At 70.1% G+C, this 56094-nt stretch carries 56 protein-coding genes (2 of these 56 running past the window's edge); 32 read left to right on the forward strand and 24 right to left on the reverse strand.

The features are described from left to right. On the reverse strand, positions 1-95 hold the start of the coding sequence (locus ABD235_RS19755; RefSeq protein WP_344176050.1) for a TetR/AcrR family transcriptional regulator. Its footprint begins 505 nt before the window's first position; only the first 95 of its 600 coding nucleotides appear in the window; the start codon lies at positions 93-95; the stop codon falls past the left edge of the window. A gap of 63 nt (positions 96-158) precedes the next feature. Here ABD235_RS19755 and ABD235_RS19760 point away from each other — a divergent pair, with 63 nt between their 5' ends. The 3 genes from ABD235_RS19760 to ABD235_RS19770 all read left to right on the forward strand — a co-directional run bounded on the left by ABD235_RS19760 (position 159) and on the right by ABD235_RS19770 (position 2023). Then, on the forward strand, positions 159-470 hold the full coding sequence (locus tag ABD235_RS19760; protein WP_344176052.1) for a hypothetical protein: 312 nt from the start codon (positions 159-161) through the stop codon (positions 468-470). Between the two features lie 109 nt (positions 471-579). Continuing rightward, positions 580-1050, forward strand: a complete 471-nt coding sequence (locus ABD235_RS19765) for a nuclear transport factor 2 family protein (RefSeq protein ID WP_344176054.1) — start codon at positions 580-582, stop codon at positions 1048-1050. 271 nt (positions 1051-1321) lie between these two features. After that, positions 1322-2023, forward strand: a complete 702-nt coding sequence (locus tag ABD235_RS19770; RefSeq protein ID WP_344176056.1) for a GAF and ANTAR domain-containing protein — start codon at positions 1322-1324, stop codon at positions 2021-2023. Positions 2024-2047: 24 nt separating this feature from the next. On the opposite strand, the gene ABD235_RS19775 is transcribed toward ABD235_RS19770, so the two are convergent. After that, complete coding sequence (locus ABD235_RS19775) at positions 2048-2446, reverse strand: nuclear transport factor 2 family protein (protein ID WP_344176057.1); 399 nt, start codon at positions 2444-2446, stop codon at positions 2048-2050. 119 nt (positions 2447-2565) lie between these two features. Between ABD235_RS19775 and ABD235_RS19780 the strand changes: the two genes are divergently transcribed. Continuing rightward, positions 2566-3060, forward strand: coding sequence for a TetR/AcrR family transcriptional regulator (locus ABD235_RS19780; protein ID WP_344176059.1), 495 nt, complete (start codon positions 2566-2568; stop codon positions 3058-3060). An 11-nt stretch (positions 3061-3071) separates the two neighbouring features. Here ABD235_RS19780 and ABD235_RS19785 read toward each other — a convergent pair whose 3' ends face one another. Next, entirely contained in the window at positions 3072-3878 is an 807-nt protein-coding gene (locus ABD235_RS19785) for a GNAT family N-acetyltransferase (RefSeq protein WP_344176061.1), read from the reverse strand. A 172-nt stretch (positions 3879-4050) separates the two neighbouring features. On the opposite strand from ABD235_RS19785, the gene ABD235_RS19790 reads away from it, so the two are divergent. Both ABD235_RS19790 and ABD235_RS19795 read left to right on the forward strand, forming a co-directional pair. Continuing rightward, positions 4051-5193, forward strand: coding sequence for an ROK family transcriptional regulator (locus tag ABD235_RS19790; protein WP_344176063.1), 1143 nt, complete (start codon positions 4051-4053; stop codon positions 5191-5193). A gap of 43 nt (positions 5194-5236) precedes the next feature. Further along, the gene (locus ABD235_RS19795) at positions 5237-5872 is read left to right on the forward strand and encodes a GNAT family N-acetyltransferase (RefSeq protein ID WP_344176064.1); all 636 of its coding nucleotides are present in this window, start codon (positions 5237-5239) and stop codon (positions 5870-5872) included. Here the strand turns inward: ABD235_RS19795 and ABD235_RS19800 are convergent. Further along, positions 5859-6404: a CGNR zinc finger domain-containing protein gene (locus tag ABD235_RS19800; RefSeq protein ID WP_344176066.1), complete on the reverse strand. Its 546-nt coding sequence runs from the start codon at positions 6402-6404 to the stop codon at positions 5859-5861. The two genes, ABD235_RS19795 and ABD235_RS19800, sit on opposite strands and share 14 nt — an antisense overlap. 172 nt (positions 6405-6576) lie before the next feature. Between ABD235_RS19800 and alr the strand changes: the two genes are divergently transcribed. From alr to ABD235_RS19840, 8 genes are all read left to right on the forward strand, one after another. Further along, positions 6577-7698: an alanine racemase gene (alr, locus tag ABD235_RS19805; protein WP_344176068.1), complete on the forward strand. Its 1122-nt coding sequence runs from the start codon at positions 6577-6579 to the stop codon at positions 7696-7698. Then, positions 7695-8672 (forward strand): D-alanine--D-alanine ligase family protein, encoded by a 978-nt coding sequence (locus ABD235_RS19810; protein ID WP_344176070.1) that lies wholly within the window; start codon positions 7695-7697, stop codon positions 8670-8672. The genes alr and ABD235_RS19810 overlap by 4 nt, the downstream gene beginning before the upstream one ends. Beyond that, positions 8653-9318, forward strand: coding sequence for a M15 family metallopeptidase (locus ABD235_RS19815; RefSeq protein ID WP_344176072.1), 666 nt, complete (start codon positions 8653-8655; stop codon positions 9316-9318). The genes ABD235_RS19810 and ABD235_RS19815 overlap by 20 nt, the downstream gene beginning before the upstream one ends. Positions 9319-9388: 70 nt before the next feature. After that, on the forward strand, positions 9389-9883 hold the full coding sequence (locus ABD235_RS19820) for an NADH-quinone oxidoreductase subunit NuoE family protein (RefSeq protein WP_344176073.1): 495 nt from the start codon (positions 9389-9391) through the stop codon (positions 9881-9883). Continuing rightward, complete coding sequence (locus ABD235_RS19825) at positions 9880-11415, forward strand: formate dehydrogenase beta subunit (RefSeq protein WP_344176075.1); 1536 nt, start codon at positions 9880-9882, stop codon at positions 11413-11415. Before ABD235_RS19820 ends, ABD235_RS19825 begins: the two co-directional genes overlap by 4 nt. After that, entirely contained in the window at positions 11412-14222 is a 2811-nt protein-coding gene (gene fdhF / locus ABD235_RS19830; RefSeq protein ID WP_344176077.1) for a formate dehydrogenase subunit alpha, read from the forward strand. Before ABD235_RS19825 ends, fdhF begins: the two co-directional genes overlap by 4 nt. Further along, on the forward strand, positions 14222-14443 hold the full coding sequence (locus ABD235_RS19835; protein ID WP_344176079.1) for a formate dehydrogenase subunit delta: 222 nt from the start codon (positions 14222-14224) through the stop codon (positions 14441-14443). The genes fdhF and ABD235_RS19835 overlap by 1 nt, the downstream gene beginning before the upstream one ends. After that, entirely contained in the window at positions 14443-15639 is a 1197-nt protein-coding gene (locus ABD235_RS19840) for a molybdopterin molybdotransferase MoeA (RefSeq protein ID WP_344176081.1), read from the forward strand. The genes ABD235_RS19835 and ABD235_RS19840 overlap by 1 nt, the downstream gene beginning before the upstream one ends. A 9-nt stretch (positions 15640-15648) precedes the next feature. Here the strand turns inward: ABD235_RS19840 and ABD235_RS19845 are convergent, their stop codons facing one another. Next, on the reverse strand, positions 15649-16140 hold the full coding sequence (locus ABD235_RS19845) for an SRPBCC family protein (protein WP_344176083.1): 492 nt from the start codon (positions 16138-16140) through the stop codon (positions 15649-15651). 79 nt (positions 16141-16219) lie between these two features. On the opposite strand from ABD235_RS19845, the gene ABD235_RS19850 reads away from it, so the two are divergent. Further along, positions 16220-16651 (forward strand): MerR family transcriptional regulator, encoded by a 432-nt coding sequence (locus ABD235_RS19850; RefSeq protein WP_344176085.1) that lies wholly within the window; start codon positions 16220-16222, stop codon positions 16649-16651. Here the strand turns inward: ABD235_RS19850 and ABD235_RS19855 are convergent. Further along, the gene (locus ABD235_RS19855; RefSeq protein WP_344176087.1) at positions 16644-17681 is read right to left on the reverse strand and encodes an aminotransferase class V-fold PLP-dependent enzyme; all 1038 of its coding nucleotides are present in this window, start codon (positions 17679-17681) and stop codon (positions 16644-16646) included. The two genes, ABD235_RS19850 and ABD235_RS19855, sit on opposite strands and share 8 nt — an antisense overlap. Positions 17682-17781: 100 nt before the next feature. On the opposite strand from ABD235_RS19855, the gene ABD235_RS19860 reads away from it, so the two are divergent. Then, positions 17782-18831 (forward strand): aldo/keto reductase, encoded by a 1050-nt coding sequence (locus ABD235_RS19860; protein ID WP_344176089.1) that lies wholly within the window; start codon positions 17782-17784, stop codon positions 18829-18831. A gap of 6 nt (positions 18832-18837) precedes the next feature. Here the strand turns inward: ABD235_RS19860 and ABD235_RS19865 are convergent, their stop codons facing one another. Next, positions 18838-19266: a MarR family winged helix-turn-helix transcriptional regulator gene (locus ABD235_RS19865; protein ID WP_344176091.1), complete on the reverse strand. Its 429-nt coding sequence runs from the start codon at positions 19264-19266 to the stop codon at positions 18838-18840. Positions 19267-19327: 61 nt separating this feature from the next. On the opposite strand from ABD235_RS19865, the gene ABD235_RS19870 reads away from it, so the two are divergent. The 8 genes from ABD235_RS19870 to arfA all read left to right on the forward strand — a co-directional run bounded on the left by ABD235_RS19870 (position 19328) and on the right by arfA (position 26186). Continuing rightward, positions 19328-19774 carry a VOC family protein gene (locus tag ABD235_RS19870; protein ID WP_344176093.1) on the forward strand — a complete coding sequence of 149 codons (447 nt, stop codon included), beginning with the start codon at positions 19328-19330 and terminating at the stop codon, positions 19772-19774. A 118-nt stretch (positions 19775-19892) separates the two neighbouring features. Next, complete coding sequence (locus tag ABD235_RS19875) at positions 19893-20138, forward strand: hypothetical protein (RefSeq protein ID WP_344176095.1); 246 nt, start codon at positions 19893-19895, stop codon at positions 20136-20138. Continuing rightward, the gene (locus tag ABD235_RS19880) at positions 20135-20338 is read left to right on the forward strand and encodes a hypothetical protein (protein WP_344176097.1); all 204 of its coding nucleotides are present in this window, start codon (positions 20135-20137) and stop codon (positions 20336-20338) included. The genes ABD235_RS19875 and ABD235_RS19880 overlap by 4 nt, the downstream gene beginning before the upstream one ends. Positions 20339-20470: 132 nt before the next feature. Further along, positions 20471-21478, forward strand: a complete 1008-nt coding sequence (locus tag ABD235_RS19885; protein WP_344176099.1) for a LacI family DNA-binding transcriptional regulator — start codon at positions 20471-20473, stop codon at positions 21476-21478. Positions 21479-21586: 108 nt separating this feature from the next. Beyond that, a complete protein-coding gene (locus ABD235_RS19890) occupies positions 21587-22876 on the forward strand; it encodes an extracellular solute-binding protein (RefSeq protein ID WP_344176101.1) in 1290 nt (429 codons plus the stop codon). 14 nt (positions 22877-22890) lie between these two features. Next, the gene (locus ABD235_RS19895) at positions 22891-23832 is read left to right on the forward strand and encodes a carbohydrate ABC transporter permease (protein ID WP_344176103.1); all 942 of its coding nucleotides are present in this window, start codon (positions 22891-22893) and stop codon (positions 23830-23832) included. Then, positions 23829-24653, forward strand: coding sequence for a carbohydrate ABC transporter permease (locus ABD235_RS19900; protein ID WP_344176105.1), 825 nt, complete (start codon positions 23829-23831; stop codon positions 24651-24653). Before ABD235_RS19895 ends, ABD235_RS19900 begins: the two co-directional genes overlap by 4 nt. Before the next feature lie 33 nt (positions 24654-24686). After that, positions 24687-26186, forward strand: coding sequence for an arabinosylfuranosidase ArfA (gene arfA / locus ABD235_RS19905; RefSeq protein ID WP_344176107.1), 1500 nt, complete (start codon positions 24687-24689; stop codon positions 26184-26186). Here the strand turns inward: arfA and ABD235_RS19910 are convergent. The 3 genes from ABD235_RS19910 to ABD235_RS19920 are packed head-to-tail and all read right to left on the reverse strand — an operon-like array spanning position 26172 to position 28574. Then, a complete protein-coding gene (locus tag ABD235_RS19910) occupies positions 26172-26570 on the reverse strand; it encodes a hypothetical protein (RefSeq protein WP_344176109.1) in 399 nt (132 codons plus the stop codon). The genes arfA and ABD235_RS19910 overlap by 15 nt on opposite strands. A 49-nt stretch (positions 26571-26619) precedes the next feature. Further along, complete coding sequence (locus ABD235_RS19915; protein WP_344176112.1) at positions 26620-27249, reverse strand: response regulator; 630 nt, start codon at positions 27247-27249, stop codon at positions 26620-26622. Next, positions 27246-28574 (reverse strand): sensor histidine kinase, encoded by a 1329-nt coding sequence (locus tag ABD235_RS19920; protein WP_344176114.1) that lies wholly within the window; start codon positions 28572-28574, stop codon positions 27246-27248. The genes ABD235_RS19915 and ABD235_RS19920 overlap by 4 nt, the downstream gene beginning before the upstream one ends. A 104-nt stretch (positions 28575-28678) precedes the next feature. On the opposite strand from ABD235_RS19920, the gene ABD235_RS19925 reads away from it, so the two are divergent. Both ABD235_RS19925 and ABD235_RS19930 read left to right on the forward strand, forming a co-directional pair. Further along, entirely contained in the window at positions 28679-30358 is a 1680-nt protein-coding gene (locus tag ABD235_RS19925) for an ABC transporter ATP-binding protein (protein ID WP_344176116.1), read from the forward strand. 164 nt (positions 30359-30522) lie between these two features. Then, positions 30523-31347 (forward strand): serine/threonine-protein kinase, encoded by an 825-nt coding sequence (locus tag ABD235_RS19930; RefSeq protein WP_344176118.1) that lies wholly within the window; start codon positions 30523-30525, stop codon positions 31345-31347. Here the strand turns inward: ABD235_RS19930 and ABD235_RS19935 are convergent. After that, positions 31316-31774, reverse strand: a complete 459-nt coding sequence (locus ABD235_RS19935) for a GNAT family N-acetyltransferase (RefSeq protein WP_344176119.1) — start codon at positions 31772-31774, stop codon at positions 31316-31318. The two genes, ABD235_RS19930 and ABD235_RS19935, sit on opposite strands and share 32 nt — an antisense overlap. A 72-nt stretch (positions 31775-31846) precedes the next feature. Between ABD235_RS19935 and ABD235_RS19940 the strand changes: the two genes are divergently transcribed. Further along, the gene (locus ABD235_RS19940; RefSeq protein WP_344176121.1) at positions 31847-33886 is read left to right on the forward strand and encodes a penicillin acylase family protein; all 2040 of its coding nucleotides are present in this window, start codon (positions 31847-31849) and stop codon (positions 33884-33886) included. Between the two features lie 119 nt (positions 33887-34005). On the opposite strand, the gene ABD235_RS19945 is transcribed toward ABD235_RS19940, so the two are convergent. The 7 genes from ABD235_RS19945 to ABD235_RS19975 all read right to left on the reverse strand — a co-directional run bounded on the left by ABD235_RS19945 (position 34006) and on the right by ABD235_RS19975 (position 43799). Then, on the reverse strand, positions 34006-34431 hold the full coding sequence (locus tag ABD235_RS19945) for a hypothetical protein (protein WP_344176123.1): 426 nt from the start codon (positions 34429-34431) through the stop codon (positions 34006-34008). Positions 34432-34622: 191 nt separating this feature from the next. Next, positions 34623-35060 carry an Hsp20/alpha crystallin family protein gene (locus ABD235_RS19950; RefSeq protein WP_344176126.1) on the reverse strand — a complete coding sequence of 146 codons (438 nt, stop codon included), beginning with the start codon at positions 35058-35060 and terminating at the stop codon, positions 34623-34625. A 160-nt stretch (positions 35061-35220) separates the two neighbouring features. Beyond that, entirely contained in the window at positions 35221-35409 is a 189-nt protein-coding gene (locus tag ABD235_RS19955) for a hypothetical protein (RefSeq protein ID WP_344176128.1), read from the reverse strand. A gap of 126 nt (positions 35410-35535) precedes the next feature. Further along, the gene (treZ, locus tag ABD235_RS19960) at positions 35536-37260 is read right to left on the reverse strand and encodes a malto-oligosyltrehalose trehalohydrolase (protein ID WP_344176130.1); all 1725 of its coding nucleotides are present in this window, start codon (positions 37258-37260) and stop codon (positions 35536-35538) included. 4 nt (positions 37261-37264) lie between these two features. Beyond that, positions 37265-39682, reverse strand: a complete 2418-nt coding sequence (gene treY / locus ABD235_RS19965) for a malto-oligosyltrehalose synthase (RefSeq protein ID WP_344176132.1) — start codon at positions 39680-39682, stop codon at positions 37265-37267. Then, complete coding sequence (glgX, locus tag ABD235_RS19970; RefSeq protein WP_344176135.1) at positions 39679-41796, reverse strand: glycogen debranching protein GlgX; 2118 nt, start codon at positions 41794-41796, stop codon at positions 39679-39681. The genes treY and glgX overlap by 4 nt, the downstream gene beginning before the upstream one ends. Positions 41797-41864: 68 nt before the next feature. Beyond that, on the reverse strand, positions 41865-43799 hold the full coding sequence (locus tag ABD235_RS19975; protein ID WP_344176137.1) for a glycoside hydrolase domain-containing protein: 1935 nt from the start codon (positions 43797-43799) through the stop codon (positions 41865-41867). Positions 43800-44103: 304 nt separating this feature from the next. Between ABD235_RS19975 and ABD235_RS19980 the strand changes: the two genes are divergently transcribed. Then, positions 44104-45042 (forward strand): zinc metalloprotease, encoded by a 939-nt coding sequence (locus ABD235_RS19980; RefSeq protein WP_344176139.1) that lies wholly within the window; start codon positions 44104-44106, stop codon positions 45040-45042. Positions 45043-45090: 48 nt separating this feature from the next. Here the strand turns inward: ABD235_RS19980 and ABD235_RS19985 are convergent, their stop codons facing one another. The 4 genes from ABD235_RS19985 to ABD235_RS20000 are packed head-to-tail and all read right to left on the reverse strand — an operon-like array spanning position 45091 to position 48805. Then, positions 45091-46764 carry an alpha-amylase family protein gene (locus ABD235_RS19985; protein ID WP_344176141.1) on the reverse strand — a complete coding sequence of 558 codons (1674 nt, stop codon included), beginning with the start codon at positions 46762-46764 and terminating at the stop codon, positions 45091-45093. Continuing rightward, positions 46761-47729 carry a TIGR03885 family FMN-dependent LLM class oxidoreductase gene (locus ABD235_RS19990; protein ID WP_344176142.1) on the reverse strand — a complete coding sequence of 323 codons (969 nt, stop codon included), beginning with the start codon at positions 47727-47729 and terminating at the stop codon, positions 46761-46763. Before ABD235_RS19990 ends, ABD235_RS19985 begins: the two co-directional genes overlap by 4 nt. Before the next feature lie 58 nt (positions 47730-47787). Further along, positions 47788-48546 (reverse strand): GAF and ANTAR domain-containing protein, encoded by a 759-nt coding sequence (locus ABD235_RS19995; protein ID WP_344176143.1) that lies wholly within the window; start codon positions 48544-48546, stop codon positions 47788-47790. 58 nt (positions 48547-48604) lie between these two features. Beyond that, positions 48605-48805 (reverse strand): CDGSH iron-sulfur domain-containing protein, encoded by a 201-nt coding sequence (locus tag ABD235_RS20000; RefSeq protein ID WP_344176144.1) that lies wholly within the window; start codon positions 48803-48805, stop codon positions 48605-48607. Between the two features lie 67 nt (positions 48806-48872). On the opposite strand from ABD235_RS20000, the gene ABD235_RS20005 reads away from it, so the two are divergent. The 4 genes from ABD235_RS20005 to ABD235_RS20020 all read left to right on the forward strand — a co-directional run bounded on the left by ABD235_RS20005 (position 48873) and on the right by ABD235_RS20020 (position 53065). Further along, positions 48873-49841 (forward strand): iron-containing redox enzyme family protein, encoded by a 969-nt coding sequence (locus ABD235_RS20005; RefSeq protein WP_344176145.1) that lies wholly within the window; start codon positions 48873-48875, stop codon positions 49839-49841. A gap of 49 nt (positions 49842-49890) precedes the next feature. Then, positions 49891-50694: a S1 family peptidase gene (locus tag ABD235_RS20010; protein ID WP_344176146.1), complete on the forward strand. Its 804-nt coding sequence runs from the start codon at positions 49891-49893 to the stop codon at positions 50692-50694. A gap of 137 nt (positions 50695-50831) precedes the next feature. Then, positions 50832-52412: a flavin monoamine oxidase family protein gene (locus ABD235_RS20015; protein WP_344176148.1), complete on the forward strand. Its 1581-nt coding sequence runs from the start codon at positions 50832-50834 to the stop codon at positions 52410-52412. Then, entirely contained in the window at positions 52409-53065 is a 657-nt protein-coding gene (locus ABD235_RS20020; protein WP_344176149.1) for a Rid family hydrolase, read from the forward strand. Before ABD235_RS20015 ends, ABD235_RS20020 begins: the two co-directional genes overlap by 4 nt. Here ABD235_RS20020 and aceB read toward each other — a convergent pair. Together aceB and ABD235_RS20030 are read right to left on the reverse strand one after the other, a co-directional pair. Further along, a complete protein-coding gene (aceB, locus tag ABD235_RS20025; RefSeq protein ID WP_344176151.1) occupies positions 53047-54618 on the reverse strand; it encodes a malate synthase A in 1572 nt (523 codons plus the stop codon). The two genes, ABD235_RS20020 and aceB, sit on opposite strands and share 19 nt — an antisense overlap. 10 nt (positions 54619-54628) lie before the next feature. Then, on the reverse strand, positions 54629-56094 hold the 3' portion of the coding sequence (locus tag ABD235_RS20030) for an alpha-amylase family protein (protein ID WP_344176152.1). 592 nt of this gene lie beyond the right edge of the window; the window shows 1466 of its 2058 coding nt (coding positions 593-2058); its start codon lies off the right edge, out of view; its stop codon occupies positions 54629-54631.

The raw sequence follows: 56094 nt of genomic DNA on the forward strand, positions 1-56094 counted from the left end.
ATGCTCGTGCCGGCCACGCCACGCTCGGCGATCAGGCCGGCCGCCGTACGGACGATCCGCTGCTTGGTGGCCTGGCCTTTCCTGGTGAGCCTCATGCCGGGAAGCCTACGCCGCCGATTGGGATGCACAACCCAAAACTTCGGGTTTACGCTCAGCGCATGACGTATGTCGCGCGGATCGTGGAGGTGCCGGGCAGCGGGCTCCGGCTGGAGCCGGCCGAGGGATCAGTTGCCCCGGACCAGCCGACCGAGGTGAACCTGCTCGGCATGGCGGTGGCGCTGGCGCTGGGTGCGGCTGGGTACGAGCACCACTCGGAGACTCGGGATCCGGAGCTGCAGACGCTGGACGCGCTGCTCGCCGGGGAGGCCGTGATGCCGTGGCGGCACCCGGAGGAGTCGGGCGACGCCGTACTGGTGTGTGAGACCGGGACTGCTGGGCCGCAGTGCCGGGTCGAGCGCCGACCGGCCTGATTCTTTCTCCTGAGCCTCGGTGAGAACTGCACCACCAGGTGATTGAAGGACGAATTAGTCTGTATACAGTACTCCGGGGGTTGTCCTTCGATCCGAGGAGAGTTTCGCGATGACCGATCGTCCGCCGCTGCCGCCGTTCACCGAGGCCACCGCGATCCAGAAGGTGCGCGCCGCCGAGAACGGCTGGAACAGCCGCAACCCGGAGGCCGTCTCGCTGGCCTACACCGAGGACACCTCCTGGCGGAACCGCGATACCTTCGTCACCGGCCGCGCCGAGGTGGTCGCGTTCCTGACCCAGAAGTGGGAGCGGGAACTGGACTACCGCCTGATCAAGGAACTCTGGGCCTACACCGAGAACCGGATCGCCGTACGGTTCGTGTACGAGTGCCGCGACGCCGCCGGCCAGTGGTACCGCTCGCACGGCAACGAGAACTGGGAGTTCGACGAGCACGGCCTGATGCGCGTCCGCAAGGCCAGCATCAACGACCAACCGATCACCGAAGCCGACCGCCTCTTCCACTGGGACGCCCCGGGCCCGCGGCCTGAGGACCACCCGGGCCTGACGGAGCTGGGTCTGTAGTCCTTCCCGCACTGTGGCTTGTCGCCGATCTTCCGGCTATTGCCTGCACCACCACCCGGAAGTGACTCGACTGGACCTGCGGTGTGTCACACAGTCACCAGGCTCGCCGTACCGGGAGCATCGGGCGGGCCGGCTGGCCGGAGCGCGGGAATCCAGGCGGATATTTGACGTGGAACCGGCTAACGGTTCCACGGCTTGAGCCTGCATGATGTGCACTGAGGAACACTCCAGCCTCGGGGTGCCCTGACGATGACTCATGTCTGGAGCCCGGATGGCTGAGTTCGACCCTGTCCCGACGTCTGCCGACGCGTTCGCCCAACTGGCGATCGAGCTGCACGACGCTCCGGGGGTCGAGGAGACGATCGACGCGGTCGTCCAGTTCGCTTTGCAGGCGCTGAGCTGCACGTACGCCGGCGTCGCGCTGCACCGGCGCGGATCCCGTCCGGAGGTCGCTGCGGTCACCGATCCGGTGGTCGCGGAGGTGTACGACCTTCAGATCGACGACGAGGACGGCCCGCTGGTCACCGCGTTGCGAGAACGCACCAACGTGCTCATCCGCGACACGTCCAGCGACCTCCGCTGGCCCAGGTGGGCCGCCAAGGTCGCCGCGCTCGGCGTCCGCTCGGTCCTGGACGTCCCGCTCACCACCGGCACCGGCAGTACGGCGTCGGTCGGCGTACTCGGCCTCTACAGCCCCCAGCCGGACGCCTTCGGCCCCGACGACGAGGCCATCGCCCACATCCTCGCCCGGCACGCCTCCGTCGCGGTCGCCACCGCCCGCCACGAGGAGACGATGGCCCAGGCCGTCGACGCCCGAAAGCTCGTCGGCCAGGCGATGGGCATCCTGATGGAACGCTTCGACGTCGACGGCGACCGGGCCTTCGCCATCCTCAAGCGCTACTCCCAGGACACCAACACCAAACTCCGCGACGTAGCCCAGCACCTCATCGACACCCGCAAACTCCCCCACTGACCAGTACGCCGGGGAGGCGACAGGTCAGGCGGGCCGCGACGGGACGACCACGCGGGTGCTGACTCGCCAACCGTTCGTCGTTCGCACCACCTCGTCTTCGTACACCACGCTGCCTGCTCGTCCGTCCGCCATCACTGAGAGCCCCTTCGAACGCACCCGGGCACGGTTGTCGAGGTCAGGATCGGCGGTGACCACCACGTTGGTGACGTGGTGTCCGACAGGCTGGTCGCCGGGGGCCGAGCTGAACAGTTCGGTGAGCGCCTCCAGGCCCCGGACAATCCCCAGACCGTAGGCCGTCACGTCGTAGGACGCGTCCGGGGTCAGCAGTAGCTCGAGGTCGTCGGATCGCCGGTCGTCCGCGAGATGGCCGTGCAGCGAAACCAGCTCGTGAATGGCCAGCCGGTCCGCGGTCGTCAGTGGCATCGGCGCTCCTGAGAGATCGGTGAGGAAGGATGTGGACGATGACCAACACTAAACGGGGCGAGCGCCCCGCTTCAAGGCGGCCGCAACGCGCTGACGCTGTCGCCAATCGGGCCAAGGTGGTGGCTGCCGCCCGTGAAGCGTTCGTGGCCGAGGGGCTCACCGTGTCTCTGGACGAGATCGCGCGGCGGGCCGGCGTCGGCGCGGGCACGGTTCACCGGCATTTCAGGACCAAAGCCGAGCTCGTCGACGCGGTGCTCGCCGCGGCTGTCGAGGATCTCGTGGTCGCGGCGAACTCTTACGCCTCGTCCGACGACCCAGGCGCGGCACTGCGGGACTTCCTGGTGCGGCTGGTCACCGAAGGAGCGGCGGCCCACGACCTGGCCGCGGGGCTGCAGGTGGACGCAGGCAACGCCGAAGCCGCAACGTCCGGGCCGGTCGCCGATCTCGACCGCGCGATGAGCCTGCTCCTGTCCCGCGCCCGCGACGCGGGGACCGTCCGTCCCGACCTCGACGGCGGAGACCTGGCTGCGATCGTTGCCGCCGCTCACGCGGCGTACGTCCACCCCGCGGGCGGCGACCGCGCCATGATGCTGGTGCTGCACGCACTCGACTAGCGCGGCTCGTCTCAGGAAAGGCGCCAGATCTGCGGGGTGCGATCGGCCAAGGCCTCGAAACCCAGTCGCAGCATGTTGGCCAGGGACGGGTTGTGCCTGCCTGGCTCGGGCTTCCACGAGCCCGTGGTGACCACGTCGCAGCCTTGAGCGAAGGCGTCGGTCATCCGGCGGGTGAGCAGCGCGGACTGCGCGCCTCTGCCCCGGTACGCCGGGTGGGTCGCGCCGCTGCGCAGCCGGCCAACGCCGTCGATGACGTGCAAGGAGCCGGTGGCAACCATCGTGTCGCCGTCCCAGGCGGCGTACGCCGTGGCGTTAGGCCAGTCGGTGTACGCCGCGAGCATGGCGCGGAAGCCGTCGTCGCGCATCTCGTAGGCGTCCACTTGCAACTGCGCCCAGGCATCGGCGTGCTGCGGGCCGATCGGCTCGACGCGGAAGTCGGACGGTGCCTGCTCGACGGGCCCGGCCGTGCGTGTGACCTGGACGGTGGTCTGGCCCGGAGTGATTCCGTACGACGTGGCGATGGCGTCCCAGTCGGACGGAAGCGCACTCGGGACGATGCTCAGGTTGGCCGTCGCACAGCCGACCGTCTTCAGATAGTCCAGGACCTCGCCGATCACCGCCGAGGTCACCGCCCGGTCCAGGCCGAACCCGGACGCCTGGGACCAGAACGACAAGGTGTCCCGCGGTGCGGCCAGAGCCACGACCGAGCCGAACCGGCGGCGGGTCAGCCCCAGCAGCGACGGGCCGGGTCCGGGGATGTCGCCGAAACTCCAGACCAGCTCCGTCTCAGCCCGTTCGATCCGCTCGATCAGCTCCACCCCGCCATCATGCCGGGACCGGCACGGCCGCAGGGCGGTCGGGGCTCAACGCGATCGGTTCCCGTCGACGCATGCGTCACGTGCTCGCCGCGCTGGGTGGACGACGCCGGGGTACCTCGCGGGGGATTGCGTATTCTGCGTCGCAAGTGGAAATCGGCGGACGGGGAGTCTGGTGGCGGGTGGGTGGCAGCCGTTGGCGGGGCCCGCGCACCGGGTCGCGCTGGAGATCTTGCTGGACGGGCCGTTGTCGCGGGCTGAGCTGTCGCGGCGGGTGGGGTTGTCCCCGGGGAGTTTGACCCGGATCACCAAGCCGATGCTGGAGTCGGGGCTGCTGGTCGAGGTGTCGGGTGGGCCCAGTGATCCGCGGGTGGGGCGGCCGTCGCAGCCGCTGGACGTGGTGCCGACGGCGCATCACTTCGTGGGGATCAAGCTGACGGGCGATCAGGCGGTCGGCGTACTGACGACGCTGCGGGCCGAGGTGATCGCCGCGGCCGAGCTGCCGTTGCCTGATCACAGTCCGACGGCCGTTGCGGCAACGGTGGCCGAGTTGACCAAGACTCTGGCGGCGCATCGGCCGGACGGTGAGCTGAGTGGGCTCGGGATCTCGCTCGGTGGGCAGGTCGTCGGCAAGAGCGAGGTGCGATCCGGTTCCTTCCTCGACTGGTACGACGTACCGCTCGGTCAGCTGATGAGCGCGCACACCGACGTCCCGGTGGTCGTCGCGAACGACTTGACCGCGTTGACCGAGGCAACGCACTGGTTCGGCGCGGGGCGTGGTGCGGAGCGGTTCTGCTTGATCACCATCGGCGCCGGCATCGGGTACGGGCTGGTCGTGCACGACCAAGCCGTCGACAGCCCGGACTCCAGCCTGGGCCTGATCGGTCATCACCCGCTGCTCACCGACGGCCCTCGCTGCGAACGCGGCCACATCGGCTGCGCGAGCACCCTGCTCACCACCGACGCCATCGTCAGCCAGGTCAGCGAGGCACTCGACCGCGAGGTCACGTACGACGAGTGCCTGGATCTCGCGATCAAGGGCGAACCCGCGGCCCGCCACGTCATCGACCGCGCCGGGTACGCGCTCGGCCGGTTGGTGGCGACGGCCGCCAACTTCACTCTTCCCGATCGGGTCGTGATCGGCGGCGAGGGCGTCCGCCTGGTCGAGGTCGCCCACGAGGCGATGACGGAAGGCCTGCACTTCGACCGCCACCCGGAATCGACCGATCCACCGATCGTGCTGCTCGACGCCAACTTCAGCGAGTGGGCCCGGGGCGCGGCCGTGATCGCCATCCAGACCTTCGTGCTCGGCAGCTGAATCGCCTGGCGGTAACTGTCTAGGAAATGATAGACAGTTACCCATGGATGATCTGCTCCGCCGCTGGCAGTTCGGCTGGGGGCTGTGCCGCGGCCTCCCGCCGGCGCTCGACCGCCCCACCGCTCTCGACGTCACGCTCGGCCTGCCGCATCGTGACCGTGAACTGTTCGCCGTTCCCGGTACGACGCCCGCGGCGCTGATCGGCGAGGTCCTGCACGCAGCACGGCCGACGTGGCTCACCGTCACCACGCATGAGCCGGAGCAGGCCGTTGCCGAGTTGCAGTCAGCCGGCCTGCAGCTCTTCCCGGAGCAGAAGCTGTTGATGACGATCGATCTGCGAACGCATCCGCAGCCGAGCACGCGACACCAGGTGCTGACGACAACAGAGGGTGCGTTGGAGCGAACGCGCATTGCCGCCTGGCGAAAAGACGACGAAGGCGAGGCTGCGCGCGGGATGATGGCGGTCGTCGGCGGCGACGCCGTTATGCACGACATCCACACCAATCCGGCGTACCGTCGCCAAGGCCTGGGCAGCGTCGTGATGGGCACGCTCGCCCGCCGAGCGCTCGAACGTGGCGCGACCACCGGCCTCCTGATGGCGACCGTCGAAGGCGCCGCCCTCTACCGCAAGCTCGGGTGGGTGCCTCAGGCAACCATGTTGACCGCTAAGGCCGCCTAGCCCGGTGGGCAGCGACCTTCGTGCGGTTCTGGCACGACGTCGAGCAGAACCGCTGGGTCCGGCTGCGGGTCGTGTCGAGGAACAGGTTGTCGCACCGCTCCGCCCCGCACTGGCGCAACCGCGACCAGTCACTGCCCACCACCATCGCCACGGCCGTCGCGAACTCGGCGAGCCACCCCGTAGCAGCGGACACCCCCGGGCTCACGAAGTGCAGATGCCACGGTTCGTCGCCGTCACGCACCAACCGCGGCATCGCGCGCGTCGATTCGAGCAGCGCGTTGACCCCGTCGGCGGCCGCGTCCACCCGACCGTCCACGAGCAACCGCAGTACGCCGTACAGCTCCCGCCCGCCGGCCGCGAACGTCGGCAGGTCGATCTCCGGGATCCGCCACGTGGCCAGCCGAAGCGAAGCCTCCACTCCGGCGGCGTCACCCGCTGAACGCACGCGCCCTTGCGAGAACTCGCCACCGAAGACGTTCGCCAGCGCGACGGCGGCGCTGAGCGAGTCGCGCAGATGATCGGTCGCCTCCACCCGGCAACCCTATCGGCCCAATGACCGATGACAGCGCCCGATCAGGCAACCCGCTCGTCCTTTGGGATGGCTCGGCCAGGTGCCGTGTGCTACCAGGGTCGTAGGCGCGAAGTCGCCAACATCCGACTTCGATCCGATGTGCACCTCGTTGCCGCACACAACAATGATCGTCATGAACCTGGTCCAGAGCCCGGCCCGCGCCTGTTTCGGCCTGGCGGAGGCGACGATCGATCTCGCCGCAGTGAAGGCGAATGTCCGCCACTACCGGCGACAGGTCCGGTCCGGCACGGAGATCATGGCCGTCGTGAAGGCCAACGGCTTCGGCCACGGTGCGGTGCAGATCGCCAGGGCCGCCGTCGAGGCCGGCGCGACCTGGCTCGGTGTCGCGCGCGCCGACGAGGCGCTGGAGCTGCGCGCCGCCGGGCTGACCGTACCGATCCTGGCCTGGCTGTACGACGCGACCGAGCTGATGTGGTTGTCCGACGTCGACGTGAGCGTGGCGACCGTCGCCGAGCTGCAGCAGGTGGTGTCCGCGCCGGGCGTGCACCACGTACACCTCAAGCTGGACACCGGCCTGCACCGAGGAGGCAGTACGCCGGACCAGTGGATCGAGCTGACCCGCGCGGCCGCGCACTACGAGGCGCTCGGCGCGGTCAAGGTCCGCGGCCTGTGGTCGCACCTGTCGCACGGGGACGAGCTCGACGCGACGCACAGTCGTCGCCAGCTCGAGCTCCTGCGCGCCGGGGTCACCCTGGCCCGGCGCGCGGGGCTCGAGCCGTCCGTCGTCCACCTGGCGAACTCAGCGGGTGCTCTCACGCTGGACGCACCGGACTGCAACCTGGTCCGGATCGGCGCCGGGCTGTACGGGATCGACGAGCTGAACAACGGTCTGCGGCCGGCCATGCGGCTCAACACCAAGGTGGCGCAAGTCCGCCGGATCCGCGCAGGAGAAGGCGTTTCGTACAACCACGACTACGTCACGCCGACCGACACCACCATTGCTCTTGTTCCGTTGGGTTATGCCGACGGAATCCCCCGTTCGGCAACCAACGCCTCCGTGCTGATCCGTGGCGTGCGGATGCCCGTCCGTGGCCGGATCGCGATGGACCAGTTCCTGGTCGACACCAGCGACATCCCGGTCGAGCCCGGCGAACCCGTCGTCGTCTTCGGGCCCGGTGACCACGGTGAACCGACCGCTGCCGACTGGGCCCGCTGGGCCGGCACGATTCCGCACGAGATCTACACCGGCCTCGGGTCCCGGGTGCCGCGTCGTTACGAGGAGGCAACCCGGTGAAGGTCGCAGTGATCATGGGCGGCGCGAGCCCCGAGCACGAGGTGTCGCTGGCCAGCGGCGCGGGGATCGCCGAGGCGGCCGCCGGGCTCGGGCACACGGTCATCGAGCTCGTGATCGAGCGCGACGGCAGTTGGCGCGACGGGCAGCACGAGGCGATCGAGCTGCTGCAGGACGCGGACGTCGCCGTACCGGCTCTGCACGGCGAAGGCGGCGAGGACGGTGTCATCCAGGGCTTCCTCCAGCAGCTGAAGGTCCCGTACGTCGGCAGCGGCGTCGCGGCGAGTGCGGTCGGTCTCGACAAGCACCTCACCAAGACGATCCTGCACGCCCACGGCCTCCCGGTGACGCCCGGCATCACGCTCGGCGGCGCGGATCTGCGCGACCCGGAGGCCGCGCACCAGCAGCTGAAGGCGGCCGGGATCGAGTTCCCGGTCTTCGTGAAGCCGAACAACGGCGGTTCGAGCTACGGCGTCACCCGCGTCACCGACGCGGCCGCGTTGACCGACGCGATCGCGAGCGCGGCCTCCGTCGACGGTGCCCGAGTGCTGATCGAGCAGGAGATGCGCGGCCGGGAGATCGACCTGGCCGTGATGCAGTTCCCCGACGGCCGCGTCGACGCCGGGCCGGCGCTGGAGATCCACAGCGACCCGAACCAGCCGTTCTTCAACACCACCGCCAAGTACTCGAAGGGCGCCGGCGAGCAGTTCGTCGTACCGGCGCCGCTGGACGCCGAACTGGCCGCGACCTTGCGCCGTACGGCGATCGAGGTGTTCGAGACCCTCGGCTGCGAGGGCCTGGCTCGCGTCGACTTCTTCGTCCCGGCCGGCGGCGGCCCGGTGGTCAACGAGATCAACACCTTCCCCGGCTTCACGCCCGCGTCGCAGTTCCCGCGGATGTGGGCGGCCGCGGGGATGACCTACGCCGACGTCGTGCAGAACCTGCTGGAGACCGCGCATGCCCGTGCTGCTGAGTGACGACCGGATCACCCGGATCCCCGCGATCGAGAGCGGTGAACCGCTGGTCGACCTCTACAGCCGGGGCGTGTCCGCGCGCGACCGCGTGCTCGTCCGGGAAGGACTCGCGGACCGGCTCGCGATCGCGGACAGCTTCCTGCCGACCGGCGTCCGCCTGTACGTCGTCGAAGGCCTGCGGGAGCTGAAGATCCAGCAGGAGATCTACGACGGCTACCGCGCCGAGCTCGCGGAGCTCAACCCCGGCATCTCCGACGCCGAGGCGCACGTGCTGGCCAGCCGGTTCGTCTCGCCGGTCGAGGTGGCGCCGCACGTCGCCGGGGCGGCGGTCGACCTGACGCTCGTCGGCGAGCACGGCCCGTTCGACCTCGGGACGCCGATCGACGCGACGCCCGAGCAGTCCAACGGCGCGTGCTTCTTCGACGCGCCGAACATCTGCCGCGAAGCCCGCACCAACCGCGCGCTGCTGGCCGACGTACTGACTGCTGCCGGGCTGGTGAACTACCCGACCGAGTGGTGGCACTGGTCTTTCGGCGACCGCTACTGGGCCTTCGCCGAGCAGCGGACGCACGCGATCTACGGGCCGGTTGAGGAAAATAAGCGCACCGATCTATGCTCTAAATACAGCCGTCTGCATACTGGATATTGATAGCAGCCGCCTATCACGTGATAGGCACTTTTGCTTTGACCGCGGGACCGGCGCCCGGGACCGTGGACGCATGACGATGCCAGTCACGGATTCCGTCCCCGCCCCCGATCCCGGGCGTCCGTACCGCGTCCGCGAGCTCGCGACCGAGCGCCGCGGGCTCCGCGGCGCGCTGATGCCGATTCTCCATGCCGTGCAGGAGGAATTCGGCTGGATCAGCCAGACCGACGTGCCGGTGATCGCCGACGTGCTCAACCTGTCGGTCGCCGAGGTGCACGGCGTCGTCACCTTCTACCGCGACTTCCGGCGCGAGCCGGGCGGCCGCACCACCGTGCGGATCTGCCAGGCCGAGGCCTGCCGGTCCGTCGGCGGTGTCGAGCTGGCCGACCACGCCCGACGCACCACCGGCCTCGGCTTCGGCGAGACGACGTACGACGGCCGCCTGACCGTCGACGAGGTGTTCTGCCTCGGCAACTGCGCACTCGGCCCCGCCGTCCAGGTCGGCGACAAGGTCCACGGCCGGGCCACGCCGGCCCGCCTCGACGCGATCCTGGGGGAGGCACGATGACGAAGGTTTTCGTTCCGCGTGACATGGCGGCGAAGTCGGTCGGCGCCGACGAGGTCGCCGAGCGGATCGCCGCGGCGGCGCGTACGGCGGGCGCCGAGGTCGAGCTCGTCCGCAACGGGTCGCGCGGCATGCTCTGGCTCGAGCCGATGATCGAGGTGGAGACCCCCGAAGGCCGCGCCGGCTACGGCCCGGTCGCCCCCGAGGACGTCGACGGCCTGGTCGCCGCCGGGATGCTGACCGGTGGAGCCCACAGCGAAGGCCCGTACCTCGGTCTCGTGGAGGAACTGCCCTGGATGAAGCGGCAGCAGCGCCTCACCTTCGCGCGCGTCGGCGTCGTCGACCCACGCTCGATCGACGACTACACCGCCGCCGAAGGCTTCGCCGGCTTGAAGAAGGCCCTGACCATGACACCGGCCGAGGTGGTCGAGGAGGTCGTCGACTCGGGCCTGCGCGGCCGCGGCGGCGCCGGGTTCCCGACCGGGATCAAGTGGCGCACGGTGCTCGGCGCCGAGTCCGACCTCAAGTTCGTCTGCTGCAACGCCGACGAGGGCGACTCCGGGACGTTCGCCGACCGGATGCTGATCGAGGGCGACCCGTTCGTGCTGATCGAGGGCATGACGATCGCCGCGTACGCCGTGGGCGCGACCGAGGGCTACGTCTACCTGCGCTCGGAGTACCCCGACGCGGTCGAGGCGCTGAACGCCGCGATCGTGACGTGCCGCGACAACGGCTGGCTCGGTGAGGACATCCTCGGCTCGGGCCTGAGCTTCGACCTGCAGGTCCGGGTCGGCGCCGGCGCGTACATCTGCGGCGAAGAGACGAGCATGCTGGAGAGCCTCGAGGGCAAGCGCGGGATGGTTCGCGCCAAGCCCCCGATTCCTGCCCTGGAAGGGCTTTTCGGCAAGCCGACCGTGGTGAACAACGTGTTGTCGCTGGCAACGATCCCGACGATCCTGGCCAACGGCGCAGCGGCCTACGCGGCGTACGGGGTCGGCCGGTCGCTCGGCACCAGCGTCTTCCAGCTCGGCGGGAACGTGGCCCGCGGCGGTGTCGTCGAGACGGCGTTCGGGATCACTCTCGGCGAGTTGGTCAACGACCTCGGCGGCGGCAGCGCCTCCGGCCGGCCGGTCCGCGCCGTCCAGGTCGGTGGGCCGCTGGGGGCCTACCTCCCGGTCGGCCAGTTCGACCTGCCGATGGACTACGAGGCGTTCGCCGCCGCCGGTGCGATGGTCGGCCACGGCGGCATCGTCGTGTTCGACGAGTCGGTGGACATGGCCGCGATGGCCCGGTTCGCGTTCGCGTTCTGCGCGGAGGAGTCGTGCGGCAAGTGCACGCCCTGCCGGGTCGGCGCGGTCCGCGGCGTGGAGACGATCGACCGGATCGTCGCCGGTGACGACCGGCGCAAGAACCTCGTCGTACTGGACGACCTGTGTGACCTGATGACCGACGGTTCGCTCTGCGCGATGGGCGGACTCACCCCACTGCCGGTGCGCAGTGCTGTCCGCCACTTCGGAGAGGACTTCAACGTATGACGCTGCTCAAGGAACCCGATTTCGGTACGCCGGCCCGCAAGGGCGAGGCGACCGTCGAGCTGACCGTCGACGGGATCGCCGTCACCGTCCCACCCGGTACGTCGGTGATGCGCGCCGCCAAGCAGGCCGGCGTCGACATCCCCAAGCTCTGCGCGACCGACAACCTGGAGGCCTTCGGCTCGTGCCGGCTGTGCGTCGTCGAGATCGACGGCGCCCGCGGTACGCCGGCCTCCTGCACGACACCGGTCGGCCCGGGCATGGTGGTCCGGACGCAGAACGAGAAGCTGGGCAAGCTGCGCCGCGGCGTGATGGAGCTCTACATCTCCGACCACCCGCTGGACTGCCTGACCTGCTCGGCCAACGGCGACTGCGAGCTGCAGGACATGGCCGGTGTGACCGGCCTGCGTGAGGTCCGGTACGGGTCGGGCGTGGACGCCGGAGCGAACCACATGGACCTGCCGACCGACACGTCCAACCCGTACTTCGACTTCGAGGCGTCCAAGTGCATCGCCTGCTCGCGCTGCGTCCGCGCCTGTGACGAGGTGCAGGGCACGATCGCGCTGACCATCGAGGGCCGCGGCTTCGGCTCCAAGGTCGCGGCCGGCGCCGGCGTCTCGTTCATGGAGTCCGACTGCGTCTCCTGCGGTGCCTGCGTGCAGGCCTGCCCGACCGCCACGCTGCAGGAGAAGTCGGTGATCGAGCTCGGCATGCCGACCCGCTCGGTGATCACCACCTGTGCGTACTGCGGGGTCGGCTGCTCGTTCAAGGCCGAGCTGCGCGGCGACGAGCTGGTCCGGATGGTCCCGTACAAGGACGGCGGCGCCAACGAGGGCCACTCCTGCGTGAAGGGCCGGTTCGCCTTCGGTTACGCCAACCACCCCGACCGGGTGATGGAGCCGATGGTCCGCGACTCGATCGAGGACGAGTGGCGCAAGGTCTCCTGGGAGGAGGCGATCGGCTTCACCGCGCGCCGGCTGCGCGAGATCCAGGCCGAGTACGGACCGGGCTCGATCGGTGGCATCACCTCGTCGCGGACCACGAACGAAGAGGTGTACGTCGTCCAGAAGATGGTTCGCGCGGTCTTCGGCAACAACAACGTCGACACCTGCGCGCGGGTCTGCCACTCGCCCACCGGGTACGGACTGAAGCAGACGTTCGGCGAGTCGGCCGGTACGCAGGACTTCAAGTCCGTGGACGACGCCGACGTGATCCTGGTGATCGGCGCGAACCCGACCGACGCCCACCCGGTGTTCGGCTCCCGGATGAAGAAGCGGCTGCGCCAGGGCGCGCAGCTGATCGTGGTCGACCCGCGCAGGACCGACCTGGTCCGCTCGCCGCACATCGAGGCCGCCCACCACCTCGCGCTCGCCCCGGGCACCAACGTCGCGATCGTGAACGCGATCGGGCACGTGGTCGTCACCGAGGGCCTGGTCGACCGCGCGTTCGTCGACGCCCGCTGCGAGGGCTTCGAGGAGTGGGAAACGTTTATTGCCGGCCCGGAGCACAGCCCGGAGGCGGTCGAGGAGATCACCGGCGTACCGGCTGCGGAGGTACGCGCGGCCGCACGGTTGTACGCGACCGGCGGCAACGGCGCGATCTACTACGGCCTCGGCGTCACCGAGCACAGCCAGGGCTCGACCACCGTGATGGCGATGGCGAACCTGGCGATGGCGACCGGCAACATCGGCCGCTCCGGCGTCGGCGTGAACCCGCTGCGCGGCCAGAACAACGTGCAGGGCTCCTGCGACATGGGCTCGTTCCCGCACGAGCTGCCGGGCTACCGGCACGTCTCCGACGACGGCGCCCGCGACGTCTACGAGCAGCTCTGGGGTACGCCGCTGCTGAACGAGCCGGGCCTGCGGATCCCGAACATGTTCGACGCCGCGATCGACGGCTCGTTCAGGGCGCTGTTCGTGCAGGGCGAGGACATCGCGCAGTCGGACCCGAACACCGCGCACGTGTTCGCCGCGCTGGGCGCGCTCGACCTGCTCGTCGTCCAGGACCTGTTCGTCAACGAGACGGCGAAGTTCGCGCACGTGCTGCTGCCGGGTACGTCGTTCCTGGAGAAGGACGGCACGTTCACCAACGCCGAGCGCCGGATCAACCGGGTCCGCCCGGTGATGGCGCCGCAGACCGGCAAGCAGGAGTGGGAGATCATCTGCGAGCTGTCGCAGGCGATGGGCTACCCGATGCACTACGACTCGTCCAGCCAGATCATGGACGAGATCGCGCTCACCACCCCGACCTTCATGGGCGTCTCGTTCGCCCGGCTCGACGAGGCCGGGTCGATCCAGTGGCCGTGCAACCTCGAGCACCCGGACGGTACGCCGGTGATGCACGCCGACGAGTTCACGCGCGGCAAGGGGCGGTTCATGGAGACTGTGTACGTGCCCACCACCGAGCGGTCGACCCGCAAGTACCCGCTGATCCTGACCACGGGGCGGATTCTGTCGCAGTACAACGTCGGCGCGCAGACCCGTCGTACGGCGAACGTCGCGTGGCACCCGGAGGACATCCTCGAGCTGCACCCGCACGACGCCGAGGTCCGGGGCATCTCCGACGGCGACACGGTGTCGCTGGCCAGCCGGGTCGGGCGGACCACGCTGCACGCGAAGCTGTCGGAGCGGATCCCGGTCGGGGTCTGCTACACCACGTTCCACCACCCGGTGACCGGCGCGAACGTGATCACCACCGACAACTCCGACTGGGCGACGAACTGCCCGGAGTACAAGGTGACCGCGGTCCAGGTCGACCTGGTCGTCGAGCCCTCGACGGCTCAGCGCGAGACGGTCGCGGCGGGCCACTGATGAGCGCGACCACACTGCCGCCGCACGTCCGGCTGGCCAACGAGATCGCGCGGCAGTTCGCGCACAAGCCGGCCGACGTCGCGGCGACCACGATCGCCAACCACATCAAGGCGGTGTGGGACCCGCGGATGAAGGCCGCGCTGGTCACGCACGTGGAGGCCGGCGGTGAGGACCTGGACCCGGTCGCGGCGCTGGCGGCTCAGCAACTGAAGGCCCAGTAGTGCCGAGACCCGGCCACCGGCACGCGGCGGCGTCCCTTGCGTGGGACGTCGCCCGCGAGCTCGCCCACGCGGCTGCTGCCACGCTGGCGCCGCGATCACTGCCGCTGTCGGCAGCCGACGGTACGACGCTGGCGACGCGTTTGGTTGCGCCCGCCGCTGTTCCGCCGGTGGACCGCTCAGCCATGGACGGCTACGCGGTCGCCGGCGCCGGGCCTTGGCAGGTCGTCGGCACGATCCTGGCGGGCTCGCCGGACCTGCCGGAACTGAGTGAAGGCCAGGCGTACGCGATCGTCACCGGTGCGACTGCCCCGGACGGGACGACTGCTGTGCTGCAGGACGAACTTGCTCTTCGTACTGGTTCTGAAGTTGTGGGAGATGTAGTTCCCGGACAGCACATTCGCCGCGCTGGTGAGGAGTGCGTCGCGGGCGAGGTCCTGCTGCCCGCCGGCGTTCGGATCGATCCCTCGGTGCTGGGGTTGGCTGCCGCGGTGGGGCTTGATCGGCTGATGGTGATTCCTCGGCCTCGGGTGGCTGCGTTCGTCACCGGGGACGAGCTCGTGCAGCGCGGTCCCTCCGGGCCCGGCCGGGTGCGGGATGCGATCGGGCCGATGCTGCCCGGGTTGATCGAGCGTGCGGGCGCGACCTGTACGGCGGTCACGCAGCTTCCGGACTCGCGGTCGGCGCTGGTCGACGCCTTGGCCAAGACCGACGCTGACCTGATCCTGGTCTCCGGCTCGTCGGCCTCCGGGCCCGCGGATCATCTCCGCGCCGGACTGACCATGCTGGGCGCCGAGCTGGTGATCGACGGCGTCGCCTGCCGGCCGGGGCACCCGCAAGCGCTGGCCCGCTTCGACGACGGGCGGCTGGTGATCGGCCTGCCGGGCAACCCGTTCGCTGCCTTGACCGCGTTCCTCACCCTCGGCGTCGCCGCGCTGCACCGGATGCGCGGCCTCCCGCTCCCGACGTTGCCCGTGGCACCTGTCCCCGGCGGTCTCGCCGGACACCCGACCAGCACCCGCCTGGTCCCCGTCCGCGTCACGCCGCAAGGCGCCGTACCGGTTGGTCACGCCGGCTCCGCCATGCTCCGCGGCGCGGCTGCCGCCGACGCACTCGCGATCATCGAGCCCGGCCCAACCACCGCCATCACCGCCCGCCTGCTGTCCCTCGACCCGGGCGCTTCCCCCTGGACGTTCTGACCAGCACGATCACCGTCGGGCAGCGACCATCGCGGCGATGGTGGTGCGCATGTTCCGGCCCAGTTCGTCGAGGCGCCGTCGGCAGTTCTCGTCGGCGCGGCTCGGGTCGGCGAGCACGCCTTTGCGCATCCCGCTGTCCCCCGGCCCATGCGTGAACGCCTGCCTGATCACGGTCCCGTCCCCATCAGGACGCAGCCAGTACTCCCAGTGCGCGAACGGCACCACCTCGTCGCCGTACACGTCCCAGCCGAACCGCCCTTCCGGCTCCGCCGCGGTGACGACACACGTCACGTGCGTCTCGAACCCGTCCGGGAACCTGTTCCCGGCCGCGAACCGCGACCCGACCCGCACAGGCTCGTCCAGCCAGCGTCCGTAGACGCATTCGGGGCTCCACTCGCCGTACCGGTCGACGGCGGTGATCATCCGCCAGACCTCACCGACGGGCAGCCCGACCGGTACCTCGACCTCGACACTTGCTCCGGTGACTCCGTAGTCGTTCATGCCCGCGACGTCGGCGGCGCCGGACGGGTCTCGACATTTCGCCCGGTCGACGCTCCCCCGCCCCGGTTACGCTGGCGGGATGAACGAGGGGCTGAGCATCGGGCAGGTGGCGGAGCGGACCGGGTTGAGCGTGCACGCGCTGCGCTTCTACGAGCGCGAAGGCATCCTCGCCGAGCCCGTACGGCGGGAGTCCAACGGCCGCCGGATCTACAGCGAGGACGACGTCGACTGGCTGGAGATGTGCATCCGGTTCCGCTCGTCGGGCATGCCGCTGGACACCATCCGCCGCTACACCGACCTGGTCCGCCAGGGGCCCGGCAACGAGTCCGAGCGTCTCGCCCTCCTGCAGAGCCACCAGAAGCACGTCGAGGAGCAGTTGGCGGCTCTCACGGCGTGCCACGAGGTGATCACCCACAAGGTCGAGATCTACGAGCAGCACCTCTCCCAGGGCACCGCCGACTGCCTGTGGACCGTCCCCGTCGACAACTCCGCCGAGTCGGCGGTCAGCTGAGCGCGTCGAGCGCCAGCCGGACGTCGGCGCTCGTCGAGTACACGTGGAACGACGCCCGCAGCCGACCGTCCCGTACGGCGGCCCGCACGCCCGCGGCCTTGAACGCCTCAGCAGCGCCCGGCACGTCCGCGCTCACGATCGCCGAGTCCCCCGGCGGCAGCCCGAGCCCCGCGCGAAACTCGTTGGCCAGCGCGAGATTGTGCGCGTGGATCTTCTCGACGCCGATCTCCTCCAGCAGCTCCAACGCCGGCGCCGCGCCGACGAAGCTGAACCACGCCGGTGACTGGTCGAAGCGACGGGCATCAGCAGCGAGACGCATCGTCGTCCCGTAGTACGAACCGTGGACGTCGTCAGCGGCGTACCAGTTGGCGTGCAGCGGCCGGCAGCGCTCCTGAAGCTCGGGCGAGAGGTACCCGAACGTCGCACCCCGCGGCGACATCATCCACTTGTAGCTGTGGGCAACCAGCGCGTCCACGCCGGTGACGTCGACCGGCAACCAACCGACGGCCTGGCTCGCATCGAGCACCACCAGTGCGCCGATCTCCTTGCTTGCGGCAATCACCGCCGGAAGATCGAGGACGGTCCCGGTCGAGGACTGGACAAGGCTGACGGCAACGACGTCGACCCCGGGTACGATCGCCGCGACCAGTTCCCCGGTCGACGCCCCGACCACCTCGACCCCGCGATCGGCGTGCACCTGCCAGGGGAACACGTTCGAGGTGAACTCGACCGAGTCGGTCAGCACCTTGGCGCCGTCCGGCAACGCGCTCGCGATCGGCGAGACCGCGGCCGAGACCGTACTACCGACGAACACGTCCGCCGCGGGCGCGCCGATCAGCCGGGCGAACGACTCGCGCGCCCGCGTCGTCGATCCGTCCCACGGCTCCCAACTGGTCGCCCCGACGTGCCAGTCCGCCAGGGCCGCCTGCAAGGCCTCCCAGGCGGGGCGCGGCGGCAGCCCGTACGAGGCTGTGTTCAGCCAGCCCGGCTGCGGCTCCCAGAGGTGAGCGAAGTCGGCGACAGCGGTCATGCGTGCTCCTCGGTCCGGACGGTGGCTCGAGGTGTGGGTTGACCTAGAGCGCGGTCTAGATCCTAGGTTCTGGACACACCACTACCGAGGAGTTCGCCGTATGCGATACCGCACTCTTGGCGCGACCGGCATCGAGGTCAGCGTGCACTGCCTGGGCACGATGATGTTCGGCGCGGTCGGCAATCCCGACCACGAGGACAGCGCCCGGATCATCCACGCCGCGCTGGACCAGGGCATCAACTTCGTCGACACCGCCGACATGTACTCCTCCGGCGAGTCCGAGGAGATCGTCGGCAAGGCGCTGAAGGGCCGGCGCGACGACGTCGTGCTGGCCACGAAGGTGCACTTCCCGATGGGCGAGGGCCCGAACCGCGGCGGCAACTCGCGCCGCTGGATCACCCACGAGGTCGAGCAGAGCCTGCGCCGGCTCGGCACCGACTGGATCGACCTGTACCAGGTGCACCGGCCGGACCACCGCACGGACGTCGAGGAGACCTTGTCGGTGCTGACCGACCTGGTCCGGGCCGGCAAGATCCGCGCCTTCGGCTGCTCGACGTTCCCCGCCGAGGACATCGTCGAGGCGTACCACGTGGCCGAACGCCGCGGGCTCGGCAAGTTCCGCACCGAGCAACCGCCGTACTCGCTGCTCGCCCGCGGGATCGAGCGGTCCCTGCTTCCGACCACCCAACGCCTCACCATGGGCGTCCTGACCTGGAGCCCACTCGCCTCCGGCTTCCTGTCCGGCAAGATCCGCAAGAACCAGCCCGTCGACCTGTCGGTCGGCCGAGCCGCCCTGACGCCGTTCCGGTTCGACCCCACCATCCCCAGCAACGCGGCGAAGTTCGACGCGCTGGAGCAGTTGATCGAGGTCGCCGAAGGGCTCGGCCGCACCCTCCCGGAACTGGCGCTCGCGTTCGCCGTCACTCACCCCGCGGTCACCTCGGTCATCACCGGTCCGCGCACGATGGAGCACCTCGACAGCACGCTGAAGGCCGCCGACCTGACCCTGGACGACAAGACCCTGGACCGGATCGACGAGATCGTCCCGCCTGGCACCGACCTCTACCCTGCCGATGGAGCCTGGCGGCCGGTGTCGCTCACCGACCCCACCCGACGCCGGCGTCCCGTCGCGGAACGCTCAGCCGGCTGAGCCCGCTTACTGACTGAGGCCGGCGTGGACCTTGGCCGCCAGCTTGAGCAGCTGGGCCCGCTCGGTCGCGGTCAGCGGGGAGAGCGTCGAGTTCTCCACCTTCTGTACGACGGTGCGCGCGGTCGTGAAGGTGCGCCGGCCCAGGCCGGTGAGCGCGATCCGGTAGCGCCGGCGGTCGTCCGGGTCGCGCTCCCGCGACACCAGCTCGTCGTGGAGCAGCTCGTCCATCAGCCGGACCATGTCGCTCGGGTCGAGCCCCAGACCGCCGGCCAGCGTGCTCTGCGCGGACGGACCTTGGTCGGCCAGCTCCGCGAGGGCCGCGAACTGCCACAGCGTGATGCCAGGTCGTACGGCGAGACGCTCCGCGATCTCCCGCCGGCCGGCCACACCCACCTTGTGCAGCACGAACGTGGTCATCCCCAGCAGCGTCTCCATGGCAGTCCATTGTAGGGTCGAACCAATCGTTGGTAATTCCCCACTAATTCGGAGGATCTGCATGGACGCGCTCTACCCGCGACTGCTCGTCGACGACTTCCCGGCGACGGTCGAGTTCTACCGCGGCGTCCTGGACGAACTGTTCGGAATTCAACCAGTGAAGGTGATTCCGGAGGCGGCGTACGCGAACTGGGACCTCGGCGGCGAGACCGCGCTGGTGCTGTTCGGCCGCGCGGGCCTGAACGCCGCACTGGGTCTGGAAGCGGAAGGGCCCGCTGCGTCGTCGGCGAGCAACGCGGCCGCGTCCGCGACGACGGCGGCTGCCTCTTCCACGAGCATGATGCTGGTGTTCAAGGTCGGCGACGTCGACACCGCCGCGCGGATCGTCGAGAAGCACGGCGCGACCCCCGTCGCGGCCGCGCAGGACCGCCCGCAGTGGGGACCGAACCTGCGCACCGCCCATCTCCGCGCACCCGACGGCACCCTGCTGGAGCTCCAGTCCTACTGACAGCGGCGTCATCGGCTGCTACGCCACGTATTTCTTCGATCCGGTGCTTTTATTTCGCCGCCACCGGGGCACCGGTCAGAAGACAACGAAGGACAATCGAGAGAAGAAGCTGAGTCCGATGGCACTGCCGCAGTCGATCCGCAACGCCGGGGAGCCCTGGACCACCCAGGACCTGCACGAGCTCGAGGAACTGGCGGCCGACAACTTCCCACCCTGCGTGATCGGCCTGCGGCTCGGCCGCCCCGAGGACGCGATCGTCGACCAGGCGCTGCGGGCCGGCGTTAAGCTGACCCCACTGAACCGCCCGCCGTACGGCGTCCGGCCGGCGGCCGGGCGAGGGCCTGAAGGGGAGGACGACCGATGAGCTTCGACCGACCAGGAGTGCCCCACCCCGGGAACCCGGCCAACGAGGCGGAGACCGAGGAGATCCTCGAGGAGGAAGGCGTCGACGTCAGCGACGGCCGCCTCGACGGTCGCGACCACCCCGGCGGCCCGTCCGCCGGCCCCCAGCCGTACACCCCTCGTCACGCCACCAAGCCACCCGCCGAGGACGAGCCGAGCTGACCTTCGCGACGGCGAACGGGACGATCTCGCGGCACGGCGGCCGCCTGCGCACCCAAGAGGGAGCACGGAGGTCGAGTTCTCCGTGGACTACCGTGTTCGGAGCAGCATCGGCCGGCGCGGAGGGGATGACCTGTGGCAGTGACCATGCGCGATGTGGCGCAGCACGCGGGGGTGTCGCCGAAGACCGTGTCGAACGTGATGAGCGGATATCCCTTCATCCGTGAGGAAACCCGGCAACGGGTGCTCGCCTCGATCGATGCGCTCGGCTACCAACTCAACATCTCCGCCCGCAACCTCAAGTCCGGCCGCACCGGCATCATCGGCCTCGCCGTACCGGAGCTCAGCCAGCCGTACTTCGCCGAGCTCGCCGACGCCGTGATCACCGCCGCGGAAGGCCACGGCCTGACCGTGATGATCGAGCAGACCGGCGCCGTCCGCGAGCGTGAGCTCGCGACCCTCGCCCGTCCGCGCGGCCCGCTCGTCGACGGACTGCTGTTCAGCCCGCTCGCGCTGGGACCCGACGACGTCGGGCACCTCCGGACCGGGACCCCCATGGTCCTGCTCGGCGAGCGGATGTTCCACGGCCCGGTCGACCACGTGATGATCGACAACGTCGCCGGCACCCGCGCGGTCACCGAGCACCTGCTCGCACTCGGCCGCCGCCGCATCGCCGTCATCGGCACCCACCCCGGCGAGCTCGTCGGCACGGCCGCGATCCGGTACGACGCCTACGCCGCCGCCCTCGCCGACGCCGGCGTCGAGCCGATCGACCGGCTCGCCATGCCGGCCGACCCCTGGCAGCGCCGGACCGGCGCCGCCGCGATGGAGGCGCTGCTCGCCTCCGGCGCCAAGTTCGACGCGGTGCTCGCGCTCAACGACACGCTCGCCGTCGGGGCACTGCACACGCTGATCAAGCACGGCGTGCGGATTCCTGACGACGTGGCCGTCGCCGGGTTCGACGACATCGACGAGGCCCGGTACGGCACGCCGAGCCTGACCAGCGTCGATCCCGGCCGCGGGCAGATCGCCGCCACCGCCGTGGACATCCTGGTCGCCCGGATGAACGGCGACGACACCGACCACCGCGAGATCGTCGCGCAGTACGAACTGCACGTCCGCGAGTCCACCACCGGACACTGATCGGGCTGAACCCTTGACGCCCTCCGCGGGCGACGGCATCATCCTTCTACACCGATGTAGAACACCGATGTAGAACGTGGCCCCACCGCCCCCTCGGGAGGACACGAGATGACCGTTCCCCACCCTTCCCGCCGTACGCTGCTGGCCGGCGCCCTCGGGCTGGCCGGCGCCGCCGCCCTGAACGGCTGCGGCTCCGTCGGAGGTCCCGAGGCCCGGGTCCGCGAGTGGAACCTGTTCGGCGGAGGTGACGGCGCCCGGCTGCTCCAGATCCACGACAAGTTCGTCGCCGAGCACCAGGACATCGTGTTCGAGGCGCACACGCTGGCCTGGGGCCCGCCGTTCTACACCAAGCTCGCCATGTCCGCCGCCGGCGGCCGAGCGCCCGAGGTCGCGACCCTTCACCTGTCCCGCCTGAAGGGTTTCAGCCCGGGCACGATGCTCGACCCGATCCCGCTCGACCTGCTGGCCAAGGCCGGGATCACCGAGCAGGACTTCCTGCCCGAGACCTGGCAGCGGTGCCAGGTCGACGGTCAGTTGTACGCCGTACCGCTCGATCAGCACCCGTTCGTCCTCTACTACAACACCGAGATCTGCCAGAAGGCCGGGCTGCTCGGCCCCGACGGCCGGATCAAGCCGGTCAAGGGTGTCGACGCGTTCTTCGAGATGCTGAAGGCCGTCAAGGACGTCACCGGCAAGTTCGCCGCGTCGGTCGAGACGACCAACCCGTGGCGGCTGTGGTGGACCCTGTACGGCCAGCTCGGCGGTGAGTTCTTCGACGAGTCCGGCCAACAGCTGGTGCTGGACGACGCCAAGGCGCTGGAAGCCCTGCAACTGATGGCGAAACTGGCCACCGACGGGCTGACCCCGAAGTCGGCCGACTACCCCGCGCTGGTCGCGCAGTTCAGCAACGGCGACGCCGGGCTGAGCTTCAACGGCGAGTGGGAGGTCACGACGTACCAGGCCGCGAAGATGCCGTTCAGCATGGCGCCCTTCCCGGTCGTGTACGACGTCCCGAAGTTCGCCGGTGACTCGCACACGTTCGTGCTGCCGCACCAGGCGAACCGCCGCGACGCCGACACCGCGGCGACGGTCGAGTACATCGCCTGGATGCTGAAGAACAGCGCCGACTGGGCCGCCGGCGGCCACATCCCGGCGTACCAGCCGGTGATCGCGAGCCAGGAGTACCTGGCGCTGAAGCCGCAGGCCGAGTACCGCTCGGTCGCGCCGGACGTGCTGTACGACCCGGACGCGTGGTTCAGCGGTTCGGGCGCGCAACTGCAGAACGAAGCGGGAGCCGCGTTCTCGGGGGTGTACTCGGGCGCGTCGACGCCGCGGCAGGCGCTCGACCAGTTCAAGGCCGCCACCCGGAAGCTGCTCGACACCCCGTCCCCGGTCTGACAGGAGCTGACCCGATGGCCGTGCAGACACCCGCCCGCCCCCGTACGCCGGACGCCACCGCGTCGCCACCACGCTCTGGTCCGCCCTGGACCGAGCGGTGGGGCGGACTGTTCTTCGTCGCGCCGTTCGGGTTGTTCTTTCTGTTCTTCCTGCTCTGGCCGACGCTGGCCGGGCTGTGGAACTCCTTCTTCAACACGAGTCTGGCCGGGGTCAAGCAGGAGTTCCTCGGCCTGGCGAACTGGCGTGAGCTGTTCGGCGACCCCGCGGTCTGGGACTCGCTGAAGAACACGCTGGTCTTCACCGCGATGAGTACGCCGCCGCTGGTCCTGACCGCCCTGGTGATGGCGCTGCTGGCCAACCGGCGTGGCGTCTTCGGCTGGTTCCTGCGGTTCGCGTACTTCGCGCCGTTCGTGCTGCCGGCCACCGTCGTGACGCTGATCTGGGTGTGGATCTACCAGCCCGGCTTCGGCCTGGTGAACGGGCTGCTGACGTCGGGCGGGTTCGCCGAGATCGACTGGCTGAACACCGAGAACCGGGCGATGCTCGCGGTGGTGATCACGACGGTCTGGTGGACCGTCGGGTTCAACTTCCTCCTGTACCTGGCCGCGTTGCAGGGCATCCCGGCGCAGCTCTACGAGGCCGCTTCGATCGACGGCGCGAACGGCCGGCAGCAGCTGTTCCGGATCACGCTGCCGATGCTCAGCCGCACCACCGGGCTGATCGTCGTACTGCAGCTGGTCGCGTCGCTGACGATCTTCGACCAGATCTACCTGATGACCGACGGCGGACCGAACTACGCGACCCGGCCGATCATCCAGTACATCTACGAGAGCGGCTTCACCAGCTACCGGATCGGTTACGCCTCGGCGGTGTCGTACCTGTTCTTCCTGATCGTGGTGATCGTCTCGGTGGCCCAGTTCAAGCTGTTCGCCGGCCGGAAGGAGGCGGAGCGGTGAACCGGCTCAGCTACCCCAAGGTCGCGATCGCAGTCGGCGGGGCACTGCTCGCACTGGTCTGGCTGGTTCCGTTGCTCTGGGCCCTAGACACGTCATTGAAGCCCGAGCCGGAGACCACCAGGACGCCGATCACCTGGCTGCCGGGCGATCCCACCTTCGACGCGTACCGCAGCGTGATCGAGCAGGGCTCGCTGCTGCGCTGGTTCCTGAACAGCACGATCGTCGCGGTGCTCGTGACCGGGCTGACGCTGCTGGTGTCGGTGCTGGCGGCGTACGGGTTCTCACGGACGACGTTCCCGGGGCGGAAGGTGATGTTCGGGCTGCTGATCGCCGGCATCCTGGTCCCGCCGCAGGTGCTGATCGTGCCGCTGTTCCAGGAGATGACCGCGCTCCGGCTGGTCGACACCTACTGGGGCATGGTGCTGCCGCAGGTGGTCGCGCCGGTGATGGTGTTCGTGCTGAAGAAGTTCTTCGACGGCATCTCCCGCGACTACGAGGACGCCGCCCGGGTCGACGGCGCGAACCGCTGGCGGATCGTCTGGGCCGTGATGGTGCCGATGTCGCGGCCGATTCTCGTTGCCGTCGGCATCTTCACCTTCATCGGGGCCTGGAACAACTTCCTCTGGCCGTTCATCGTGACCACCGACCCGTCGATGATGACGATCCCGGTCGGACTCGCCAACGTGCAGGGCTCGTACGGCCTGCGCTACGCCCAGATCATGGCCTCGGCCCTGCTCGGCGGACTGCCGCTGCTGATCGTCTACGGACTCTTCCAGCGGCACGTGGTCCGCGGTGTCGGCGACGCCGGCATCAAAGGCTGAGTACTTCCCACCACCACCAAGGAGCATTCCCTCGTGCCTTCTGCCTCACTGATCCTCGATCCCTCCTTCACCGTCGCCCCGGTCAACCGCCGCACGTTCGGCACGTTCGTCGAGCACATGGGCCGCTGCGTCTACACCGGCATCTACGAGCCCGGCCACGCGACCGCCGACGAGGACGGCTTCCGCAAGGACGTCCTGGAGCTGACCCGGGAGCTCGGCGTCTCCCTGGTCCGCTACCCGGGCGGCAACTTCGTCTCCGGCTACCGCTGGGAGGACGGCGTCGGCCCGCGGGCCGACCGGCCGCGCCGGCTGGAGCTGGCCTGGCACAGCATCGAGACCAACCAGTTCGGCCTGGACGAGTTCGTCCGCTGGTGCGCGAAGGCCGGCGTCGAGCCGATGATGGCGATCAACCTGGGCACGCGGGGCGTTCAGGAAGCGCTCGACCTGCAGGAGTACGCCAACCACCCGAGCGGTACGGCGCTGTCGGACCTGCGCGCCGAGCACGGCGCGGCGTCGCCGTACGGAATCAAACTGTGGTGCCTGGGCAACGAGCTCGACGGGCCGTGGCAGATCGGGCACAAGACTGCGAGCGAGTACGGGCGGATCGCGGCCGAGACCGCGCGGGCGATGCGGATGGTCGAGCCCGACCTGGAACTCGTGGCCTGTGGATCCTCGGGATCGGGCATGCCGACGTTCGGAACCTGGGAGCGCGAGGTGCTGCGCGAGTGCTACGACGTGGTCGACCACATCTCGTGCCACGCGTACTACGGCGACGACAAGGACGACCCGGCGTCGTTCCTGGCCTCGGCGGTCGACATGGACCGCTTCATCGACGCGGTCGTCGCGAGTGCCGACGCGGTCGGCGCCGAGCTGAAGAGCAGCCGCCGGATCGACATCTCCTTCGACGAGTGGAACGTCTGGTACGGCGACCGCTCGCGGCGGACCGACGGCGACCCGGACGCGTGGGAGGTGGCGCCGCGGCGGATCGAGGACGAGTACAACCTCACCGACGCCGTTGTCGTCGGCAACCTGCTGATCTCGTTGCTGCGGCACAGCGACCGGGTCGCGGTTGCTTGCCTGGCACAACTGGCGAACGTGATCGCCCCGATCATGACCGAGCCGAACGGCCCGGCCTGGCGGCAGCCGACGTTCCACCCGTTCGCGATCACCTCGCGCCTGGCCGCGGGTCAGGTGCTGCGGGTGCAGACCACGTCCCCGACGATCTCCACCGAGAAGTTCGGCGAGGTCGAAGCGGTCGACGCGGTCGCGACGTACGACGACGGCAAGCTCGCGGTCTTCCTGGTCAACCGCTCGCTCGACCAGACCATCGAGGTCTCGGTCGACGTCAGCCGCACCGGCGTCACCACCGTCCAGGAGGCGCTCACGATGGCCGACGACGACCGCCTGGCCGTGAACTCGGCGACCCAGCCTGACCGCGTCGTACCGCGGGAGACCGAGGGCGTGCGCCTGGAGAACGGCAAGCTCACAATCAGCCTGCCCCCGATCTCCTGGACGGCGCTAGCCCTTGCCTGAATGACCTGACTTGTCGTCGTCGTCCTTCTTGCGGAGGCCTCCCTTGTCGTCACCGGGCTCAGTGCTGGGCCCGGTGGTCGGGGTGCGGAGGCCTCCCTTGTCGTCGCCGGGTCCGACGGTCGGGTTCGGTGTGGTGGTGACCGCCTTGGGCTCCAGCGTCGGCGGGAACCAGAGCGGCGCCGGGGACTCACCAGGAGTGCCGGGGTCGAAGGCCGACCAGACCGCTGTTCCGCCGGCCACCAGACCGGCGGCCGCCACCAGCCCGAGCAGGCCGGTGCCCGCCCAGGCGGCGTACCGGCCCAGGCTCCGGCGGCCGGCTTCCGTGCCCGTGCCGCCCGTCTGCAGGACGACGGGCCGGCGTCGGGTGTCCGGGCTCTGCTCCATGACTCGATGGTGACCCATCACGGCCGCCGAGGGCCATCGGACCTTGGTACTAGTACTCCCCGCGCTGAGCGTTCCGCTGGGCCCACAGCGCCGCCTGCGTCCGGTCGGTGACGCCCAGGCGCTGGTAGATGTTGGTGAGGTGCGCCTTGACTGTCCGCTCGCTGATGCCCATCCGGCGGGCGATCGACTTGTTCGGCAGCCCGTCGCTGATCATCTGGAGCACCTCCTGCTCCCGGCCGGTCAGCTTGGTCTCCGGGCCGGGAGCACGCCGGTTGGTGAGCAGCACCCGGGCAGCCTTCGGGTCCAACGGCGACCCGCCCGCCACCACCTCGCGGATGCCGGCCAGGATCACCTCCGGCTCACTGTGCTTGAGCAGGTAGCCCTCGGCACCGGCCTGCAGCGCGTCCAGGATCCGCGCCTGATCGCTGAACGACGTCAGCACCAGCACATGCGCCTCCGGGTCGGCCGCGACGATCTGCCCGGTCGCGGCGATCCCGTCGGTGCCAGGCATCGACAGATCCATCAGTACGACGTCCGGCCGCAACTCGGCGGCCATCGCCACCGCCTGCGCGCCGTCAGCGGCCTCACCGACCAGCTCCAGGTCGTCGGCCGTCCCCAGCAGCTGCGCCAGCCCGGTCCGGACGATCGCGTGGTCGTCGGCAATCAGCACCCGGATCATCCGACTGGCACCTCGACCTCCACCCGCGTTCCCTGGCCAGGAGCGGCCCGGACTGTCAGCATGCCACCTGACTCCGCCAGCAGGTCACCGATCGAGCGGAGACCCAGGTGCCCGCCGGTACTACGCTCTTCCAGCCGCGACTCGTCGAAGCCTCGCCCGTCGTCGTCGATCACTAGTGTGGCGACTCCGTCGCTCCGCCCGGCGCTGATCAGGACCTCCCGCGCTCCACTGTGCGAGGCGACGTTGCGGACCACCTCCTGAGCAGCCCGGAACAACAGAGCCGCTACGGCCGGCGGCAGGTGCTCTGCCTCCTCCGTCTCCAGCCGTACGTCGATGCCCGCGCGTTCCAGTCCGGCCGCCAGCTCGGCCAGCGCCGAGGCCAGACCCTCCTCGACCAGGTTGGGCGGGTAGATGTCGACGAGCAGCGAGCGCAGCGACCCGATGCTGCCGCGGAGCCGCGACGCACTGTCGGCGATCAGCTCTGCGCGCTGACCTTCGGTGGGGTTTCCCAGCCGCATCGCGTCGAGGGCGTAGTTGAGCCCGGTGAGTTCCTGGACCACACCGTCGTGCAGTTCACCAGCGATTCGCCGCCGCTCGGCGTCGGACGCCTCGACCGCGTGCCGGAGCAGCCGCTCGCGGTCCCGTTGCTGCCGCTGAACGCGGCGGGCCAGCGACCAGGCGAAGGGGATCTGGACCAGCTCCAGCAGCAACAGCGCTCCCAGGGACGGCGGGGCGAACCGCTGCCAGGCGGCCTGCCCCGCCTCGGTCACCGCCTGGTACCGGAAGTACGCCTCGAACAGCATCGGCTCGCCGTTCGGGCCGCGCACTCCGACGTACACCTCGAGCAGCTTGCGGTACGGGATCTCGAACCTGTTCTCCGGCCGGCTCAGGTCGCTCACCTCGGACTCGACGCTGCCGCGCACCCGCAGTGCCTCGGCCTCGTCCGGGCCGAGCGGGAAGCGGGTGCCGATCAGCCGCGGCTCGTCGGAGTAGACGACGCGCCCGTCGGCGTCCCACAGCTTCACCCGGACCAGCGACGCCTGCAGCACGTACTGCCGCATCGCGGTGTCGAAGGCCCGCAGCGCCTCGGGCTGACCTGCGATCACTCCGGCGGTCAGGCGCGGCTCGACCACTCCGCGCGCGGTGACGTAGGTGACCTGCCGGGCCGACTCCGCTGCCTGCTCGGTCCCGGCCTGGCGCGCGACGAACGCGATCAGCGCCGCCAGCGACAGCAGCACGATCAGGCCGGCCGCGGTGAACCGGACGAGCAGTCCGACCGTGGACAGCGGTTCACGGTCCGCACGCGGACGTCGCAGTTTCACCATGCGGGGATCGTAGAGGCGGATCGCCGCCGCCGGGCAGCCCGACAACCGTCCTAGTACCAAGGTCCACTACCCGTGCCGACCTCGGCCCGGTGAGTGTTGTCGGCATGAAGCTACCGCTCTCGCTCACCGTCGCCGGGCCCGCCGCCCGGGTGCAGCTCCCTGCACTCGCGGCAGCGGCCGGCCTGGTCGTGCTGCGAGTCGGTGTCGTCCTGCTCCGCCCGTGGCCGCTCGCCCTGGCCGTCGACCACGCCCTGTCCGGTACGCCGGACAACCCGCCGGCCGTGCTGGTCTTCGCCGCTCTGGCGACCGTCGTCCTCAGCGCGGCGATCGGCCTGCTCGACATGGCCGGCCTGCGCATCGTCGAAGGAGCGGCCGAGCGGATCGGGGCGGGGCTGCGGGCAACGATGTTCCAGCAGACCATGACCAGGTCCCTGCGCTGGCACGACCGGATGCGCAGCGGTGAACTGGTCTCGCGGCTGACCACGGACGTCGGCCGCGTGCTGGACGGCGTGGTCGCGGTCTCCACCTCGTTCCTGCCGGACGCGGTGATGCTGGTCGCCGTACTGGGGCTGCTGTTCGCCTTCGACCCTGGACTGGCCCTGATCGGTCTGGCCGTCGTACCGGTGCTTGCCGTGCTGGCGGTGCGGCAGCGCCGGCTGATCAGAGCGGCTCAGCAGGACGCCAGGACGGAGTCCGGTCGGCTCGCTGGGACCACCACCGACCTGCTGCGCAACGTGCGCGCCGTCCAGGCTTTCGGGCGAGCGGATCGAGCAGCTGCGGTGTTCGGCACACGCAACCGCGCCGTACTGGGTGTGGAGCTGCGGGCGATCGACGTGGATGCCCGGTGGACTCCTGTCGCGGACATCGTGCTTGCGGTCGGTACGGCGTTGGTGCTGGTCGTCGGAGGGCGGCACGTCCTGGCTGGACTGCTCACGACGGGTCAGCTGCTGGTCGTACTCGCCTACCTGCGAGACCTGTACTCGCCTGTCCGTGGGCTGACCCGGCTGTCCGCCGTACTGGCCAAGGCGGGTGCCAGTGCGACCAGGGTGCGGGACGTCCTGGAGTGCGACGAGGCTGTCACCGACAGGCCAGACGCTCGGCCGGCGCCCGCGATCAGGCAAGGCGTTCGATTCGAGCGGGTCGGCTTCGGCTACGAAGCGGCTCATCCGGTACTGCGTGACTTCGACCTGACAGTTGCCGCCGGTGAGACCGTCTGTCTGCTCGGGCCGAGCGGCATCGGCAAGAGCACGCTGCTGCACCTCCTGCTCCGCCTGTACGACGTGGACGCCGGCCGTATCCTGATCGACGGCGTGGACCTGCGCGACTGCACCCAGCGGAGTCTGCGCGAGCGGTTCGCGTTCGTCCCGCAGGACCCGTGGCTGCTGGACGCGACCGTCGCCGAAAACATTGCCTTCGGCAACGCAGAGGCGACCCGGGCCGGCGTCCTGCTGGCCGGCCGGGCGGCGCTGGTGGACGAGTTCGCCGGCCGGCTTCCCGACGGCTACGACACTCCCCTCGGCGAGGGCGGCGTCCGGCTCTCCGGCGGTCAGCGTCGCCGGGTCGCCCTGGCCCGGGCCGCGGTCTCGACGGCCCCAGTCGTACTGCTGGACGAACCGACCGCGTCGCTCGACCCGGCTTCGGCCCACACCGTGATCGAGGCGATCCGGACCACGACGGCCGACCGCACGGTCCTGCTCGTCACCCACGACCACGACCTCGCGGCGATCGCCGACCGGGTCGTCACCCTGCCCACCCGCGTTCTCCAAGTCACTGGAAGGAGGTGAGCACCATGCTCCGGATCAAGCCGACCATGCACCACGGCCGTAGCCGGTCCCGCAGCCGCTCGCGCAGCCGCAGCCGGTCCCGCAGCCGCTCGCGCAGCTGATCACCAGGCCCGCCGATCGCCGATGGGCGGTCGGCGGGCCGGCCCTTCGACAGGAGAGCCCCGATGACGCAAGCAGTCGACGCCGAAGACCAGCAGCCGGTCTGGCAGTCCGCCGAAGGCTGCGAGCTGCCCGGCGGGACTCTGGCCGTCGAACGGCTCGGAGTGGGACACCGGTGCGAGACCTGGCTGGTCTGGTCGCCGGTGCTGTGGGCGCCCGCCGTACTCAAGCTGGCCAGGCCGCACCAGATCAGACACCCCCGCGCTGTGAAGACCCTGCAGCGTGAGACCGCAGCCCTGGCAGGCAATCAGCACCCCGCGCTGCCTCGTCTCCTCGCCGACGGGACCAGGGACGCCGTACCGCATGTCCTGCTCGAGTACGTCGACGGGCCGTCGCTCGCGGACGAGCTGGACGAGCAGGGTCCGCTCAGTCCCACCGAGACCGCCCTACTCGGCGCGCAACTTCTCCCCGCTGTTCTCTCCCTACACCGCCGGGGGATCGCGCACCTGGACCTCAAACCCGAGAACGTCGTACTCCGCGACAGCCGCCCGGTGCTGATCGACTTCGGCTCAGCCCGCCGGCTCGGCTCCCTCCAACCAGCAGGCCACCCGGTCGGGACTCTTGGCTATGCGTCACCCGAGCAGGAGTCCTGTCAGCCGGTCACTGCGTCGATGGATCTGTACAGCCTGGGTGTCACGCTCGCCGAGTGCCTGACCGGCGAGGAGCCGATCATCCAGCAGTTGCTCTCACCAGAGCCGGCGGACCGCGGCACACCTGAAGAGGCCCTCATCGCACTGGCCACCATGGCTGGCGAGCTCCGCCCCTGGCCTGACTGGCTCGACCGGTACGCCGGTGCGGTCAGAGCACCCGTTCCCGGCGGAACCGGGTGATGCTGATCCCCGGACCAACCTCCACCTGCTCGAACTCGTGGTAGCCGCGGCCCAGGTACAGCTTGATCGCCGGGGCGTTCGCCGTGCCGGTGGAGACCAGGGACAGGCCGCGGGGTTCCAGGTCGTCGAGGGCGTCGAGCAGGGCGGTCGCGTGGCCCTTGCGGGCGTGCGCCGGGTCGACGACCAGGCGGGTGATGTCGACGGTCTCGGGGTCGGGGAACTCGTAGGCGACGGCGGCGACCAGGAGGTCGTCGGTGAAACAGCCGAGCCAGTGCTCGGTCGACGCCATCAGGCCGGCCAGGTCCTCCTGCAGCGGCGGGATCCCGTCGAAGCCGATCAGGGCGGCCTCGACGGCGTACGCGCGGTGCTGGACCTCGAGCAGGCGTGGCGCTATCCCGGGGTCGGCCGGGTCGATCGGACGGATCACCAGTCCACGCTAACCCGATAGCGTGTCAGGCGCGCCGCCGAAGCCGTGGCTGGTCCGCTCGAAGGGATACGTGTGAAGGTCTACCGGGACAGCTGGGGAGTGCCACACCTTCGGGCCGATGACCCACTGTCGCTGGTTCGGCTGCAGGGGCGGAACGTCGCCGGAGATCGGGCCTGGCAGATCGAGACGCAGCGGCGCAAGTATCTTGGCACGACCGCCGCTTTCCTCGGGGCGGTCGGCGTTGCCTGGGACACCTTCGCCCGGCAGGCTCGCCTGGCCGACACCGCCGAGCGCTGCTTCCGGGCGCTCGACGGCGACACCCGCGCGTGGGTCGAGGCGTACGTCGCCGGCGTCAACGAGGGCCTTCCGGCCGGCGCCGCCCAGGCTCCGGAGTTCGCGAAGACCGGCCTGACCCTGCAGGAGTGGGAGCCGTGGGCGCCGCTCGGGATCTGGATGGCTGTGCACATCCTGTTCGCGGGATTCCCGTCCAAGCTGTGGCGTGAGCAGGTCGCGCTGCACCTCGGCGACGACGCGATGGACGTGTTCACCTCCGAAGGACCCCGTACGTCGGGCAGCAACGGCTGGATGATCCCGGGCGCTCTGACGGCGACCGGTACGGCGCTGATCGCGGGCGATCCACACCGGTACGTCGAGAGCCCCGGCGTCTACCAGCAGCTCCGGCTGGCCTGCCCGGCGTACGACGTCCTGGGCCTGGCCGTTCCGGGCATCCCCGGTATCGCCCACTTCGGCCACGCCGGCGACGTCGCCTGGGCGATCACCAACGCCTCGGCCGACTACCAGGACCTGTACGAGGAGCAGCTCCGCCGTACGGCGGACGGCGTGGAAGCGCTCGGGCCCGACGGCTGGGAAGCCGCCACCGTGCACACCGAGTCGGTGGAGATCGCGGGACGGGACGCCGTCGCGGTCGAGGTGATCGAGACGGCACGCGGGCCGGTGGTGATCGGCGGTCCGGATGCCGATCGCGCGGTCAGCCTGCGGTATCCGCCGCGGGTCACCGGGCGGCTGGGCTTCGAGGTGCTTCCCAGGTTGCTTCAGGCAACGGACGTCGCGGCGGTCGACGCGGCCCTGGAGAAGTGGGTCGAGCCGGTCAACGTCGTGCTCGCGGCGGACACCTCGGGTGGCCTGCTGCACCGGACGGCCGGGCTCGTTCCGCGACGGGATCCGGAGAACCAGTTGCGCGTCGTACCGGCCTGGGAGTCCAAGCACCAGTGGGAGAGCTGGATCGACCCGATGCCAAGGGCAACGGTCGACGGCGTGGCGGTGATGGCGAACGCCCGGGACCTGGCCGCGCCGCTCGGGGTCGAGTTCGCCGCGCCGCACCGGTTCCGGCGGATCCATGAGCTGCTGACCGCGCGGGACGGCTGGACGGTCGAGGACATGCCGACCATCCACACCGACACCTGGCTGGGATCGGCCGGCAGCATCGTCGACCCGATGCGCGACCTCGCCGACCTCTCGCCCGACGCTGCGGAGCTGCGCGGCCGCCTGCAGCGGTGGGACCGCCGGATGGACGCGACCAGTACGACGGCCTCCAGCTACGCCGCGATCCGGAAGGCGCTGAGCCGCCGGATCACCGCCCACCCGGCGATCGCGGCGCTGGACGACATCGACAGCACGGAGATGTTCCTGCCGTACCTCGACCTGCTGACCCACGTCTCGTTCGCGCTGGAGAACCTGTTAACCAGTGACCTGGACATCGACTTCGCCGCGCTGCTCCGGGAGTCGCTGGAGGAGGTCGCCGCGAGGAAGCCGCGTGGATCGTGGGGTGAGACCCACCAGTTGTCGCCGGTGCAGCTGATCCGAGGCCCGCTGTTCACCCGCGACGAGGAGCCGATCGACCTGGGGCTGTCCGGCGACCACCACTGTGTTTGGTCCACGTCGAGTGTCCCGGGGACGACCGACCTGACCGTACGAGCCTCGGTCGCGCGGTACGCCTGGGATCTCGGTGACCGCACGAAGAGCGGGTGGAGCGTGCCGCTCGGTGCGTCCGGCGTACTGGGCGACGAGCACCACCACGACCAGCTCCCGTTGTGGCTGCGCGGTGAGCTGGCGCCGATCGTGACGGACTGGGATCAGCTGACGCCGGAGTAGGTGGCGGCCCGGGCACCGGGCGAGGGGTCAGGGGGTAGTGCCCGGGCCGCCAGGCAGTGCAGCAGATCACTGCCTCTTCGGTGGTGGCGAGTACTGGTCGCACGCCACCGGGCAGGGGGTCAGGCGGTCAGCTGAAGGAACCGGCGGAGGGTGACAGCTGCTGCGAGGACCGCTGCGCCGCTCAGGAGGACCGCCATGCCTCCGGTGGTCCAGGTCGTGGGGGTGGTCGCTCGCATGGTGTTGATCGCGGCGAGGTACAGCGCGTTGGTCAGACCGGCAGCCGCGGCCAGGGCGGCGGTCGCTCGGACAGCCGGCCGGTCCAGGTCCAGCTCGTCCGCGGCTGCCACGAGGCAGGCGACGAGGCCGGCGGTGATCGGCAGGGTGTAGAGCGCGGCCATCAGGACGCCGCCGCCGACCATCAGGTAGAGGAGGTCGAAGACCACGGCGACGCCGGCCAGCACACCGGCGTACAGGGCGAACATCGGGTGGAAGGCCCGCGTCAGGACGGTGGTCCGGGACGGCGGGGCGACTACCTGGGGGTGCAAGACATCCTTTCTGGGAACTCGTACGGGGTCAGGGACGGAGGGCGGACGGCTGCCGGCGGCGGCCCGTGCGCCCGGGTGCGGCTGCGGTGCCGTCGTGCACCGCCGTGATGCCGCCGGGCAGCCGTCCTGGGAACTCGACCGGTTCTCCCTGCAGGGCATCACCACCTTCCGGTGAGCGAGCCGGAGGGGGCTCAGCCGTCGAGCTGGTGCTGCGGCTCGGCGGAGCCGATCGCGATCTTGCGCGGTTTGGCGTGATCGACGACCGGGATCTTCAGCGTCAGCACGCCGTCGGCGTACGCCGCCTGGATGTTCTCGGTGTCGAGGGAGTCGCCGAGGAACAGCTGCCGGGAGAAGACGCCCAGCGGGCGTTCGGCGATCTGCTGCTCGACGCCGCCGGGCAGGCCCACGGGACGGCGTTCGGCCTTGACCGTGAGGACGTTGCGCTCGACGCTCAGGTCGATCGCGTCGGGCGAGACGCCCGGAAGATCGAGCACGACGAAGTAGTCGTCGCCGGAGCGGTAGGTGTCCATCGGCAGGCTCGCGGGCCGGGACCAGGTGCCGGTGGCCGGGCCGAGCAGCTGCTGGGTGATCCGGTCCAGTTCACGGAAGGGATCGGTGCGCATCAACATCGTTTCCACCTCCTGTTGTCGACCAGTTCGGTGTCAACACGCACTACTTTTCTACCGCGTCATCGGAAGGATGACAAGTCCCTTCGTCAGCTTTTTGGGGACGAAGGGCAGCTCCTGGGTGGAGCGCACCGTCGACCCGGTGCGCTCCACCCCGACGGAGCTAGCTCAGGACCTTCTTCTCGTCCCGAGGCCTGTGGTCGTGGCTCGCGGCGCGGCGCTCGACCGGCTGGTGCTCGGTGCGTGGTGCCGGGCAGACCGGGCCGCGGCGGATCGGTCCGCCGCCCAGCCGCCTGCTTTTCCACTGCTTCTCGTCGTAGTCGTAGTAGGTGTCGGTCCCTCCAACGCTCACAGCCGTCCTCCCTGTCACCCCCCGGTGACCCCCCTCCTGCTGACTGCCCAACAGGCTGGTACCCACCCACAGTCCGTCACCAGACCCTTGCAGCACAAGGGATTGACGAAACTGTGTTGGTCCTGATCAAACCGCCCAGATGGCCACGGAACGACCGGAAAGCGTTACCCCGTCGGTGACCAGGTCGCTCGTACCGAACGTCATCACCTCGTACGACGGAACGCCGTCCACCGGCACCACGCGCTCTTCCGCACCGAGGTTGACCACCACGCGCAGCTTGCCGCGGCTGACCACCAGCCACTCGCCGTTCTCGTCCGACGTCACCGCGACCGAGCCGAGCCGGTCGTCCCGCAGGTCCTCGCTGCGCGCCCGCAGCGCGAGCAGGTCGCGGTACCAAGCGAGCAGCTCGTGGTGCGGCGACCGGTCCACCTCGGTCCAGTCCAGCACCGACGCCCGCCAGGTCTCCGGGTCCTGCGGGTCCGGGATCTCTTCCGCGTCCCAGCCGAACGCCGCGAACTCGCTGCGCCGCCCGTTCCGGACGGCGTCGGCCAGCTCCGGCTCGTCGTGGTCGGTGAAGAACCGCCACGGCGTCGACGCGCCCCACTCCTCGCCCATGAACAGCATCGGCGTGTACGGCGACGTGATCACCAGCGCCGCACCGATCGCCAGCTGGCCCGGCGTCAGCCCCGGCCGGTCACCGAGCGCGCGGTTGCCCACCTGGTCGTGGTTCGAGGTGTACGCCAGGAACTCCGAACCCCGGTGCTTCGCCGGATCCACGGGCCGGCCCCAGTCCTTGCCGCGGAACGACGAGTACGAGCCGTCGTGCAGGAACACCTGGGTCAGCGTCTTCTCGAACACCCCGGGCTGCGCGAAGTCCTCGTAGTACCCGGCCCGCTCACCGGTCAGCAGCGTGTGCAGCGCGTGGTGGAAGTCGTCGCTCCACTGCGCGGTCATCCCCAGCCCGCCGTCGGCCACCGGCGTCACCATGGCCGGGTCGTTCAGATCCGACTCGGCGACGAGCCCCAGCGGCCGGCCCAGCTCGGCCGAGAGCGCGGCCGTCTCCTCCGAGAGCTGCGCGAGCAGGTGCCGCGGGCTGTCGTCCTGCAGAGCGTGGACGGCGTCCAGCCGCAGCGCGTCCAGGTGGAAGTCCCGGAACCACCGCAGCGCGTTGTCGCAGATCCAGCGGCGCACTTCGTGCGAGCCCCGGTCGTCCAGGTTGACCGCCGGGCCCCACGGCGTCGTGTGCTTGTCGGTGAAGTACGGCCCGAACGAGTCCAGGTAGTTCCCGGACGGGCCGAGGTGGTTGTAGACGACGTCGAGGCAGACCGCCAGGCCGACCGCGTGGCACCGGTCGACGAACTGCTGCAGCGCCTCCGGTCCGCCGTACGGCGCGTGGACGGCGTACAGGTCGACGCCGTCGTACCCCCAGCCGTGCTGGCCCGGGAAGGCGGCCACCGGGAGCAGCGACACCACCTGGACGCCGAGCGCGACCAGGTAGTCCAGGTGGCCCGCGGCGGCCTCCAGCGTGCCCTCGGGCGTGAAGGTCCCCAGGTGCAGCTCGTAGAACACCGCGCCGCGCACATCCCGGCCGGCCCAGTCCGAGTCGCTCCAGCCGAAGCGGGACGCGTCGAACACCCGGCTGGGCCCGTGCACACCTTCGGGCTGCCAGGGGCTGCGCGGGTCGGGCATCGGGTCGCTGCCGTCGACGGAGAACGCGTAGTCCGTCCCGTGCCCGGCGTCAGCGACCTCCAGCGACCACCAGCCGTCGTCGGCCTTGGTCATCTCCAGGGACTCACCAAGGACCAGCGAAACAGCCGAGGCGTCAGGGGCCCAGACAGAGAAGGTGTGCATGCGGTCAGCCTCTCGCGAGCAGCGCCACCGGAAGCTCAGCCAGCAGCTCGTCGATCCGAGTCGCTCCACTACCCACGGACCGTCCGGTCAACACGTCCTTCCAGTCCCCCGACGGCAGTACGACGGTCGAGTCGCCCCAGCCGCCCAGCCGGTGCAGGGCGACCGGCAGCCGGGTCGCCAGCGTGATCACCGCGTCCCCGCGGGCGAACGCGACCGCGTGCCCGTTGGACGTCGGCAGCGGCCGGTAGCTGCCCGCAAAGGCGTCGGCGTTCTGCCTGCGCAGCCGGAGCGCGCGCGACGTGACCAGCAGCTTCTCGTCCGCCAGGTCCTGCGGCGACCCGCCGCCGTCCAGCCGGGCCAGCCGCCGGATGCGCTCCTCGTAGTCGACCGGGCGCCGGTTGTCCGGGTCCACGAGCGACAGGTCGACCAGCTCGGTCCCCTGGTACACGTCGGGTACGCCGGGCATGGTCAGCTGCACCAGCTTCTGCCCGAGCGTCGCCGCCCGCACGTACGGCGCCTGCGCGTCGGCGAACCGCCGTACGGACTCCAGCAGCTCGGAGTCGCCCAGCACGGCCGTGGCGAAGGCGGCCACGGCCTCCTCGTACTCGCTGTCCGGTGAGGTCCAACTGGTGTGCCGCTTGCCCTCGCGGATCGCCTTCTGCAGGTAGGCCTGCAGCCGGTCCTCGGCCAGCGGGCCGTCGTCCCACGTCCCGAGCAGGGTCTGCCAGACCAGGTACTCCGTGCTGCCGTCGAGCAGGGGCCCGCGGTAGTCCTCCGACTGCGTCCGCCACGACCGGACCGCCTCGACCCACGCAGCAGGCTGCTCGGACAGCACGCCGAGCCGCGCCCGGACGTCCTCGGACCGTTTGGTGTCGTGCGTCGACAGGGTGGTCATCGTACGCGGCCAGTGGTCGTTCAGCCGGGCGGCATAGGCGTGGAACTCCTCCGGCGAGACGCCGAAGTGCTCCGGGTCGCCACCGACCTCGTTCAGCGAGCTGAGCCGGAACCAGCGGTAGAACGCGGTGTCCTCGACCCCCTTGGCCATCACCGGCCCGCAGGTCTGCTGGAACCGCACGATCAGCTCGTGCCGCGCGTCCTCGTCGATCCGGCTCGCCGTCCCGGCCTCCCGGCCGAGCAGCAGGTCGCGGACCAGGTCGAGCGTCTCCTGCTGCTCCTCGTCCAGGTTGCGCCGGGCGAGCTCGGCCACGTGCTCCAGCACCGCGACTGCCTCCGTCGGAGCCGGCTCACCCGGTACGACGTACGCCCGGTACCGGTCGAAGTTCACCAGCAGCTCGACGACGACCTCGTGGAACGCCCGCCGCGTGTGGTCGCGCAGCCGGACGTCGTCCTGGCAGATCCGGGCCAGCAGCTCGACCAGCCGGTGCACCTCGGCGTACTGGCCGTGCTCCACGATCTCCCGCTTGGCCTCCTCGACCACGGGCGCGAAGTCGGCCGGCTCGCCGGTCAGGTCGGCGTGGTACGCCGCCAGCGGTGCGGCGCCCGCCGGGTCGACGAACAGGCCGCCGACCCGCAGCAGGGCGTCGTAGCCCGTCGTACCGGCACAGGGCCAGTCACGCGGCAGCTCCTCGTCGCCCTCGAGGATCTTCTCGACCACGACCCACGCACCGCCGGTCCGCTCGGCCAGGCGGCGCAGGTACCCGCGGGGGTCGGCCAGGCCGTCCGGGTGGTCGATCCGGAAGCCGTGCAGCTTGCCCTCGTGCAGCAGAGCGAACAGCAGCTCGTGGGTCGCCTCGAAGACCTCCTGCGTCTCCACCCGGACCGCGGCCAGGGTGTCGACGTCGAAGAAGCGCCGGTAGTTCAGCTCCTCGTCGGCGACCCGCCAGTGCGCCAGCCGGTACCACTGCGCGGTCACCAGCTCGTCGATCGGCAGGTCCTCGGTCCCGGGGCGCAGCGGGTACTCGTGCTCGTAGTACCGCAGGACCGGCTCGTCGCCGCTGCGGTCGACCGACAGCTCGTCGTCGGCCAGCACCTTGCCGATCCGGTTGCCGAGCACCGCCATCAGGAGCGGCTGGTTGCCCGAGCCCCAGTCGACGTCGAACCACTCCGCGTACGGCGAACCCGGCCCGTCGCGCAGCACCGACCAGAGCGCGGTGTTGAGCCGGGCCGGCGTCGGCACGGCGACATGGTTCGGTACGACGTCGGCGATCGCACCCATCCGGTGGTCGGCCAGCTTGTCCGTCAGCCGGTCGAACGCCGGCCGCCCGCCGGCCGGCTCCGACAACCTGCTGTGGTCCACCACGTCGTACCCGTGCGTCGAACCCGGCGCGGCCTGCAGGATCGGCGACAAGTAGGCGTGCGAGACCCCGAGGTCGTGCAGGTACTCCACCACGCGCGCGGCGTCGTCGAACCCGAAGGCGGCGTTGATCTGCAACCGGTACGTCGACTGCGGGACCGCCGTCATCCGGCGGCCTGCCGGGGCCGGGTCAGCACGATTGTGCCGTGCGCCTCGATCCGGATCGTGCTGCCGGCCGGGTGCTCGCCCTCCTCGGCGCGACCGGTCGGCCGGATCGTGTCGACCACGACCGACCAGACCTCACCGAACTCCTTGGGCGGCAGCAGGAAGTCCTGCGCCTGGTGGTCGCTGTTCAGCAGGATCAGGAACGAGTCGTCGACCACCGGCTCGCCGCGCGGGTCCGGCTCGGAGATGGCGTCCCCGTTGAGGAACACGGCCACCGCACGGGCGTCGTCCCGGCTCCAGTCGCCGTCCTGCATCTCCTTGCCCTCCGGCGTGAACCAGACCAGGTCGCCGAGCCCGTCGATGCCCTGGTCGCCGTGGAAGAAGCGCCGGCGCCGCAGCACCGGGTGCTCGTTGCGCAGCTGGACCAGGCCGCGGGTGAACTCCAGCAGGTCCTGCTGCTCCTCGTCGAGGTCCCAGTTCACCCAGGCCAGCTCGTTGTCCTGGCAGTAGACGTTGTTGTTGCCGCTCTGGGTCCGGCCCAGCTCGTCGCCGTGCGCGAGCATCGGGACGCCCTGGGAGATCAGCAGCGTGGTCAGGAAGTTGCGCTGCTGCTTGGCCCGCAGGCTGCGCACGCCCGGGTCGTCGGTCTCGCCCTCGGCGCCGCAGTTCCAGGACCGGTTGTGGCTCTCGCCGTCGTTGCCGCCCTCGCCGTTGGCGTCGTTGTGCTTGCCGTTGTACGAGACCAGGTCGCGCAACGTGAACCCGTCGTGCGCGGTGACGAAGTTGATGCTCGCGATCGGGCGGCGGCTGTCGTCCTGGTACAGGTCCGACGAGCCGGTCAGCCGAGAGGCGAACTCGGCCAGCGTGTACCGCTCGCCGCGCCAGAAGTCGCGCACGGTGTCGCGGTACTTGCCGTTCCACTCCGTCCACAGCGGCGGGAAGTTGCCCACCTGGTAGCCGCCGTCGCCGACGTCCCAGGGCTCGGCGATCAGCTTCACCTGGCTGACCACCGGGTCCTGCTGGACCAGGTCGAAGAACGCCGACAGCCGGTCCACCTCGTGGAACTGACGGGCCAGCGTGGCCGCCAGGTCGAAGCGGAAGCCGTCGACGTGCATCTCGGTCACCCAGTAGCGCAGCGAGTCCATGATCAGCTGCAGCACGTGCGGGTGCCGCATCAGCAGGCTGTTGCCTGTCCCGGTCGTGTCGTAGTAGTGCGACTTGTCCTGGTCCACGAGCCGGTAGTACGCCGCGTTGTCGATGCCCTTGAACGACAGCGTCGGGCCCATCTCGTTGCCCTCGGCGGTGTGGTTGTAGACCACGTCGAGGATGACCTCGATGTCGGCCTCGTGCAGGGCCTGGACCATCGTCTTGAACTCGGTCACCTGCTGACCGCGGGTCCCGTTGGACGAGTAGGCGTTGTGCGGGGCGAAGAAGCCGATCGTGTTGTAGCCCCAGTAGTTGGACAGCCCACGTTCCTGCAGGTGCCCGTCCTGGGCGAACTGGTGCACCGGCATCAGCTCGACCGCGGTGATCCCGAGCCCCTTGAGGTGCTCGATGATCGCCGGGTGCGCCATCCCGGCGTACGTGCCGCGGATCTCCTCCGGCAGCGCCGGGTGCGTCTTGGTCAGGCCCTTGACGTGCGCCTCGTAGATCACCGTCTCGTGGTAGGCGTGGCCCGGCGGCCGGTCGTTGCCCCAGTCGAAGAACGGGTTGGTGACGACCGACAGCATCGTGTGCTCCCGGTTGTCCATCGTGTTCAGCTCGTCGGGCTTGGCGAACCGGTAGCTGAACAGCGACTCGTCGGCGTCGACCTGCCCGTCGATGGCCTTCGCGTAGGGGTCCAGCAGCAGCTTCGACGGGTTGCACCGGTGCCCGGCGGGCGGGTCGTACGGGCCGTGCACGCGGTAGCCGTAACGCTGACCCGGCTGCACCGACGGCAGGTACGCGTGCCACACGAACCCGTCCACCTCGGTCAGCTGGACCAGCTGCTCCGAGCCGTCGTCACCGATCAGTGCCAGGTCAACTTGTTCGGCAACCTCCGAGAACAGCGCGAAGTTCGTACCGGAGCCGTCGTACGTGGCTCCGAGGGGATAGGGACGACCAGGCCATTTCTGCACGCGACGACGGTACCCATCCCTACCCCCTTTCGAAGAACGGCGGTGTGTTTCACCACCGCGAATTCACCTCAGCTGACGATGACCGCCTTGGTACTACTCACGGTAGTCGCATGGTCCGCGTCGGCCAGCCAGACCACTCGGTAGTACGACGTACCGCGGGCGGTCGGCTTGATGCTGAAGCCGTAGTTGCCCGTGGTGTTCAGCTTGGTCGTGGCGACCGTCGGCCAGCTCGTACCGGTCAGGCGCTGCAGGTACGCCGTCGTCCCGGGGTGCTGGGGGCGCAGGTAGCCGTAGACCGACGTGGTGGTGCCGAGCTTGATCGCGGCGGCCAGGTTGATCGTGATCGTCGGCTTGACCTCGATCGTGGCGTTGCCGCTGCGTGAGCCGAGCAGGTCCGGCGAGCCGTTGTAGCCCCACGCGTACACCGTGGAGACGGTCGGCTTCTGCACCGACGACGCCTGGCCGGTGCCGTCGGAGGTGACCCGGGCGACCTCCCGCCAGGTGGAGCTGTTCTTGGCCCGCGCGTAGAGCGACAGCGGTACGCCGACCAGCGAGGCGCCGGAGTCCTTGCGAGTGGCGCGGGTGTAGAGCGTGACGGCGCCGCCGTAGCTGATCGCCGGGGCGCTGGCGGCCACGGTCGCTCCGGTGCCGATCAGCACGGTGTCGACACCCGGACCGATCTTGCCGGTGCTGTCCTTGGCCCACGCGCGGAACGCGTAGCTGGTGGCGTTGGCCAGGCCGGTCGCCGTCGTGGAGGCGGCTGTGCCGGTGTAGACCGCCGTACCGACGTTCGGCAGCGGAGGCGGCGTGGTGCCGCCCGCGTTGCGGCGGACGATGACCTGGTTGCCGGCGGGGACAGTCCACTTGAGCGCCGCCGTGGAGTAGGCACCGGTCGCGTCGAACCCGGTGAGCGCCGCGGGCGGAGCAGTCAGGTTCACGGCGTTGCTGTCGATCTTGATCTCCACGCCACCGTGCGTCTCGAGGTGGTCACCCTGGTACTGGTGGACGCGCTGACGGTTGGTCCACATGGACGCCGGGATGTACTTGTCGTCGGTGGTGTTGGTGACCTGGTTCCAGCGAGCGAACCACAGGTTGTCCGGCCGGGTGTACGCCGTGTTGTTGTAGGCACTGGCCAGATCGACCCCGCCGGAAGCCGCACCGACGTACGCGCCGCCGACGTAGCCACGAGTGTTCAGTTCGAGGGTCCAGCCGCTCAGGTAGGACAGCACGGCCGCCTTGCAGGCGGCCGTCGAGGTGTAGGCCTCGATGTCGCTGTAGATCGCGCTGCGCTGGGCGAACCCGAGCGCCTGCGCGGAGGCGACCGCGTTGGCGGCAGCCGTCCGGCCCTGGGCGCGGGCGGTGGCCGGGTCGGTCGACATCCGGCTGGACAGATTGCTGCAGGGAGCCTGCAGACCGACGTCGATCAGCAGGAACTGCCAGCCCTTGGCGGCGTTCGTGCCGACCCACTCCGGCGTGAGGTTCGGCTGGGCGGCGCATCGCCGCAGCCCACCGCTGACGTAGATGCCGACCGCCTTGTACCCCGACTTCGGGGACAGCCAGGCATCCATCGCGCTCTGGCTCGGGGCGTCGCAGGTGTCGAACGCGAACCCACCGAGCAGGTTGCCGGTGGCAACCACCGACGGCGTCGCGGCCGCGGCACGCGGCTGCGCCAGCCGAGTGGCCTTGGAGGTCGTCCGGCCGGTGCTCAGGACCTGCCGTGCCTCGTCGACACGACCTGGCGCGTAGTACGCCGTTGCCAGCACGCCCGCGGCTTCGACGGCCTGGGCGAGCTGGCCGTCACTCGAGCGCGGCTGCCGGCTGAGCGGCTCCAGCACCAGTCCTACGGTCCGGCCGACAGCGTCCGCCGGGCAGTCAGGCTGAGCGGTGCTCTTGCCCAGGTACACCGCCGGACGGTCGAAGCGCACGCAGGCTGTCGGGTCTTTCGCCAGGTCGACGACCGGCCAGCTGGCCGGCACCGTCACCTGGTAACCGCGGTACGTCACGGTCTGTTCACCGGCGGCTTGCGCTGGGACGACCCCGGACGCAAGAACCGCAACGGGTACCGCAAGTTTCCACAACCTCACTGGTAATTCTCCTCACATGGCAGGCGGCCGCGAGGAGTATTTCAGAGCAACGGCTCCGGGCGCCTGAGTATTGCTACTTGCTGCGAAAACTCCACAGGGCGAAGGATTTCCCTCGACCGGTCCCAGCGGTGCCGCGACTGCTTCCGCGAGCGCCCGTGCCGGGCGCACGATTCCCGCACCCGGTCGCCTGTCCCGCGGCCCGCTCACCCCTGAGGAGCGCATCATGCGAGTTCTCATCAGCCGGCCCCGCGCGCTGACCGTCCTGCTGGCCGGTGCCGCGCTCGTCGCCACACCGCTCGGCGGCCAGGCGACCGCGCAGATTCCGGCCGACCAGCTGGCCAACCCATGCTTCACCCCGCCAGGGGCAGCCGCCAAGGGCGGCCACGGAGCCGACACCCGGGAGATCAGCGCTGCCGAGCAGAAGGCGATCGAGGTCCGGACGGCCGGCCTGCTCAAGGCGAAGGCGGCTCGCGGCACCGGCGTACCGGCCGGTGCGCTGGCGGCCGCGAACGTGCCGGTCTACGTGCACGTGATGCGCAGCAGCACCGGCGCCGGTGACGTCACCAACGCCCAGATCTCCCGCCAGATCGCCGTACTGAACAAGACGTTCGGCGGGGAGGAGTCCTCGGCCGCCGCCAACACCGGCTTCACGTTCAGCCTGGCCGGGACGTTCCGGTACAACAACGACCAATGGCACCGCGACAAGCAGAGCGCGTCCTACCGCAAGCAGACCCGCAAGGGTGGCGCCAACGCGCTGAACATCTGGCTGGTCGACTTCGGCTACCTGGGCATCGCGACGTTCCCGTGGGACTACAAGAAGCAGCCGGGCATCGACGGCATCCGGGTGCAGTACACCTCGCTGCCGGGCGGTTCGGAGGCGAACTACAACCTCGGCGAGACCGCCACGCACGAGGCCGGTCACTGGTTCGGGCTCTACCACACCTTCCAGGGCGGTTGTACGACGACGAACGACGAGGTCGCCGACACCCCGGCCCAGAGCAGCCCGACCAACGGGTGCCCGACCGGCCGCGACTCCTGCTCGCTGCCCGGCCTGGACCCGATCCACAACTACATGGACTACTCCTACGACTCCTGCTACAACCAGTTCACCCCGAACCAGAGCAGCAGGATCAGCAGCATGTGGACGGCGTACCGCGCCTGACCACCACCGGCCCGGCCTCGCACGACGTGTGCGAGGCCGGTGCCGTGCTCAGAGGATGTAGCGGTCGCCCGGGTGCAGGATGCGCAGCCAGCGGCATCCGTAGGGCTCCAGCTCGAGCTGGAGAGTTCCGTCCTCGGTGACGTCGGCCTCCAGCGGTTGCAGCAGGTCCACAGCCCGTACGCCGACGCCCGCACCCGCCACCGCGAGGGTGACGGTCGCGGGCTGGTCGGAGAAGTTGTGCGCGGTGACGACGGTCCCGCCTTCGCACTCGGTCAGGTGCGCGAAGACCGACGGCGACTCGTGCTCCAGCACCGTGCAGTCGCCCCAGGACAGTTCAGGCGTCTCCCGGTAGCGCTGGATCAGCAACTTGATCCAGTTGAGCAGGGAGTCCGGATCGCGGCGCTGAGCGGCGACGTTGACATGCTCGGGCGACAGGTCGCCAGTGACGACCGGAGCGGCCAGCTCAGCGGCGTCGGCGGTGGAGAAGCCGCCGTTGACCGAGTTGGTCCACTGCATCGGCGACCGTACGGCGTTGCGCCCCTCGGCGGCCAGGTTCTCACCCATACCGATCTCCTCGCCGTAGAACAGCACCGGAGTGCCCGGCAGCGAGAACAGCAGGCTGTAGACCATCCGGAGCCGCGCCTGGTCGTTGCCGAGCATCGGAGGCAGCCGCCGGCGCAGTCCCCGGCCGTACAGCTGCATCGACTCGTCCGGACCGAAGGCGGCGAACACCTCCTGCTTCTCGTCCTCGGTGAGCTTGTCCAGCGTCAGCTCGTCGTGGTTGCGCACGAACGTGCCCCACTGCGCCTCTTCCGGCGGAGCAGGCCGCTCGCGGATCGCCTTGACCAGCTCGGCCGGGTCCTGCTGGGCCAGTGACAGGTACATCTTCTGCATCCCGATGAAGTCGAAGCACATGGTCAGCTCGTCGCCGTCCTCGTCCCCGAAGAACTGCCGGGTCTCCTTGTACGGCAGGTTGACCTCGCCCAGCAGCACCGCCTGACCGCTCCGCCGGCTCAGGAACGCCCGCAGGTCGCGCAGGTAGTCGTGCGGGTCCGGCAGGTGCTCCGGGTCCAGCGCGCCGTCGGTGTCGAGCAGGAACGGTACGGCGTCCACCCGGAAGCCGGAGATCCCCAGCTGCAGCCAGAAGCCGATCACCCGGATGATCTCGTCGCGCACCTCCGGGTTGGTGATGTCCAGGTCGGGCTGGTGCTTGTAGAACCGGTGCAGGTAGTACTGGCCCGCCTGCTCGTCGTACTGCCAGAGGCTGGTCTCCTGGTCGGGGAAGACGATCCCCTCCGACGCGTTCTCCGGCGGCTGGTCCCGCCAGACGTACCAGTCCCGGTACGGCGACTGGCGCGACGCCCGGGCGCTCTGGAACCAGGGGTGCTGGTCCGACGTGTGGTTGACCACCAGGTCGGCGATCACCCGGATGCCCCGGTCCTTGGCCAGCGTGATCAGCTCGACCAGGTCGCCGTGCGTCCCCAGGCGCGGGTCGACGCCGTAGAAGTCGGTGATGTCGTAGCCGTCGTCGCGGTCCGGCGTCGGGTAGAACGGCATCAGCCACAGACAGGTGACGCCCAGCTCGGCCAGGTGGTCGATCCGCTGCGACAGCCCGCGGATGTCTCCGCGGCCGTCGCCGTCGGTGTCGAAGAAGGTCTCGATGTCCAGGCAGTAGACGACGGCGTTCTTCCACCAGACGTCGGCGGTCTCGGTCAGCCTCACGGGCGGGTCACCTCCAGCTGCGGCAGCACCTTCGCACCGAAGGTGTCGACGAACTCCGACTGCTCCTGGCCGACGTGGTGCAGGTAGATCGCGTCGAAGCCCAGTTCGGCGTACTCGTTGAGCCAGTCGGCGTGGCGGCCCGGGTCGGAGGAGACGTGCACGGTCTTGTGCATCGCCTCCGGCGGCACGTGCTCGGCGGCCAGGTCGAAGGCCTCGGCGGTGTCGGTGTCCCAGCAGAACGGCGGCGGGAACACGTTGCTGCGCCACTGGTCGTGGGCGATCGCCAGCGCCTCCTCGTCGGTGGCCGCGTAGCTCAGGTGCACCTGCAGGCACACCTTTCCGCGCCCACCGGCGTCCTTGTACGCCGCGATCAGGCGGCGCAGGGTGTCGGGTTCGGCGTTGACGGTGATCAGGCCGTCGGCCCAGCCGGCGCACCACTTCGCCGTACGTTCCGAGACGGCCGCGCCGAGCAGTGCGGGGACCTCGGTGGGGAGGGTCCAGAGCCGGGCCCGGTCGACCGTGACCAGGCCGTCGTGGCTGACCTCGTCGCCTCGCAGCAGCCGGCGCATCACGTCGACCGCCTGCTCGAGCCGCTCGGTCCGCTGCTCCTTGCGGGGCCAGCCCTCGCCGGTGATGTGCTCGTTGCTGGCCTCACCGGTGCCCAGCGCGGCCCAGAACCGCCCGGGGTACATGGAGGCCAGGGTGCTGATTGCCTGGGCGATGATCGCCGGGTGGTAGCGCTGGCCGGGTGCGTTGACCACTCCGAAGGTGAGCTCGGTCGCCTGCAGCGCCGCACCGAGCCAGGACCAGGCGAACCCGGACTCGTTCTGGCGGATGCTCCAGGGGCTGAAGTGGTCCGAGCACATCGCCGCGGTGAAGCCGGCCTGCTCCGCCCGCACCACCGCTTGCAGCAGGTCGGCGGGCGGGACCTGTTCGTGCGAGGCGTGAAAGCCGTAGACAGTCATACGTCCCCGTGCCCGGCCAGGCCCGCCGCCACACGTGTGGCTTGTCCCCCGTCGGGTGCTAGGCCTTGCCCGCCCCCTGGTGATGATCGTGCTGGTGCCGCTGTGAGTTCTTGTTGGCGGCGTCGACCAGGGTGACCGCGACGCGGCGGAGCTTGGTGTTGCTGGTCTGCGACAGCCGGGTCAGGAAGGCGAACGCGCGGTCGGCGTCCAGCGTGTACCGCTCCATCACGATGCCGACGGCCTGGCCGATCACGTTGCGGGTGGCGAGCGCGTCGGACATCGTCGCGTCCTGCTTGGCCCAGCCCATCGCCAGCGCGAGCTGACCGGCGAACAGGCTGCCGAGGTGCACGGAGTCGTCGTCGATGCCGTAGGGCTCGGTGGAGTACAGGTTGAGCGCGCCGCGGGCGTGCGGGTCGGCGCGAAACTGGAAGGCGAGGTGGCCGCCCAGGCCGAGCGCGGCGGCCTTCGGGCCGAAGGACGGCCAGCGCGGGTCGGTCGCCAGGTCGCCGACCGTCACGACCGGCTCGCCGAGCGCGGCGTCCAGGCAGGGGCCTTCGTGCAGGTCGTACTGCAACTGGTCGCCCTGGACCGCCAGCGGACCGGTCGGCGCGAGCGTCTCGATCCGGCCGTCCTTGCGGGTCAGCGAAATGCTCGCCTCGACCACGCCCGGCACCGTGTCGGCGGCACTCTGCGTGATCATCCGCAGCGTCTGGTCGAGGTCCATCGGCGCCCGCATCGCAGCCGCCACCTCGGCCATCGCCCCCGCCAGCTGCCCCAGGTCCAGCGGTGTCTCGGCCTCCACCGATTCCATCACCATGCATCCTCCCCAACGATCTCCCCGCCAGTGTGCCTCACTCTCCCCAGGAAGGCGGCGGTCACTTCCCCGCGCGAGGCCCCCGGCGGGTCAGGGCATGGGTCCCGTCGCACAACGGCTTCAGCGCCGACCGGCCGCAGCGGCACAGGGCGATCGTGCCCCGCTCAGGGGTGATCTCTTCGCCGTTCTCGTCCTGCAGGGTGAAGTCGCCGCGGACGATCAGGGGGCCGTCGGGGTAGGCGCGGATCACGGAGTCGCTCATGACCGTCCGGTACCCGGCGGCATGAATCGGGGTACTGGAGTACTCAACGGGTTCAAAGGAGCACTTGATGCAATTGCCACCCCCTCGCGGTCCCCTCAGCGCCTGGGTGATCGACCACCTGCGCGGCACCGGTACGCCGAGCGCGCACCCTGCCCCCGGTCAGGTGCTCGACGACGACTTCCAGCTCGCGCTGTGGTGCTGCTACGAGCTGCACTACCGCGGTTTCGACGACGTCGCCGCGGACGCCGAGTGGGACCCGGTCCTGCTCGCGTTCCGGGCCGAGCTCGAGCGGCCTTTCACCGAGTGGCTGTCGACGCTCGTCAAGCCCGAGCCCTCGGCCACCGAGCCGGTCGCCGTCCAGCTCCGCCGGCTGATCGACGCCGACGACGGCCCGTCGCTGGCGGCGTACCTGCACCGGCACGCCACCCGCGAGCAGTTCCGCGAGTTCCTCCTGAACCGCTCGGTCTACCAGCTCAAGGAGGCCGATCCGCACAGCTACGGCATCCCCCGCCTCGACGGCGCCGTGAAGGCCGCCCTGGTGGAGATCCAGGCCGACGAGTACGGCGGCGGCCGGGCCGAACGCATGCACGCCGAGCTCTTCCGTACGACGATGCGCTGGCTCGACCTCGACGACACCTACGGCCGCTACGTCCCGGACGTCCCCGGCGTCACCCTCGCGCTGTCCAACGCGATGTCGCTGTTCGCCCTGCACAGCCGCTGGACCGGCGCGCTGCTCGGCCACCTGGCGGCGCTCGAGATGACGTCGACCCTGCCCAACCGCCGCTACGCCAGCGGCGCGGCCCGGCTCGGCGCGACCGAGGAGCAGGCCCGCTACTTCACCGAGCACGTCGAGGCGGACGCCGTCCACGAGCAGATCGCCGCGCACGACCTCTGCGGCCAGTACGCCGAGGAGAACCCGGACGCCGTCCCCGACATCCTGTTCGGCGCCGCCTGCTGCCTGGCGCTCGACAACCTGGTCGCCGAGCACCTGCTGACCGCGTGGAACGCCGGGCAGGAAGGACAAGTCGCCAGCTGACCCGGTCGCCTACCGCAATCAGGCGCGCACTGAGAGTAGGTTCGTGCGCATGATGAAGCGTGCCATGGCGATCGCCGGTGTTCTGGTTCTGACTGTCTCGGGGGTCGCGACGGCCGCGACGCACCAGCCCGGACAGGACCGGACGGACCGAAGTCTGATCGTCGGTGGCACGCTCGCGGCGCTGTCGGAGGCGCCGTGGGCGATCGCGCTGACCAACTCGCGGTCCTCCAACGACAGCGGCCGCTGGTGCGGCGGCGCGCTGGTCCGGCCGAACAAGGTGCTGACCGCCGCGCACTGCATGACCAAGCCGATCGGGACCTACACCGTCGTCCAGGGCCGCGCCGAGCTGCTCGACACCCGCGGCGGGCGGACGTCCCAGGTCAGCAAGGTCTGGATCCATCCCGGGTACGACGACAAGCTCAACCGCAACGACTTCGCCGTACTGACCCTGAGCACGCCGATCACCGGTGTCCCGCTGATCGCCCTGGAGACCAACCCGAAGGCCGACCGCAAGGGCGTCGTCCCGACCGTCTTCGGCTGGGGCGACACCAGGGACACCGGCCCCGCCGACACCTTCCACAAACTCGCTGTCCCGGACCTCGGGGACGCGACCTGCCTGGGCAACCCCGAGTACGTCGACAACGGCTACGCCGCCGCCAACAACATCTGCGCCGGCTACCCGGAAGGCGGCAAGGACGCCTGCCAGGGCGACTCCGGCGGGCCGCTGGTCCTCAACGGCCGCCTGCTCGGCACCGTCTCCTGGGGCAAGGGCTGCGCGGAGAAGGGCTACCCCGGCGTCTACGCCGAGATCGCGCCCGCGGTGAAGACCCTCCAGGCCCAGTTCGGCAAGTGATCCCGGACAGCTTCGTCAACCGGTAACAATACCGACGAGTCCGGCGTCAGTCGGTCACTGATCCGATATCGGGCGGAAACGCTTTGTCATTACCTTCCTGAGCAGCTACCCCCAGAGCTGCTCAGTGAGGAGATGGCATGGCGCAGTCGAGAAGGCAGTTCCTCCAGCAAGTCGGCATCACCGGTGGCGCCGGTGTGATGTACTCCGCGATGGGCGCACTCGGCCTGACCGGTGCCGCCGAAACCCCCGCGTACGCCGCCCCGACGCGGATCGAGCTCAACGGTCGCGGCCGCAAGCACGTCGTGATCCTCGGCGCGGGCATCGCCGGCCTGACCTCGGCGTACGAGCTGCGCAAGGCCGGCTACCAGGTGACGTTGCTGGAAGCCCGCAAGCGCCCCGGCGGGCGGAACTGGACGGTCCGCAACGGGACCGTCGAGAAGGACCTGCACGGCAACACCCAGACGGCCAGGTTCTCGTCCGGCCAGTACATGAACGCCGGTCCCGGCCGGATCCCGCAGCACCACGTCACGCTCGACTACTGCCGCGAGCTCGGCGTCGCGATCGAGCCGTTCGTCAACCAGAACGCCGACGCCTACCTGTACCGCGAGGGCGCCACAGCCCTGTCCAACAAGCCGATCCGGCACCGCACCGCCAAGGCGGACGTCTACGGCTACGTCTCCGAGCTGCTCGCCAAGGCCACCGACCAGGGCGCCCTCGACGCGGCGTTGACCGCGACCGACAAGGACGCGCTGATCAGCTTCCTGCGCAGCTTCGGCGCGATCGGCGCGAAGGCCGACGGCTTCGCCTACACCGGCACCGACGGCCGGCGCGGGTACGTCGTGGAGCCGGGCGCCGGTCTCGAGGGCGGCACCACCGCGACGCCGTACGGGCTGAGCGACGTGCTGGCCAGCGGGGTCGGGAACTACTTCTCGTTCGAGTTCGGCTGGGACCAGGCGATGATGATGTTCCAGCCGGTCGGCGGGATGGACCGGATCCCGTACGCGTTCGAGCAGGCGATCGGCCGGGACAAGTTCGTGTACGGCGCGAAGGTGCTCGGCCTGCGCAACACCTCCGAGGGCGTCACCGTCGTCTACAGCACCGGCGCGCGGCCGCGCGAGCTCAAGGCCGACTTCGCGATCTGCGCCCTGCCGCCGCACATCGCCGCGACCGTCCCGTCCAACCTGCCGGACAACGTCCTGGCGTCGCTGCGCTACGCCCGGCCGACCAACGCGGGCAAGATCGGCATCGAGTACTCGCGCCGCTGGTGGGAGCAGGACCACCGGATCTACGGCGGGATCACGAACAGCAACCTCGACATCGTCAACACCTGGTACCCCTCCAGCGGCTTCCACGGTGACAAGGGCACGGTGATCGGCTACTACAACACCGGCGCCAACGCGACGGCGTACGGCGCACTCAGCCCGGCCGCCCGGCTCGACCGAGCCGTTGCCCAGGGCACCAAGATTCACGGCGACGTGTACGGCCGGGACATCAAGGCGTCGTTCTCGGTCGACTGGGCCGGCACCGAGTACTCCCGCGGCTCGTGGGTCGGCTGGCCGTCCCAGACCGACAGCACGTACGCCGCCCTGCTCGAGGCCACCGGCAACATCTACTTCGCCGGCGACCACCTCAGCCACGCGATCGCCTGGCAGCACGGCGCGATGGTCTCCGCCCGCGCCACCGTGACCGCCCTCCACACGAGAGTGACCAGCCGATGAAACGCAAACTGCTCGCCGGCGTCGCCGTCCTGGGCGTCACCTTCACCGCCGGAGCCGGTACGGCGAACGGCTGGTGGGACCGGCCGAAGCCACCGCGCCCGGGCACCGTCGTACCGGCTCTGCCGGCCGGCCAGGCCAACCCGATGATCGCCACCGGCGTCGGCATCGGGGCGAACACCGCCGTCTACAAGACCTCCGGCCTCGGTCCGGCGGCCCTCAACACCGGCGCCCCCGCGGGCAGCGAGGCGTCGTACGTCGACACCGCGGTCTTCCCCGGCGGCGTGCTGCCGGCCGGGGTGACGATCACCGAGGCGCAGGGCATCAACGCCCTGCGCCGGATCGGCGAGAACCTGAAGGCCGCCGGGCTCTCCTACGACGACGTCTACACGATGCGCGTCTTCCTGCAGAACCCGTCCGGCGCGGCCACGGCCGACTTCGCCGGCTGGAACCGCGCCTACCGCCAGTACTTCGCGAACACCGACCTGACCACCGGCGAGTTCGTCCCCGTCCCGCTCGGCACGGCCGCGCCCGCCAAACCGTTCGTGGTCAACAAGGCGCGACCGTCCCGCTTCGCCCTCGAGATCGAGAACCTCCCGGTCGCCGGCTGGCTGGTCGAAGTGGAGGTGGACGCCGCCTACGGCATGCGCTCGTAGGCCGGGAGGGTGAGGAAGTCGGCGTAGTCGTCGGCGATCGCGACCTCGAGGAAGGTTTCGCGGGCGTCTGCGTACGCCGTGGGGTCGTCGCCGAGCTTGGCGATCTCCTCGTCGGCGATCGTCGTCACCAGCTCGGCGGTGACGACGGCGCCGGTGTCGAGCACGACCGCGTTGCGCCGCCACTGCCAGATCTGCGAGCGGGAGATCTCGGCGGTGGCGGCGTCCTCCATCAGGTTGAAGATGCCGACGGCGCCGGTGCCCTTCAGCCAGGCCGCGAGGTACTGGATGGCGACGCTGATGTTGTTGCGCAGGCCGGCCTCGGTGACCTCGCCGGGGGTGGCGGCGACGTCGAGGAGCTGGTCGGCGGTGACCTCGACGTCCTCGCGGAGCTTGTCCAGCTGGTTCGGCGAGGAGCCGAGGACCTTGTCGAAGACCGCGCGGCAGGTCTCGACCATGCCGGGGTGCGCGACCCAGGAGCCGTCGAAGCCGTCGCCGGCCTCGCGCGTCTTGTCGGCCTCGACCTTGGCGAAGGCCTGCTCGTTGACCGCCGGGTCCTTGCTCGGGATGAACGCCGCCATTCCGCCGATCGCGTGCGCGCCGCGCTTGTGGCAGGTCCGGACCAGGAGCTCGGTGTAGGCCCGCATGAACGGAACCGTCATCGTCACGCTGTTGCGGTCCGGCAGCTGGAAGTCGGCGCCGCGGGTCCGGTAGGTCTTGATCACGCTGAACATGAAGTCCCAGCGCCCCGCGTTCAGCCCGGCCGAGTGCTCGCGCAGCTCGTACAGGATCTCCTCCATCTCGAACGCCGCCGGGTACGTCTCGATCAGGACCGTGGCCCGGATCGTGCCGCGCGGCATGCCGAGGAACTCCTGCGCCAGTACGAACGCGTCGTTCCACAGCCGCGCCTCGAGGTGCGACTCCATCTTCGGCAGGTAGAAGTACGGGCCCTGGCCGCGGTCGAGCTGCAGCTGGCCGCAGGCGGTCAGGTAGAGCGCGAAGTCGACCAGCGCGCCCGACGTCCGCTCGCCGTCGACCAGCAGGTGCTTCTCCGGCAGGTGCCAGCCGCGCGGCCGGACCACGATGGTGGCCAGCTCGTCGTCCGGCTTCAGCGCGTACGACTTGCCGGCGTCGCTGGTGAAGTCGATCTTCCGCGTGACCGCGTCGAGCAGGTTGAGCTGCCCGCCGATCACGTTCTCCCACAGCGGCGTGTTCGCGTCCTCGTGGTCGGCCAGCCAGACCTTCGCGCCGGAGTTCAGCGCGTTGATCGTCATCTTCTGGTCGGTCGGCCCGGTGATCTCCACCCGTCGGTCGACCAGCCCCGGCGCCGGCTCGGCGACCCGCCAGTCCGGGTCCTCCCGGACGGCGGCGGTCTCGGCCAGGAAGCCGAGCGACCCGCCCGCCGCGATCTCCTCGACCCGGGCCCGGCGCCGCTCCAGCAGCTCCAGGCGGCGCGGGTTCAGCGCGCGGTGCAGCTGCTCGACCAGCGCGAGCGCCCGCTCGCTCAGGATCTCGTCGTACCGCTCGTGCATCGGTCCCGTGACCTCGACTGCCACCAGTTCTCCTCTACTCGACGACCAACACTTCGTGATCCGTGATGCGTTCCACCTCGACCGTAATCCAGCCGTCCTCCGGCGTCACCGCGGCCTCCCCGCCGTCGACCAGCAGCGCCGCCCGGCTCCCGCTCGCCCGGACCGACACCGTGAACGGCCCGGCCGGTGTGAACTCCTCCAGCCGCCCGCGCCACGCGCCACCCTGGTCGAGGTTGACCAGGTGCACCACGGTCCGCTCGCCCTGCCGGTAGACCTGGCAGTCCAGCACGCCCGCGCCGTCCACCTTCAGCGGAAGCTCCCCGGCGAACCGCCGCACCAGGTTCGCCAGCAACCGCCCGTGGTCCGGGTGGTGGTAACGGGCGTAGAGCCGGTCCAGATCAGCCGCCAGGTACGCCGTCCGCTCACCCAGCACCAGCGCCGGTACGTCGGTGCGCGGCTCCGCCATCCACGACTTCTCCGGGGGGTAGATCGGGAACGGCGGCACCAACGTCAAGGCGGCGGCCCCTTGAACCACTTCCAGCGCACCACCGAACGGCAGCAGGTCGGTCCCGTCGAACCCGTCGGTCACCGAACGGTCCTCGATCCGCAGGTAGCTGTGGCTGTCGTACGTCTCCCAGCTCCCCGACGACCCGCCGACGCGCCGCTCCCCGGTGTGCCGTACGCCGAGCAGCTCGCCCAGCGCGAAGTCGGAGCGGCGGTCTCCCCACTCGTCGTACAGGCTCGACTCGCCGGTCACGATCAACGCACCACCGGCCTCGACGTAGGTCGTCAACTCAGCACATTGCCGATCGGTCAGAACGCCCAGATTGGGGACGATCAGAACTGCGAAAGAGCCAGTGATTTCAGAGGTCGGCATGTAAGGGATGCGGGCGCGCACCAACGCATCCACCCACCCCCGGTACGGCAACTGACTCACCGTCTCCGGATCGTCCTTCCCGTGGAAGTCCACACTGCGCTGACTCCACAGCAAACCCACAGTTGCCACTGGCTCCCGGCTCACCAAGTACTGCTCGTTCGAAGCGTGCCACGCGAACAGCGACTCCGCCGTCGCGTACTGCCGCCGATCCTCGTGCACCGACCCGATGTGGTGCCACCACGGCTGGATCCCGCCGGCGAAACCCTCCACCGCCCACATCCGGGCCTCCGGCGCGGGCTTGCTCCCGAGCCGGAACGTCGGCGTCCCCGCGTCGTACATCGCCGTGCTCTCCGGGATCAGCGTGTCCCAGCCCAGCAGTCCGTGCAGCCGCTTGCCCGTGTCGGCGTTGGCCTGGAAGCCCGACTCGTCGTGCCGCCACTGCGAGTCCAGGAAGAAGATCGGCGCCCGCGAGCAGATCGCGACGTCGTCCCGCAGTCGTTTGCTCTGGGCAACGACGTCGCCACCGTTCATCCCGACCCACAGGCAGTCCGGCCCGCCCGCGCGCCGTGTCACCTCGTTGTTCAGGTCCCACACGGCCAGCCGCCGGTCGTAGCTCCACCGGA

This window comes from Kribbella lupini (assembly GCF_039529595.1).
Lineage (GTDB): Bacteria > Actinomycetota > Actinomycetes > Propionibacteriales > Kribbellaceae > Kribbella > Kribbella lupini.

Bases quoted from the DNA above. Each gene is read 5' to 3' on its own strand.
- ABD235_RS20020 (WP_344176149.1), top strand. From the start codon at position 52,409: ATGAAACGCAAACTGCTCGCCGGCGTCGCCGTCCTGGGCGTCACCTTC.
- ABD235_RS19890 (WP_344176101.1), top strand. From the start codon at position 21,587: ATGACCGTTCCCCACCCTTCCCGCCGTACGCTGCTGGCCGGCGCCCTC.
- ABD235_RS19855 (WP_344176087.1), bottom strand. From the start codon at position 17,681: ATGACCGCTGTCGCCGACTTCGCTCACCTCTGGGAGCCGCAGCCGGGC.
- ABD235_RS19820 (WP_344176073.1), top strand. From the start codon at position 9,389: ATGACGATGCCAGTCACGGATTCCGTCCCCGCCCCCGATCCCGGGCGT.
- ABD235_RS19775 (WP_344176057.1), bottom strand. From the start codon at position 2,446: ATGCCACTGACGACCGCGGACCGGCTGGCCATTCACGAGCTGGTTTCG.
- ABD235_RS19765 (WP_344176054.1), top strand. From the start codon at position 580: ATGACCGATCGTCCGCCGCTGCCGCCGTTCACCGAGGCCACCGCGATC.
- ABD235_RS19920 (WP_344176114.1), bottom strand. From the start codon at position 28,574: ATGGTGAAACTGCGACGTCCGCGTGCGGACCGTGAACCGCTGTCCACG.
- ABD235_RS19870 (WP_344176093.1), top strand. From the start codon at position 19,328: ATGGACGCGCTCTACCCGCGACTGCTCGTCGACGACTTCCCGGCGACG.
- ABD235_RS19875 (WP_344176095.1), top strand. From the start codon at position 19,893: ATGGCACTGCCGCAGTCGATCCGCAACGCCGGGGAGCCCTGGACCACC.
- ABD235_RS19925 (WP_344176116.1), top strand. From the start codon at position 28,679: ATGAAGCTACCGCTCTCGCTCACCGTCGCCGGGCCCGCCGCCCGGGTG.
- ABD235_RS19950 (WP_344176126.1), bottom strand. From the start codon at position 35,060: ATGTTGATGCGCACCGATCCCTTCCGTGAACTGGACCGGATCACCCAG.
- ABD235_RS19760 (WP_344176052.1), top strand. From the start codon at position 159: ATGACGTATGTCGCGCGGATCGTGGAGGTGCCGGGCAGCGGGCTCCGG.
- ABD235_RS19995 (WP_344176143.1), bottom strand. From the start codon at position 48,546: ATGGTGATGGAATCGGTGGAGGCCGAGACACCGCTGGACCTGGGGCAG.
- ABD235_RS19845 (WP_344176083.1), bottom strand. From the start codon at position 16,140: ATGAACGACTACGGAGTCACCGGAGCAAGTGTCGAGGTCGAGGTACCG.
- ABD235_RS19865 (WP_344176091.1), bottom strand. From the start codon at position 19,266: ATGGAGACGCTGCTGGGGATGACCACGTTCGTGCTGCACAAGGTGGGT.
- ABD235_RS19835 (WP_344176079.1), top strand. From the start codon at position 14,222: ATGAGCGCGACCACACTGCCGCCGCACGTCCGGCTGGCCAACGAGATC.
- ABD235_RS19895 (WP_344176103.1), top strand. From the start codon at position 22,891: ATGGCCGTGCAGACACCCGCCCGCCCCCGTACGCCGGACGCCACCGCG.
- ABD235_RS19880 (WP_344176097.1), top strand. From the start codon at position 20,135: ATGAGCTTCGACCGACCAGGAGTGCCCCACCCCGGGAACCCGGCCAAC.
- ABD235_RS19815 (WP_344176072.1), top strand. From the start codon at position 8,653: ATGCCCGTGCTGCTGAGTGACGACCGGATCACCCGGATCCCCGCGATC.
- alr (WP_344176068.1), top strand. From the start codon at position 6,577: ATGAACCTGGTCCAGAGCCCGGCCCGCGCCTGTTTCGGCCTGGCGGAG.
- fdhF (WP_344176077.1), top strand. From the start codon at position 11,412: ATGACGCTGCTCAAGGAACCCGATTTCGGTACGCCGGCCCGCAAGGGC.
- ABD235_RS19795 (WP_344176064.1), top strand. From the start codon at position 5,237: ATGGATGATCTGCTCCGCCGCTGGCAGTTCGGCTGGGGGCTGTGCCGC.
- ABD235_RS20010 (WP_344176146.1), top strand. From the start codon at position 49,891: ATGATGAAGCGTGCCATGGCGATCGCCGGTGTTCTGGTTCTGACTGTC.
- ABD235_RS19770 (WP_344176056.1), top strand. From the start codon at position 1,322: ATGGCTGAGTTCGACCCTGTCCCGACGTCTGCCGACGCGTTCGCCCAA.
- ABD235_RS19990 (WP_344176142.1), bottom strand. From the start codon at position 47,729: ATGACTGTCTACGGCTTTCACGCCTCGCACGAACAGGTCCCGCCCGCC.
- ABD235_RS20000 (WP_344176144.1), bottom strand. From the start codon at position 48,805: ATGAGCGACTCCGTGATCCGCGCCTACCCCGACGGCCCCCTGATCGTC.
- ABD235_RS19930 (WP_344176118.1), top strand. From the start codon at position 30,523: ATGACGCAAGCAGTCGACGCCGAAGACCAGCAGCCGGTCTGGCAGTCC.
- ABD235_RS19980 (WP_344176139.1), top strand. From the start codon at position 44,104: ATGCGAGTTCTCATCAGCCGGCCCCGCGCGCTGACCGTCCTGCTGGCC.
- treZ (WP_344176130.1), bottom strand. From the start codon at position 37,260: ATGCACACCTTCTCTGTCTGGGCCCCTGACGCCTCGGCTGTTTCGCTG.
- ABD235_RS19825 (WP_344176075.1), top strand. From the start codon at position 9,880: ATGACGAAGGTTTTCGTTCCGCGTGACATGGCGGCGAAGTCGGTCGGC.
- ABD235_RS20015 (WP_344176148.1), top strand. From the start codon at position 50,832: ATGGCGCAGTCGAGAAGGCAGTTCCTCCAGCAAGTCGGCATCACCGGT.
- ABD235_RS19910 (WP_344176109.1), bottom strand. From the start codon at position 26,570: ATGGAGCAGAGCCCGGACACCCGACGCCGGCCCGTCGTCCTGCAGACG.
- ABD235_RS19860 (WP_344176089.1), top strand. From the start codon at position 17,782: ATGCGATACCGCACTCTTGGCGCGACCGGCATCGAGGTCAGCGTGCAC.
- ABD235_RS19915 (WP_344176112.1), bottom strand. From the start codon at position 27,249: ATGATCCGGGTGCTGATTGCCGACGACCACGCGATCGTCCGGACCGGG.
- treY (WP_344176132.1), bottom strand. From the start codon at position 39,682: ATGACGGCGGTCCCGCAGTCGACGTACCGGTTGCAGATCAACGCCGCC.
- ABD235_RS20005 (WP_344176145.1), top strand. From the start codon at position 48,873: ATGCAATTGCCACCCCCTCGCGGTCCCCTCAGCGCCTGGGTGATCGAC.
- ABD235_RS19850 (WP_344176085.1), top strand. From the start codon at position 16,220: ATGAACGAGGGGCTGAGCATCGGGCAGGTGGCGGAGCGGACCGGGTTG.